Annotated in this window: 37 protein-coding genes, 1 tRNA gene and 1 pseudogene; 15 read left to right on the top strand and 24 right to left on the bottom strand. The window is 51.1% G+C overall.

The features are described 5' to 3' along the window. Positions 1-375 (top strand): integrase core domain-containing protein (locus tag BLQ82_RS28590; protein ID WP_143013585.1); only part of this gene is annotated, 375 nt, incomplete at its 5' end. A 234-nt stretch (positions 376-609) separates the two neighbouring features. On the opposite strand, the gene BLQ82_RS28585 is transcribed toward BLQ82_RS28590, so the two are convergent. Beyond that, positions 610-1,989, bottom strand: a complete 1,380-nt coding sequence (locus BLQ82_RS28585) for a polysaccharide deacetylase family protein (protein WP_062519362.1) — start codon at positions 1,987-1,989, stop codon at positions 610-612. Positions 1,990-2,230: 241 nt separating this feature from the next. On the opposite strand from BLQ82_RS28585, the gene BLQ82_RS28580 reads away from it, so the two are divergent. Beyond that, the gene (locus BLQ82_RS28580) at positions 2,231-3,436 is read left to right on the top strand and encodes an AI-2E family transporter (protein ID WP_062519360.1); all 1,206 of its coding nucleotides are present in this window, start codon (positions 2,231-2,233) and stop codon (positions 3,434-3,436) included. Here BLQ82_RS28580 and BLQ82_RS28575 read toward each other — a convergent pair. From BLQ82_RS28575 to BLQ82_RS28535, 8 genes are all read right to left on the bottom strand, one after another. Then, on the bottom strand, positions 3,397-5,196 hold the full coding sequence (locus BLQ82_RS28575) for a peptidoglycan D,D-transpeptidase FtsI family protein (protein WP_244281048.1): 1,800 nt from the start codon (positions 5,194-5,196) through the stop codon (positions 3,397-3,399). The genes BLQ82_RS28580 and BLQ82_RS28575 overlap by 40 nt on opposite strands. Before the next feature lie 1,222 nt (positions 5,197-6,418). Next, positions 6,419-8,485 (bottom strand): methyl-accepting chemotaxis protein, encoded by a 2,067-nt coding sequence (locus BLQ82_RS28565; protein ID WP_062519354.1) that lies wholly within the window; start codon positions 8,483-8,485, stop codon positions 6,419-6,421. A gap of 43 nt (positions 8,486-8,528) precedes the next feature. Continuing rightward, positions 8,529-9,491 carry an acetylxylan esterase gene (locus BLQ82_RS28560; protein ID WP_062519352.1) on the bottom strand — a complete coding sequence of 321 codons (963 nt, stop codon included), beginning with the start codon at positions 9,489-9,491 and terminating at the stop codon, positions 8,529-8,531. A gap of 442 nt (positions 9,492-9,933) precedes the next feature. Next, positions 9,934-10,959 carry a glycoside hydrolase family 130 protein gene (locus tag BLQ82_RS28555; protein ID WP_062519350.1) on the bottom strand — a complete coding sequence of 342 codons (1,026 nt, stop codon included), beginning with the start codon at positions 10,957-10,959 and terminating at the stop codon, positions 9,934-9,936. 163 nt (positions 10,960-11,122) lie between these two features. Beyond that, positions 11,123-11,956 (bottom strand): carbohydrate ABC transporter permease, encoded by an 834-nt coding sequence (locus BLQ82_RS28550; RefSeq protein ID WP_062519348.1) that lies wholly within the window; start codon positions 11,954-11,956, stop codon positions 11,123-11,125. Between the two features lie 5 nt (positions 11,957-11,961). Beyond that, complete coding sequence (locus BLQ82_RS28545) at positions 11,962-12,843, bottom strand: carbohydrate ABC transporter permease (protein WP_020428272.1); 882 nt, start codon at positions 12,841-12,843, stop codon at positions 11,962-11,964. Positions 12,844-12,980: 137 nt separating this feature from the next. Then, complete coding sequence (locus BLQ82_RS28540) at positions 12,981-14,354, bottom strand: ABC transporter substrate-binding protein (RefSeq protein ID WP_062519346.1); 1,374 nt, start codon at positions 14,352-14,354, stop codon at positions 12,981-12,983. Positions 14,355-14,735: 381 nt separating this feature from the next. Next, positions 14,736-16,091 (bottom strand): FAD-dependent oxidoreductase, encoded by a 1,356-nt coding sequence (locus BLQ82_RS28535; RefSeq protein WP_062519344.1) that lies wholly within the window; start codon positions 16,089-16,091, stop codon positions 14,736-14,738. Between the two features lie 104 nt (positions 16,092-16,195). Between BLQ82_RS28535 and BLQ82_RS28530 the strand changes: the two genes are divergently transcribed. Next, positions 16,196-17,281 (top strand): LacI family DNA-binding transcriptional regulator, encoded by a 1,086-nt coding sequence (locus BLQ82_RS28530; protein WP_062519342.1) that lies wholly within the window; start codon positions 16,196-16,198, stop codon positions 17,279-17,281. Between the two features lie 61 nt (positions 17,282-17,342). Here BLQ82_RS28530 and BLQ82_RS28525 read toward each other — a convergent pair whose 3' ends face one another. After that, a complete protein-coding gene (locus BLQ82_RS28525; RefSeq protein WP_062519377.1) occupies positions 17,343-18,104 on the bottom strand; it encodes a response regulator transcription factor in 762 nt (253 codons plus the stop codon). Between the two features lie 273 nt (positions 18,105-18,377). On the opposite strand from BLQ82_RS28525, the gene BLQ82_RS28520 reads away from it, so the two are divergent. Genes BLQ82_RS28520 through BLQ82_RS28510 form a run of 3 tightly spaced genes read left to right on the top strand, consistent with a single transcriptional unit; the run spans position 18,378 to position 21,747 of the window. Further along, the gene (locus BLQ82_RS28520; RefSeq protein WP_062519340.1) at positions 18,378-19,328 is read left to right on the top strand and encodes a glycoside hydrolase family 113; all 951 of its coding nucleotides are present in this window, start codon (positions 18,378-18,380) and stop codon (positions 19,326-19,328) included. Positions 19,329-19,351: 23 nt separating this feature from the next. Beyond that, positions 19,352-20,572 carry an AGE family epimerase/isomerase gene (locus BLQ82_RS28515; protein WP_062519338.1) on the top strand — a complete coding sequence of 407 codons (1,221 nt, stop codon included), beginning with the start codon at positions 19,352-19,354 and terminating at the stop codon, positions 20,570-20,572. Then, positions 20,572-21,747, top strand: coding sequence for a glycoside hydrolase family 130 protein (locus BLQ82_RS28510; protein ID WP_062519336.1), 1,176 nt, complete (start codon positions 20,572-20,574; stop codon positions 21,745-21,747). Before BLQ82_RS28515 ends, BLQ82_RS28510 begins: the two co-directional genes overlap by 1 nt. Positions 21,748-22,278: 531 nt before the next feature. Here the strand turns inward: BLQ82_RS28510 and BLQ82_RS28505 are convergent. The 12 genes from BLQ82_RS28505 to alaS form a co-directional block, all read right to left on the bottom strand. Then, positions 22,279-23,343: a substrate-binding domain-containing protein gene (locus tag BLQ82_RS28505; protein ID WP_062519334.1), complete on the bottom strand. Its 1,065-nt coding sequence runs from the start codon at positions 23,341-23,343 to the stop codon at positions 22,279-22,281. 18 nt (positions 23,344-23,361) lie between these two features. Then, positions 23,362-24,687: an ABC transporter substrate-binding protein gene (locus tag BLQ82_RS28500; protein WP_062519332.1), complete on the bottom strand. Its 1,326-nt coding sequence runs from the start codon at positions 24,685-24,687 to the stop codon at positions 23,362-23,364. Between the two features lie 27 nt (positions 24,688-24,714). Next, positions 24,715-26,586 carry a sensor histidine kinase gene (locus BLQ82_RS28495; protein WP_062519330.1) on the bottom strand — a complete coding sequence of 624 codons (1,872 nt, stop codon included), beginning with the start codon at positions 26,584-26,586 and terminating at the stop codon, positions 24,715-24,717. Between the two features lie 204 nt (positions 26,587-26,790). Next, a complete protein-coding gene (locus tag BLQ82_RS28490; RefSeq protein WP_062519374.1) occupies positions 26,791-29,028 on the bottom strand; it encodes a methyl-accepting chemotaxis protein in 2,238 nt (745 codons plus the stop codon). 254 nt (positions 29,029-29,282) lie between these two features. Then, on the bottom strand, positions 29,283-30,614 hold the full coding sequence (locus BLQ82_RS28485; RefSeq protein ID WP_062519328.1) for a peptidase U32 family protein: 1,332 nt from the start codon (positions 30,612-30,614) through the stop codon (positions 29,283-29,285). 264 nt (positions 30,615-30,878) lie between these two features. Continuing rightward, positions 30,879-31,811, bottom strand: a complete 933-nt coding sequence (locus BLQ82_RS28480; RefSeq protein WP_062519326.1) for a peptidase U32 family protein — start codon at positions 31,809-31,811, stop codon at positions 30,879-30,881. A gap of 66 nt (positions 31,812-31,877) precedes the next feature. Beyond that, the gene (mltG, locus tag BLQ82_RS28475) at positions 31,878-32,918 is read right to left on the bottom strand and encodes an endolytic transglycosylase MltG (RefSeq protein WP_082722512.1); all 1,041 of its coding nucleotides are present in this window, start codon (positions 32,916-32,918) and stop codon (positions 31,878-31,880) included. Between the two features lie 155 nt (positions 32,919-33,073). Then, positions 33,074-33,382 (bottom strand): DUF1292 domain-containing protein, encoded by a 309-nt coding sequence (locus tag BLQ82_RS28470; RefSeq protein WP_062519324.1) that lies wholly within the window; start codon positions 33,380-33,382, stop codon positions 33,074-33,076. After that, positions 33,375-33,683, bottom strand: a complete 309-nt coding sequence (locus tag BLQ82_RS28465; protein ID WP_019912423.1) for a DUF1292 domain-containing protein — start codon at positions 33,681-33,683, stop codon at positions 33,375-33,377. The genes BLQ82_RS28470 and BLQ82_RS28465 overlap by 8 nt, the downstream gene beginning before the upstream one ends. Before the next feature lie 13 nt (positions 33,684-33,696). Continuing rightward, a complete protein-coding gene (ruvX, locus tag BLQ82_RS28460; RefSeq protein WP_062519366.1) occupies positions 33,697-34,113 on the bottom strand; it encodes a Holliday junction resolvase RuvX in 417 nt (138 codons plus the stop codon). Further along, entirely contained in the window at positions 34,113-34,388 is a 276-nt protein-coding gene (locus BLQ82_RS28455; RefSeq protein ID WP_020428254.1) for an IreB family regulatory phosphoprotein, read from the bottom strand. The genes ruvX and BLQ82_RS28455 overlap by 1 nt, the downstream gene beginning before the upstream one ends. A 403-nt stretch (positions 34,389-34,791) precedes the next feature. Beyond that, positions 34,792-37,425 (bottom strand): alanine--tRNA ligase, encoded by a 2,634-nt coding sequence (alaS, locus tag BLQ82_RS28450; RefSeq protein ID WP_074648773.1) that lies wholly within the window; start codon positions 37,423-37,425, stop codon positions 34,792-34,794. A gap of 469 nt (positions 37,426-37,894) precedes the next feature. Here alaS and BLQ82_RS28445 point away from each other — a divergent pair. After that, positions 37,895-37,968 (top strand) — tRNA-Pro (locus BLQ82_RS28445). A gap of 433 nt (positions 37,969-38,401) precedes the next feature. On the opposite strand, the gene BLQ82_RS28440 is transcribed toward BLQ82_RS28445, so the two are convergent. Then, the gene (locus BLQ82_RS28440; RefSeq protein WP_244281045.1) at positions 38,402-39,247 is read right to left on the bottom strand and encodes a hypothetical protein; all 846 of its coding nucleotides are present in this window, start codon (positions 39,245-39,247) and stop codon (positions 38,402-38,404) included. A 175-nt stretch (positions 39,248-39,422) separates the two neighbouring features. Here BLQ82_RS28440 and BLQ82_RS28435 point away from each other — a divergent pair, with 175 nt between their 5' ends. The 8 genes and pseudogenes from BLQ82_RS28435 to BLQ82_RS28405 all read left to right on the top strand — a co-directional run bounded on the left by BLQ82_RS28435 (position 39,423) and on the right by BLQ82_RS28405 (position 44,153). Next, a complete protein-coding gene (locus BLQ82_RS28435; RefSeq protein ID WP_062519318.1) occupies positions 39,423-40,364 on the top strand; it encodes a zinc-binding dehydrogenase in 942 nt (313 codons plus the stop codon). A gap of 161 nt (positions 40,365-40,525) precedes the next feature. Beyond that, positions 40,526-41,473 (top strand): response regulator transcription factor, encoded by a 948-nt coding sequence (locus tag BLQ82_RS28430; protein WP_062519316.1) that lies wholly within the window; start codon positions 40,526-40,528, stop codon positions 41,471-41,473. Positions 41,474-41,569: 96 nt separating this feature from the next. After that, a complete protein-coding gene (locus BLQ82_RS28425; protein ID WP_244281044.1) occupies positions 41,570-42,301 on the top strand; it encodes an ABC transporter permease in 732 nt (243 codons plus the stop codon). 129 nt (positions 42,302-42,430) lie between these two features. Further along, positions 42,431-43,114: a CPBP family intramembrane glutamic endopeptidase gene (locus BLQ82_RS28420; protein ID WP_062519314.1), complete on the top strand. Its 684-nt coding sequence runs from the start codon at positions 42,431-42,433 to the stop codon at positions 43,112-43,114. 256 nt (positions 43,115-43,370) lie between these two features. After that, positions 43,371-43,607: a GH39 family glycosyl hydrolase gene (locus BLQ82_RS33285; protein ID WP_425281051.1), complete on the top strand. Its 237-nt coding sequence runs from the start codon at positions 43,371-43,373 to the stop codon at positions 43,605-43,607. After that, positions 43,580-43,744: pseudogene (locus BLQ82_RS33280) on the top strand (hypothetical protein); the annotation flags it as partial. The gene BLQ82_RS33285 and the pseudogene BLQ82_RS33280, both read left to right, overlap by 28 nt. Before the next feature lie 42 nt (positions 43,745-43,786). After that, entirely contained in the window at positions 43,787-43,942 is a 156-nt protein-coding gene (locus BLQ82_RS32895) for a hypothetical protein (RefSeq protein ID WP_244281043.1), read from the top strand. A 25-nt stretch (positions 43,943-43,967) separates the two neighbouring features. Next, positions 43,968-44,153 carry a hypothetical protein gene (locus BLQ82_RS28405; protein WP_062519310.1) on the top strand — a complete coding sequence of 62 codons (186 nt, stop codon included), beginning with the start codon at positions 43,968-43,970 and terminating at the stop codon, positions 44,151-44,153. Positions 44,154-44,343: 190 nt separating this feature from the next. Here the strand turns inward: BLQ82_RS28405 and BLQ82_RS32460 are convergent. After that, positions 44,344-44,567, bottom strand: a 224-nt coding sequence (locus BLQ82_RS32460; RefSeq protein WP_208861960.1) for a hypothetical protein, incomplete at its 5' end; no start/stop codon positions are given.

Here is a 44,567-nt window from a genome sequence, read left to right as displayed (position 1 = left end):
ACGACCGATCTGGTACTCGGTGCCTTGGACGATGCCTACACAGCGAAACGGCCCAAGAAGGGACTCACCCATCACTCCGATCTGGGCTCGCAGTATGCCTCTGCAGATTACCGTAACCGTCTAAAGAAGTACCACATGAAAGCAAGCATGAGCCGCAAAGGAAATTGCTATGATAATGCCTGCATCGAATCCTTTCATAGCATACTAAAGAAAGAGTTGGTTTATTGCACCAAGTTCAAAACGAAGCAGCAAGCGCAGGACGAAATGTTCCAGTACATTGAATTTTTTTATAATCGCAAGCGAATCCACAGTGCGTTGGGTTATGTTTCCCCTGCCCAGTTTGCAGCGAAGTTCAAGAAGAGAAAAACCGCATAATTCACTTTTTTTGTGTCCACTTTCTTGACGGAGGTCCATTTTTCCACTTACACCTCACGATTGTTGATTTTGGGGAGAAATAAGTTCCCTTTTTCCAACTAGTGCCTGTTCACCAGCTTGTTCACCGGCTCTTCGCAAGCACCAGTTTCCTTAAAATCAAAAAAACTTCTGCAACCTGAGGTCACAGAAGCTTATCTTATAATTGCTGTTTCATTTCATTTCACAGTAAAATCATTAGTGTATAACCGTAGCTGCCGGCAGCTCGGCTTCCAGGGACAAGTCTTCTTCCCGCAGCTGCTCACGCGGCTTCACCTGTTTCTGCGGGCGCTGCTGGTTCATCTGGTCAAGCAGCTGGGAGACGGGCATCAGCATCATTTTGGGAACCAGCACCTCGCTCCGTTCCTTCAGCCTTGACCCTCCTGCCGGATGGATGACACTCAGCAGGACACTCAGGTAAAACTTGGCCGACCGGGCAAACCACCCTTTCGGCAGATCCAGCACCATGAACCCGAATTTCTCCGGCCCGCGGTTGATCATACTGACACCGTACAGCGCTTTCGCTTCGGCCAGGTCTATATCCCCGGCAATCCGCTGCGCCAGCACCGGCATATCCTTCTCCATCCGGCGGATCATGCGGATCGCCAGCTGCGCCGAGGAGCGTGAATGAATGCCAAGCTCGAACAGCTGCCTGTTGTCAATATGCAGTTCAATCACCTTATCGCCTTTGGTCAGCAGTTCACCGCCTTCCATCTGTATAGGTCCGCCCTGATATTTGCGTATACGGTAATGCAGGAACGGATCTGCCGGTGAGATGGTCTTAATCCGGAGCATCAGCTGGAATACCTGTTCCCAAGCCAGCCACAAGCCGACAATGAGCCTTTTGCCAAAAGAAAGCTTTTGAATCGGAGAGCTCTGCACCATCTTGATCATCTCATCGATTCGGATGCTGCGCAGCCCGCGCCGTTCCGCCTCCTGCAGCAGCCGCTCCAAGGCGATCAGCATATGCTCAGGCGCTTTGAGGTCCGCTCCGAGTGTGGTGCCGCAATCATGCAGCAGCATCACTTCGCCCGGATTCAGCTTGGCAAGCAGCTTTTCGGTCAGCCGCTCTGCGCCGAGCTTCTCCTTCCAGTCGCCGAACATTGCCGACCACAGCACGATCTGCACCTGGCGGCGCTTCGAAAAGTCGAACAGATTAACGATCCCCCAGGGCGGGCGGTAATAAGTGCTCCGTTCACCGGTAATACTGAAAATAATATCATCAGTGCGCTGTATCTGGCGTTTGACGGTAGCCGGACGCATCAGCCAGTTCGTCTTGTGAACATAATTATGGATTCCGATCAAATGCCCTTCATCATGCATGCGCTTGATAATTTCCGGGTTCTGCTCGGCATGGGAGCCGACAACAAAAAAAGTAGCTTTGGCACCGTAGCGTTTCAGCAAATCAAGCAGCAGCGGTGTATAGAGCGAGTCCGGACCGTCGTCAAAAGTAAGCGCAAATTCACGGCGGCCCATCCCTTTACGGAAGACGCGATATCCAAATATCCGGCTGATCATCCCAGGGATAAAGGCATAAAATGTTGAAATATAAAATAACCAGAGCAGCAAAGTCTGCATATAATTTCCCCGCTTTTCCAGAGTTGACTTTGGCTCGCGTAGGTCTGCAAGCAGATTCAGTGATACGGCCAAGTAGAGTGAAGTATGTCTCGCGGTTTTTAAGTAGGCTGATTCCCACGAAAAAACGTTACCCCCTATTTTAACACAGGTATCAAAGAAATAGACGCTTTTTTGTTAAAATCGTGTACAATGAATTAAAGCTGAATTTGTTATTTTATCTAAAAAGGAGTCGTTCATATTTATGTTGCCGCTGTACAAAAAATATTGGCGCACCATATTCGACATCGGTCTAGTCGTGCTGACCGTGTATCTTGTGATGTTCGCTTTCAGTACGGTGTACCGGCTCGCCGCGCCTGTGTTCTTATCATTTTTTGTATTCCTGATGATTGAGCCGCTGGCCCGTTTTCTGAACCGCCGGGGAATGGCCAAACCGTTTGCTTCCGCGATTTCGGTCATCCTGTTCCTGATTGTGCTGCTGGGTGTGTTGTTTGGCGCCGGGCTGCTCATTACGATGCAGGCACTTAAGTTCCAGGATGATCTGCCCAGATATACATATATAGTCCAGCAGCAATTTGCTGAGACAACCACTTATTTGCAGCACAAGATTGATGCGCTTCCGCCGGATCTTACCGACAAAATCAACGGGTATTTCAAGCAAGCAACGAATGTGCTGTCGGGCTGGCTGGTTATCTTCCTTAAATATATGATCGGAGTGCTTGGCTCCTTCTCTTCATTTATGGCTAATTTTGGCATTGCGATTATTCTTGCCTTTTTTCTCAGCATGGAGATTAAAGACTGGCGCAAAATTGCTCATGACAAGATGCCCAAAACGTTCAAGACAGCTTATGCTTTTCTGCAGGGGAATGTCTTCAAGGCTATCGGGTCCTATCTCAAAGCGCAGCTGATTCTGATCAGCATTACCTTCGTCATCGTCCTGGTCGGGCTCTTTATCCTTAGAAGCGGCAATGAAATCACTATGGCCCTGGTCTGCGCTATATTTGATGTGCTGCCGCTGCTCGGGGTGTCGACGATTCTGATTCCCTGGATTGTATATCTGTTCATTATCGGCAACACCTCGCTGGCCATTGGCCTGATTGTGCTGCTCGCAGTGGTGCTGATTGTGCGGCAGCTGCTGGAGCCGAAGATTACCGGGAATTCCATCGGCGTATCCTCCGCCTTCCTGATGCTGTCGTTCGTTATTCTGTCCAGCTCCATCTTTGGCTTCGCCGGCTTGATTCTCTCGCCGATCCTGCTCATCCTGCTCAAGGAGCTGCTTCAGCAGGGCTATCTCCAGCGCTGGATCTTCCTGCCGAAGGAGGAGTTCATTGTCTCGCCATTCGCAGCACCGGGCGAGCCTTCTACTCCGGGAGGCGACGCAGTTTCCGGTTCCGGTGAGCCGGATGGCATTCACGCGCCGGAGGGTTCCGCCAGCAGCTCAAACACCTGACCAAACAGCCTGGTGGCTGCATGCGGGCTCCCTGGGGCCACATTCTCCACCAGGACGGACACCGCAAATCTGGGCTGCCCGGCCGGTCCGTAGCCGATAAACCATTGGTTATTGCGGGGCATGCCCTTCACCCATGTCTGGGCTGTACCCGACTTGCCTGCAAGGGGCCATTTCGTGCCCTGCAGGCTTTTGCCGGTTCCCCCGGTCACAACCTTCCGCAGCAGAGAGAGCAGCACACGGGCTGTCGGCGGCGAGATTCGGCCCTGTGCCGACGGGGCTAAATGGCCTGGAAGTTCTTTCAGCGTCTGTCCGTTGGCGAATGCCACCCGCTGAAGTATACGCGGTGCATGGACTTCTCCGCCGTGCAGCAGCGTAACCAGCAGGTTGGCCGCCTGAAGCGGCGTGACCCGGACGTCGCGCTGGCCAATTGCCGTCTGCACCCTCGCCCCTCCGTCATCGGGCAGCAGCGTAGTAAAGACCGCCCCCGGCTGTTCCCCGGACAGCGGACGGAGCAGCGGCAGGCCAAGCGTATTCTCCGCTTGCCAGCTGATATCTCTGCCAAGCCCCAGCGCCAGTGCGGCGGACTGGAGCTGGGCTCCGCTCAGCCGCTCAGCCAGCGAGGCAAATACGGTATTGCAGGACACGGCGAACCCTTGTGCCATGGTAAGGGTGCCGTGTCCCTTTCCTTTTAAGCAGGACAGGCCATATTTTCCGTAATGCCCGGAGCAATAAAACTTTTCCTCCGGGGAAGTCACACCGGCTTCCAGTGCCGCAGCGGCGGTTACAATCTTGAAGATAGAGCCGGGAACCGCGGCCTGAAGTGCCCGGTTGTTCCACTCGCCTCCTTCCGGCGAAATCTGCGCGGGATTATAGAACGGCAATGAAACCATGGCTTCAATATCGCCGGTCTTGGTATCCAGCACCACTACAGCGCCTTCTTTGACTCCAGATTTCACAGCCAGCTTCTCAATATTCTCCTGAAGCTTCTTGTCTATGGTCGTGTACAAAGACAGCGGATAATAAGGATTCCCCGGCGCTCTCACCTTAATGGGACTGTCAGGAAGACGGTTGCCGCGCGCATCCACCTGGGCATAGGCTTCGGTATGGCCCACCCCCTGCATAAGCGGCTCCAGTGTCTTCTCCAGACCGTCGGTTCCCGTCCAAGGAATTCTCAGACCTGTCGGCGATTTCTTCACCTCCGCCGCCTTAGCCTCCGACAGGTAGCCCAGCCACTGGCGGCCTGTCGCTTCCCCCGAATACCGGCGGGCAAAAGGCAGCGCCCGCACACCGCCAACGCCCAGCGCATCAACCGCTTCGGCCTGCCCCGGCGTCAGCTCCAGCGGGTTTTTGCCGCTGCCTGAAGGCCAGAGCAGCGGTTCTTTCAGCCCGCTGCGTCCAGCCTGCAGCTGCTCGTAGGTCACTCCCAGCACTGTAGCAAGCTGCTGCAGCTTCTCCCTGCCGGCAGCACTCTCCTCTGCGTCCGCTTCCGCTTCGTCCCGGGGAAAAAAAGCCGCCGTCCACACCGTTTCGCCGGCCAGCGGCTGGCCGTTGCGGTCATACAGCCGCCCCCGGCCGCTGTCGAGCACCACCTCCCGCTCACTCTGGATCGCGGCCATCCGGGCCATGGAGTATTCCGCTCCCGGTACTTTGCGGTCCTTCAGAAGCAGCTGTACCCAAGCCAGCCGGACAATCAGCACCGCCACCAGCAAACACAGGATAAGCGAGCCCCAAAAAATACGTTTATGTATAAGCTTGTGCAAAGCCATTCCTCCTGAGGTTTGGTGAGACTAAAGCCGCCTGCCGGCAAGGGTTACAGAAGATACAATTCAATGATATCCTGTTTGGCAGACGGGCTTCATGCCATCTATTATGCCCACGTTGCGGATATATTACCGGCTTATTACCTGACTTGGTTTTCCGGTAGTACCCGCCGCTAGAATATAAAAAAACCTGATAATCAAGGGTTTCTTGATCATCAGGACTGATATTTATACCGTGATATGGTTCAATTAAAATACTCTTTTGGACACCATTTAATTTGTTCTCCTCTACTCTTCTCATGAAGGATGATTAACTGATTCATTACATATATCCGCTGAACAATATCCTGGGCGATATAAAATTGCCTCTTGTAATGATTGATTTCCCGCTGATATGGACTTGGAGACTTCCTGTTTTTTTCATAGATTAAAAGCAGCTGCTCATGAAGGTCATATACCTCTTTGTACGTCAATCCAATCCCCCCATTAACCATCAGATTACGAATAAAACCTTTTTAACATTATCCACGCTTGAAATTAAAAGTATACATAAGGACGAACACATAGCTTGATAAAGCTTGTTCGTATCCTGAAATTTGATCTGGTGGTCAAGGTATTAGAGTTCGCCAAGTTCATTCACAGCATTGCTCAAAGTACAGTTACGGCTTGAAGGCTCTGTAATTGGCACTCAGCGATGAACCTATGCTCCCCCGCCCCAGTCCCTACACCTCCCTACCTGGACCAAGCGGTAAACGTAAGTGGAAAAAGTAAACTTAGTTCTTCCCGATCCCGCTTCCCCGTAAGTGCTAGTTGGAAAAAGGATGCCTAATTCTGCCGAGGCGCCGCTTTTCGGGGGGAATGGCTTAAAGTAACTCTACTTTTTCCCACTATTTCCTCTTCATGAGGATATTTTGTTCAATTAAGTATACTAATTCCACTATAGCTTCCTTTAAGCCACCGTCTTCTCAACCACTTTCAAGCTTCTCTCTCCAGGCCCCGCCTACAAAAAAAGATTCGGCAGGTTCAGCTCGATATATCCCAACAAAAGAGGAAATCCCAAAATCAAGAACAAGAACAAAAACCGCCTCTTCATGGGAAGAAACGGTTTGAGTTACGGATTAAGTTTGGGTTGCAAATTTGGGTTGCAAATTTATGTTATAGATTGAGTTCCTGCTTTTAACATCTCATACGGCGGCGACTGCACTTCCTCCAGCAGCCTGTTTTACACCGTGAACTTTGAGAGTCTTTCCTCCAGCATCGAGGAGGCCTTCTCCAACTGGGCAGAGAGGTCCACGAGATAACCGCTCACATTCTGCTGTTCCCCGCTGAGGGAGGCCACCTCCTGCGAAGCTGCCGAGGATTCCTCGGCAAAAGAACTGACGTTGCTGATCGCATCCGACAGCACATGCTGAGATTGATTCAGCCCCTCAATCGAAGCTCCCACGGAATCCAGACGGGAAATAAAATGATTCATTTGTCCCTGTACAGTGACAAAGATTTCGCTTGTGTTCTGGACTGACACGATCTGCTCGTCAAACAGGGGCGATACCTCCGACAGCGCAGCCACAGTCTCATGCATATCCGTCATGATCTTATCCGTAATGTCAGCCACCATCGCAATGGAGCGCTTGGACTGTTCCGACAGCTGGCGGATTTCATCGGCCACGACGGTAAACCCTCTGCCCGCTTCGCCTGCACGTGCAGCTTCAATGGAAGCGTTCAGTGACAGAATATTCGTCTGCTGCGTAATGCTCTGCATGGCCTCCAGAACCTTCATTACGGATGAAGCGGTATCCTTTAATTCATTGACCTTCATTACCAGCTTATCGGTCATACCGCCTGTTGTATGCGTTTGACGCAGCAGCTCCTGCAGCTTCACGACACCTTCCTGGCTGGATTGTCCCACATGATGTGCCATGCTGCCCATTTCATGGGCAGCAGAGATCACCATATCCATCCGTTCGGCTATCTGCGCCGTCATCTCATTGCCGCGGTCCGCTTCCAGCGCAAGGCTTCCCGCCCCTCCGGCAATCTCTTCGGTCGCTGCTGCGATATCCCTGGCCGACGCTGCCGTCTTGCGCGAGGCATTGCCCAGCGCATCTGCTGTTTCGAGAACCTCGCGTGCCGTCTCGTTGGTATGAACCACCAGTTCTGTAATCCGCTCCATCATCACATTGAAGGAGGACGACAGCTGGCCGATTTCATCACTGGAAGCAACCCTGGTCCGTACCCGAAGATCGCCTTCCGCCCCCTGGAACATCAGATCCCTGAGCCGTGAGAGCGGCCGGGATACCATTCGGACCATCCATAAGCCGATCAGAATCGCTATAAGGGCTGCGGCAGCAACAGCAATGTAGGTCGTCCCCAGAATACGGCCCGCATCTTTGACCAGATTCTCCGAAGGCACAACGCCCAGCACTCTCCAGCCCGAACTCTGCAGTGTGCCATACACAGCGAGAATGGATTTGCCTTCTTCATCTTGGGTCGGCAAAGATCCTGAAGCTTTGGTCAGACCCTTGAATAATGTTCCGCCCAGGCGAAGATAAGAGTCGGTCTGCTGCTGGGAGGAAGCAATCAGCTCGTCCTTGCTTGTCAGAAGCTGGATGTAGGAATCCAGCCCGAGGTTGACCTTGCTCAGCTGGCTGTCCAATTCTTTGGTACTGATATCGCAGACAGCGATATAGCCTGTCCCCCCGGATTCATCCGCCATGGATTTGGCAAAATGAAACACGCCCGAAGTATCCCCCTGCTTCAATCCTTGGGTAATCCACAGGCTGTGGGGCTTCTCCTGCAGCTGCTTGAACCAAGAAGCCTCCCTGATTCCTTTCATAAAAACGTTGTCTTTTGTTCCCGTGGCAGACACAGGAAACTCTTCATTTAAGGGTACCAGATATACGGCCTGCATTCCCTTTACCGAAGTGATCCAGCGCTCCAATTCACGATTAATCCGTTCAGTTTGACTGTTCCGTTCAGCGCTGCCGGCAGCGGAGATACTTCCTTGACGGATTGCCTCCTGAATATCCCTGTTGTAAAAAAGCTGCCCCAAACTGTCTTCAAAACGCATCAGGATGACGTCAAGCTTCTCTGCTGTTTGTTCAACAGTCTGCTGATTGGATGACAAGGCGTTGTTCTCAATGGTTTGTCTGGCAACGGAGTACGAGGTATACCCAAGGGATAATACAATTCCCATGGTCGCGATAAAAAACACAAGAAAGAGCCGCACCCCCAGCGACTTGGAGGGATGCAGCCGAGTAAGAAATCCTTTGCTGTCCGCTGCTTGTTTGCTCAAAAAAATCACCGCCAGATCTACGATATTCTTGCACGGCTTCCCGTTACAAGGTCATGAAGGTCTGTAGCGTCCGATCGGAAAGATATGGAAGATACTCATGACCGTATTCATGATATACCATCAGCTCTTTTGTTGCTGTGATTTTATTGTATGCAGCGAATTGCGTCGAAGGCGGGCAGATCGTATCCGCAAGTCCGGTCACCCACAGCACTTTGGCCTGGATTCGGCCTGCCAGATTCTGAATGTCGATGTACCCGAGCCGGTTGAAAATCGCTTCCTCCCGTTCATGATGAGGATCAAAGAAGCGGAAATAATAGTTAATCTCCTCATAGGCGGAAGTCGTAATATCCAGCTCCCACGCCCGCTTGTAATCGGAAAGGAACGGATAGACCGGAACGGCCAGCCTGATCCGCGGCTCAAGGGCAGCGCAGGCTACCGTAAGCGCTCCGCCTTGGGAGAGGCCGAACGCCCCGACCCGTTCAGGGTCCACTTCCGGCATATTCATCAAAATCCGTGCGGTCTGGGCGGTATCCAGAAACACGTTCCGGTAATACAGCTTGTCCGGATCCGGATCATCGATCCCCCGGATAATGTGGCCCCGGATGGTGGTGCCTTGCACCGTAAGATTGTCTTCGGACAACCCGCCTTGTCCACGGCAATCCATTGCGAGCACACTGATGCCGTGCGCGGCGTAGGCAACCTTCTCCATCCAGTCGCCGCTGTCGCAGGAATAGCCGTGGAACATGACCACGCCAGCCCCTTTCGCCTGCTCCGCCTTCTTCGGTCTGACATATTTGCAGTGCACTTTGGCACCTCCTACGCCGGTAAAATACAAATGGAAACATTCGGCCAGCTCGCTGGTAAATTCCGCAGGCACCAGTTCGTAGTCCAGGGTCTGGGCATCAAGCTCACGCAGGGCCCGTTCCCAGAATGAATCGAAATCCGCAGGCTTCGGGCTGGAGCCACCGTAGGCTTTTAGTTGGGTTAGGGATCTTTCGGACGTCATAAGAAATCCTCCTTAGGGTTGGATTAGTTAGTTATTCACTCGCTTACAGCTCCCTCACTTGCGGTTCTATTGCAGTTTGTGCAATAGAATCCTTCGTAAAGGTGGAAAACTTCATTTCTGTTGCACTTTGTGCAGTAGAAATCCTGAGAAACCCTCTTATTAGTGAATTTGAGCAAATTCTATTGCAGGAAGTGCAGCAGATGGCCTGGTCAGCACAAAAAAGGGGCAATCTACTGCACATTCTGCAATAGAATGCCCCAGCGCAACCGGGGAAGGCGACAGGTAGCAGGTACATTTCACCAGGCACATTATAAACACACTTCACAGGACATAAAAGCACTTATCTAAGACTTATTATCATTTCTCTAATCTATTATTTCTCTAATCTACATTTCTCTAAGACTTCCCAAAGACGGCCTTCAGGTGTTCCGTATTTGCCTGCTTAGATTTTGCCCAATCCGGCGTCGTCTCCGACTTCCTCATGGGTTGCGATCACATAGTTGACGATTTCTTCGACAGTAGTGTAAGCAAGACCTACATAGGTGTCAGCGGCGCCATAGTAGATGGCGATGCGGCCGGTTTCAGCATCATTCAGGGTAGCGCAAGGGAAGAGCACGTTGTTCACGAAACCTCTTTCTTCGTACCATTCTTCCGGGGTAAGCACGAAGTTTTTGGAACGGTATTTGACCTTGGACGGCTCATCCTTATCGAGGATGACAGCGCCCATGCTGTACACAAGGCCGTTGCAGGTTCCCGTAACGCCGTGATAGAACATCAGCCAGCCTTCGGTAGTCTCGATAGGTGCAGGGCCGCCGCCGATTTTGGTGCTCTGCCACCAGCCCTGCCCCCCTTTGGTCATGACATGGCGGTGTTTGCCCCAGTACACGAAATCCGGGCTTTCACTCAGGAACACATCGCCAAAAGGCGTATGTCCGCTGTCGCTCGGACGGGACAGCATCACGAAATTGCCATTGATTTTTCTGGGAAACAGCACACCGTTGCGGTTGAACGGCAGGAACGGATTTTCCAGACTGGTGAAGGTTTTGAAATCCCGGGTTTTGGCTACACCGATCGCCGCTCCGTAGAAATCCGTACACCAGATGATGTAATACGTATCTTCAACCTTGACCAGACGCGGATCATATGCATAACGCGGCATATAGGGTTCGCCGGCTTCGTCTACAAACTGAATCGGCTCATCGTCAATTTTCCAATCCAGGCCGTCCACACTGTGGCCCATACGCAGATGAGGACGGGTAGTGTTGTCTTCAACACGGAATACACCCAAAAAGCTGCCTTCATAAGCAACAACAGCACTGTTGAAAATACGCGCGACACCCTTAGCCGGATTGCGCTTGATTACCGGGTTGTCACTGTGTCTCCATACCGGATTGTCATTCCCTGCCGGTCTGTCCTGCCAAGGCATATTGGGAATATTCTGGCTTGCGGTCAACTTAACTTCTTTCATAATTATAGCCCTCCAAATTTTAGCAGCGTTTGCTGCGGTTATTTTATTCATGCAAGATACGGATGCGGTGAATGCTCCTTCAATCCCGCGCAGGTAACAGCAGTCCCAAGTTCCGGCTAAGCCAAACCGTTACTGCTGTAATTCCTCTGCGGTCTGTCAGGCCTTATTTTACCGACCCTTGCGCAAAACCGTTGTAGATGTATTTCTGCAAAGCAATAAAGGCGACCAGTGTCGGTATAATTGCAATCATAATGGCGGCGCAGATAACCTCCCACTGTGAACCGTACGGACCCTTGAACTTGAACAGCGCGGTGGAAACCACCTGCAGGCTGCTTTTAGGCATGTACAGGAAAGGCGTATAGAAATCGTTATAGATGTTAACACCCTTTACAATAATCACTGTTACAATAGCCGGACTGAGCAGCGGGAGAATAATTCTCCAGTAGATGGTCCAGTAAGACGCCCCGTCCAGCATGGCCGATTCATCGAGCGATTCGGAAATGGAGTCCAGGAACTGCATGAAAATATAAACAGCAATAATATCCGTACCCAGATACATCAGAATCGGCGCCCAACGGGTGTTGAACAATTCCAGCGAGTTGATGATCTGGAAGGTAGCCACCTGGGTGGTTACTCCGGGAATCAGCGTTGCCAGCAGAAAAGCGCCCATGAGCAGCTTGCTGCCCTTAAATCTGAACCGGGCCAAAATGTAAGCCATCATAGAACCGGTCAGTGTTGCACCGGCAATGGAAATCAGCACGATGATAATCGTGTTCATGAAGCCAAGCAGCATATTCCCGTCTATAAACGCTTTGGAATAGTTAGAAAAATTCAGCCAGTTTTCCGGCAGGGTAAGCGGGCCTGTTGACGCATATTCTTTATTGGTTTTTAAAGAGGCGAAAAAGACGACGACGATCGGCACCAGTGCCATCAGCGCTCCCAAAATCAAAGTGAGGTATTTGAAGAAAGAAGCTAAGTTATATTTTAGAGTATGCATAGTTCTTACTTCTCCTCCTTAATCAGAACACGCTGTAGAACGGTGACAAGAACCACAATTCCCAGAAGCACTACGGCCATTGCCGAGGCTAGTCCCAGCTTGCTGTATTTAAAGGCCACGTCGACGGTCTGGATGACAAAAGTGCCGCTGCCATTGGAACCGCCAGTCATGACATACGGAATTTCGAATACACCGATCGCTCCGCTCACCGCGAGGATCAGATTGAGCTGCAGTATACGTTTGATGCTCGGAATAATAATGTGTCTGAACTGGTGCCAGCGGTTGGCGCCGTCAATTTCCGAAGCTTCGTAAATATCACCGCCGATAGAGGAAATCGCTCCAAGGAAGATGATAAAGTTCATCCCCATATATCTCCATACTGAAGCAAAGGCGAGGGAGATATTAATCAGCTGGGGATTCAGCAGCCACTTCTGCTGCCAGGCTCCAAGCCCAACGAGATCAAGGATAGTATTCAGTGTTCCTTCCGGCTTGAAGAAAAACAGGAAGATAAAACCGATAGCTACGCCATTCAGCAATGTCGGAAAGAACAGGATTCCTTTGAACCAGTTCTTCATGCGGACGTTAAAGCTTAGAATGGTGGCAAAATAAAGCGCCAGCCCCATTTGGACAAAGGTAGCAAAGAAATAATACAAGCTGACCTTGAACACGGCGAAATACTCGGGTTTGGTGAAGATCGTTTTGTAGTTGTCAAAGCCGACATACTCCATATTTTTACTAAATCCATTCCAGCTTGTGAAGCTGTACTGGAACATTTTGAACACGGGCAAATATGAAAACGTCAGCAGCAGGACTACGGGAACCAGAGAAAATAAAAAAATGATCAAAATACGTTGATTTTTGTAGCTCATGTTGGATAATTTGGGCACTCTCCACACCTCCTAAGAACACATGCTTATTACTCCTAATCCTTCTCCAGCGCATAAGTGAAGGGGAAAATGCCCGCTAAGGCACCTTCCCGTTCTATTAAGTCTGTCCTCACTTCTGCGGTAAAAGCTATTAAGTCTTATTTGCCGGAGGTAATTTTAGCTCTTGCCTCTTTCCATTTGTCATTCAGGTCTTTCATAATGTCGTCATAGGAATCTTTGCGGTTACCGATCGCTGCTTCGATGATCACTTTCTTGAAGTCAGGCTGCCAGAGGCCGATTTCAGCTTGTTTATCGATAGCGTCAACCCAGCCTTCTTCACCGGCTTTGGCAGGGGTAAGTGTGTCAAACGTAACATCGGTGCCTTCAAATTGTTTCAGGATTTCCGGAAGCTCAGCGCCTTTAACCGGGCTCATACCGCCACCTTCATTGGTAGGATAGCCTGATTCGTTAATGAACCAATCCACCCATGCTCTCGCTGCTTCTTTGTTCTTGCTGTGGATGCTTATGCCGAGCGTATAATCGTCAGACAATGGAACAAAAACTTTTTCGGCGTTGGTCGGGAAAGGCATAAAACCGATATCATCAGGGTTGGCAGCAACCCCTTTGATCTGTCCGATAGCCCATGAACCGAGCATCATCGTACCAATTTTGCCATTTGCCAGGTCAGATTTGGAGGATTCCCAGTCCGTTGTAGTTGGATCTTCTTCAATCAGGCCATTTTTGGCTGCGTCATACATAACTTTGTACAAGTCATAGTGAGGCTGGCCTTTAACGAAGTTATCATCAGAGGCTACTTGTCCGATGTTGACATAATCCCGGTTACCGGCCACGGTTGCCAGATCCGATTCCCATTGGGTCAGCGTCCAGCCAGCTGCATAGTTCGTGTAGAGCGGAATTGCATCAGTCTTATCCTTGATGCTTTTCAGAGCTGCGTTGAACTCATCAAAGGTTCTAGGAATCTTAGTGATTCCGGCATCTTTGAACACTTGTTTGTTATAGATAATACCGGAGTAGTTAACCGTAGTTGGAATACCATATGCGATTCCGTCCACAGCACGTTCTTCCAGACCGGTATACTGCTTCTCAAGATCTGACATCTTACCCAGCGGCTCAAAAAAGTCCGGCAGATCTTTAATTGCTACGCTCGTAGGCAGCAGCAGTACATCGCCATAGTCACTGGTGCTCATGCGGATTTTAATCTGGTCTTCGTAGTTGGACAGCGCTTCGAAATTTACTTTGACATCCGGATATTTCTCATTGAACTTTGCGGCGAAATCCTTGAATACGGTATCAACAATATCCGTTCTCTGGGTGATCACCGTGATCTCACCTTTGATATCTTTAGCTGCATCGCCTTCAGGGGCTGCTGCCGCCTCGGTGTTTGTTCCGGTATTCCCTGCGTTTGTTGCTGTTGCATTGCCGGCATTATTGTTGTTCGATGAACAGCCTGCGAACAAACCCGCCATCAGTGTCAATGCTGCCAAGCTGGTAACTGCTTTGGTTTTCTTCATTGTTTGTTGACCCCTCTCTTCATTTTGAAACCTGAAACAACAATAACAAAACACTAACAAAAATCACCACGAATCAACGATATATACTTCAAGAGGGTTAAATTGTACCCGCTTTCGTTTGAAAAGTGATGATGTTATCGCTTACAAGCCTATTATAAATCGTTTCCAAACCTAAAACGATGGTTTCAATTGTTTTTTCTGGTCTTCAATTTGTTATTTTTGTTTTTATCTTAATTAATTTGTTATCTATTTTATATGAAAAAAAAAGCAAACTCTCCGTTTCGGGAAATTTGCCTGCAGCGAAAATGATTTATGGCTTTATCTTTTTGTTGCTTTATTGTGTTCTCACGCTTTCAAATTCTCAAGTTCATCTCATATAGTTTAGATATTCAATGCCGCGTGCGCCTCCTCACCGAGCCAGGCCCCCTGCCGGACAAGCAGACTCTGCAGTCCGCGGATTGGAACCTCGCGTGAAGTCATGGACGAAGTGCCCGCCAGATAGGCGGCGGTGCCTGCCGCCTGGCCCATGGCGAAGCAGTTCGGCATGACGCGGAGCGAACCCTGCACCACCCGGTCCGACGAGGCTGCCCGTCCGGCAACCCACAGGTTGTCGATGCCTACAGGCAGCAGCGCCCGGTATGGTACACCGTGTGACCGGCCGCTTGGCAAATGCTGAATATTCATTTGTGACTGGGAATTCGCCAGATGAACATCAATAAAATATGAATTTCTGGCGATATCATCAGGGAAAGATTTCATACTCATGAAGTCCTCCTTCACCAGCGTATAATCGCCCACGATCCGCCGGGTCTCCCGGATGCCGATCTGCTCCCCGGAGGTCACGAGATGCGCTTGTTCAAAGCCCGGCACGTATTTGCGCAGGAAATCCAGCTGCTTCCTGATCCCCTGCCGGCCTTCGATCGCCCCCCGGGTCAAATCCTCCGCTTTGGTCCCGTCAATCCCGAAGATATGCCCAAAGTTCACCCCGGCCAGTGAATCTGATATCCAGGAAAAACCCGACACCTCCTTGCGCCCTTGCGGAAGATCCCCTGCTGCCTGCGCCTTCTGGACCAGAGCCGGAATCTGGCCGGTATCCCCGGTCCGCTCCAGATATTCATGGAACCGGCTATAGCTCACATCGCTTAATACATAACAAAGCGTTCCCGGCTGAAGCTCGCCCTGCTCCCCGCCTTTCTGAAAGGCAGCTCCGGACATTGCCGCAATATCCGCATCACCGGTAGTATCAATTACATAGCGGCACCCGATATAGGAGCGGCCGCTTTTATTAACAATCACCACCCCGTCTACGCAGGAGCCGTCCGGGCTCATTACCACCTGGGAAACAAAAGTATGGTACAGCACTCCGGCACCGCTCTCAAGCACCTTGGCTTCATAGACCCGCTTGAGCACTTCCGCATCAATGGGCACCCAGTCCAATTGCTCCCCGTATCTGCTCATGTAATCCGGTCCGCAGGCTTGCTTCATAGTCTCCAAAAGCTCCAGACCGATTCCGCGCACGACCGGCTTCTCATGGTCCGTATAAGGGCAGAATGCCGGAACCAGCGCCGCCGTTCCCATACCTCCCAGATACCCTCTCTGCTCCACGATCAGCACGGATGCCCCGTTCCTGGCTGCAGCGATGGCGGCGGCAATTCCGGCAGGACCTCCTCCGGCGACCAGCACTTCCACTTCACGGCTTACCGGGATCTGATCTGCTGGAACTGTGATTGTCTTCATTTCATTGGCCTCCTTGTTATCTTATGAACTGAACTTATTATATAATGAAATCAAAGCCTCATTTTACTTACACTTTTGTTTCATTTATAGGAGTGGCTTGCCTTATGCCCATCCGCAAAAAAGTAACGCTGCAGCATCTTGCCACCGAGCTGGGCTTGACGGTCCATACGGTGTCCAAGGCCCTCCGGGGCCTCCCCGGTATGTCGGAGTATACCCGAAATGAGGTACTCCTGCTGGCGCAAAAGCTCGGCTATCATACCAAGGAGCAGGAGCGCAGTCTTTTATTCGAAAATACCCCGGTCTACTCCGGACAAAGCCGCCGTTTCATCTTTCTGATCGCTGCAAGACAGGGCCTGCAGTCGCCGCTGCACCATATTCTCCTGGAGAGTGTGCAGCACCGGCTGGGCGAGGCCGGCCATAAGGTAGAACTATTATTCGTCCCGGAGGGGCTTCAGCCGGCAAAAGCCTTCATTGAATGGGAGAACAAACATAATCTCTCTTATGCAGACGGCATTTTTATTAGTCCGGTGATTGAGGAAGCTGTAGAGGCACATCTGATCCAGCTGAAGATGCCCCGGATTCTGCTCAATTTCCCTCCTCCCGGCGCTAACGTGGACAGTGTGATCTGGAATGTCCATGACGCCATGCAGCAATCCGCCAGACATCTGATTGCCATGGGTCACCGCAGGATAATGTACATTGGCAATCCGTGGCTGAGCCGGGGCTACCAGCTGCGCTGGCAGGCCTTCTGCATGACTATGGAAGCAGCCGGGCTTCAGGTGGAGCCGGACTCCCATATCTTTGAGATGAATCAGCCGCAGGAGGAATGGACGGCGATATGGAAGCGCCAGACCGGAACGTATAAACCCACTGCCTTCATCTGCGCCTCGGAGCAAGCCTTAACCCGTGTGTATCTGGCTTGTCAAACCACCGGCAAGCACATTCCGGGAGATTACTCCCTGATTGGTCTGGAGCCGGAGCCGTCCCTGCGGAACATTATCCCGGACATCGCCCGGCCCACGCTGCCCGTTAAGGAAACCGGATATCGTGCGGCCGACCGGATGCTGTGGCGGATTGCCAACCCTTCGCTGCCCTATGAGCACATCCTGCTTCAAGGGGGGCTTCATAACGGAAGCACCGTTCAGCCGGCGCACACAGAAGAACCCCGCGGTAAGCGGGGTTCCTCTTAAGGCCGCCTAAAGGCGCCTCTGTTTGTATTTGTAGCAGATATTCTCTGGCAGGCTCATCCTTTTATCTGCAGCGGCTCTTATAATCCTTCGGGGTCATGCCGCACATTTTTTTGAACAGCTTATTAAAGTAGACCGGATCGCTGTAACCGACCCTTTCGGCAATTTCGTAATTTTTCAGATCAGGCTGTCCAATCAGTAGCTCCTTGGCCTTGGCGATGCGGATGCCGATCAGGTAGTCCGTTATCGTCTGGCCTGTCTTATATTTGAACAGCCTGCTGATGTAGCTGGCATTCATCCCGACAGTCTCTGCCAGCCGTTCAAGCTCAAAGTTCTGCCCATACTCTCTCTCCAGAATGCTCTTGGTCTGCTCAACCACGTAGTGCTCACCGCCCTCACCGGCCTGGTGGGACGCTTCTTCAGGCTCTGCTGCCGCCGGCCGCAGCTTCTTATTCTCCGCCACACTTTTCAGCAAATCGTACAGTTGTGCCTTCTCAATGGGCTTAAGCAAATAGTCGAGCACACCATGCCGCATAGCCCGGCGGGCGTATTCAAATTCACTGAATCCGCTCAGCACGGCTATGGGGAGCTGCTTCAAATGCCCTCTTGCCTCTTCAATCAGCTTAAAACCATCCATTCTTGGCATCTTGATGTCTGTAATAAGCAGGTCTATATCGTCTTGGCTGAGCTCCCGGAGATGATTCCAGGCCTCCAATCCGTTGCCATAGGAACCGATAACCTGAACTTCCAAATCCATTCTGGAAGTAATTTTCTCAAGCCCACGGCGAATCACTTCCTCATCGTCCGCAATCATGACCCTGATCACCAGCAAATCGCCTCCAGTTTCGTTAAAGCTACAAATGATTGCGCTATCATTATCAATTATAAGCTTCATTTTCTTATTAGCATATGTACTCTATTGTACTTTTATAGTCTTCAGTTTACTTTGCCCATTTTCTGCTTGAAATAACGCCTAAAAAGGGTTATAACTTAATTGTGCGTTGTTATTATTAAATAACAAAATTATAATAACAATATAACAAAATAACTTAATGCCCGGGCCTATATCCTACTATTCTAATAAAGCGAGGTAGCTGAGATGTCACTGCAGAATGAATATGTCGGAGGCGTTACCTGGGGGTTCATGGGCAGACGCGGAACCTGGGCTAATGATGCGGCCAAGACTTCAATGGAGCTTATGCAATCCGTGACTGGAGCGAACTGGACCGCTATCGCCTTCAGTGCGATCCAGGCCACTCCGCAATCCACAGAAATTCCTTATTGGGAGAAACCCACGGTTACCGATGATGAGGTCCTATGGGCGATCCGCACCGCAAAGTCACTTGGCCTGAAGGTATGCCTGAAACCGATTGTGAACTGCGCAGACGGCACTTGGCGCGCCCACATCAACTTCTTCGACAAAGATGTTCCGTGCGAGCCCAAATGGTCGGATTGGTTCAGCTCCTATACTGCCTTTATTTTGCATTTTGCCGCTATCGCCGAAGAAAGCGGTTGCGAAATGTTCTGCATCGGCTGCGAACTGGTCATGTCAGACAGACGCGCTGCCCAGTGGCGGACCCTGATTGCTGAAGTCCGCAAGGTGTACCACGGAATCCTTACCTATAATTGCGACAAGTATCAAGAGGACAATGTGACCTGGTGGGATGCCCTCGATGTTATTTCCTCCAGCGGCTACTATCCTGAGCAGGATTGGGAGGCACAGCTTGACCGGATTGAGGCCGTAGTGAAGCAGCATAATAAACCCTTCTTCTTCATGGAAGCCGGCTGTCCGAGCCGCACCGGCAGTGCCGCGATTCCGAATGACTGGTCCCTGGAAGGTGAACCGAGCGAGGACGAACAGAAACGCTATTACGAGGCGATGTTCCGCAGCTGTGAGAACCGGGAATGGGTCCAGGGCTTCATGCTCTGGGATTGGCCGGCACAGCTTTACCCGCTTGAAGAGGCGGCGGAGAACGATGATTACTGCATGTATGGCAAATCCGCAGCGCATATCATTAAAGAGTACTACAGCTCCAAGACTCATAAGTAATATTAAGGAGTGAACCAAACAAAATGAAGATTTCAACTGAGGAATGGCGGAGACAGCTGGAGAATGAGCTGAAGGGTAATATCCTGGGCTTTTGGATGGAGCACACACTGGACGAAGCGCATGGCGGCTTTGTCGGTGAGATCGACAACCAGATGAATGTCATAGCAGGCGCGGAGAAAAGCCTTGTGCTGAATGCGCGGATCCTCTGGACATTTGCGAGCGCTTACCGGATATATGGCAGTTCAGAATACTTGGCTATGGCTGAACGCGCCTACGACTACCTCACGCAGCACTTCACAGATACCGAATACGGCGGATTGTTCTGGATGGTGGACGCCCGCGGGGTTTCTTCCCAACCGAAAAAGCAAATCTATGGCCAGGCTTTTGCCATCTACGCATTGGCCGAGTTTCACCACGCTACCGGGCGCAGTGATGCTCTGCAACAGGCAATTGACCTATTCCATATTGTAGAGAAATACGGCTATGATCCTCTCTATAAAGGCTATATCGAAGCTCTGTCACGCGAATGGCAGATGACGGAGAACCTGAGTCTCAGTTCCAAGGATATGAACGAGAAGAAGTCTATGAATACCCATCTGCATGTTCTGGAAGGCTACACCGGCCTGTACCGGGTCTGGAAATCGGAGGAGCTGAAGAGCAAGCTGTCGGAGCTGATCGAAACCATGCTGGACCATATTATCGATGCAGACGGCAAGCATTTCCACCTGTTCCTGGACGAAGAGTGGCATGTGAAATCGCAGAGCATCTCTTATGGCCACGACATCGAAGGCAGCTGGCTGCTGGTTGAAGCTGCAGAGGTGCTTGGAGATGAAGCACTGCTGCAGCGTGTGCGCAAGGTAGCCGTCTCTATGGCTGAAGCTGTGCTGGCGGAGGGCATTGCGGAAGACGGCGGTATCTGGAATGAAGCGGACGGCAGCGGTCACATTGACAAGTCCAGAGACTGGTGGCCGCAGGCCGAAGCCGTTGTCGGCTTCTACAACGCCTATCAGCTGACCCATGAGACACGGTTCCTGGAAGCTGCGGAGAACGCCTGGATTTTTACCGACCAATATATCGTAGACCACAAGCTTGGCGAATGGTACTGGGGCGTTGATGAAGCGCTGCAGCCACTGGCCCATGGGCCCAAGGTCAGCGCCTGGAAATGCCCTTACCATAACAGCAGAGCCTGCTTCGAAATGATCGGGCGGCTTACCCAGAATTCCACTATAAAGGAGACAAAATAATGACTACCCTCTTTCAAGAACGCAAACAGAAGCTGACTGAACGCTATGAGGCGCTGATCGGGCGCAAAAATGAAAAGGTTCCCTACGGCAACGGCATCTACGACCGCTACCAGTATCCGCTGCTGACTGCTGAGCATGCACCGCTGATCTGGCGCTACGACTTCAATCCGGAGACCAACCCTTATTTTGCGGAAAGAATCGGGGTTAACGGCATCTTCAACCCTGGTGCCATTGAACTGGACGGCAAGTTCTACATTGTAGCCCGGGTAGAAGGCAATGACCGCAAATCCTTCTTTGCTGTTGCCGAGAGTGACAGCGGTGTGGATGGCTTCCGCTTTTGGGATCATCCTGTAGTGCTTCCTGAAACTGAGGACCCGGACATCAACGTGTATGACATGCGCCTCGTGAAGCATGCCGACGGCTGGATTTACGGCCTGTTCTGCACCGAACGCAAAGATCCGGATGCCCCGCATGGCGACCTGTCCAGCGCAGTTGCCCAGTGCGGCATTACCCGCACCAAGGATCTGAAGACCTGGGAACGCCTCGCTGACCTGAAGACGGGATCCGCACAGCAGCGCAACGTAGTGCTGCACCCTGAGTTTGTAGACGGCAAGTATGCCTTCTATACCCGGCCACAGGATGGCTTTATCGACGCCGGTTCCGGCGGCGGCATCGGCTGGGGACTATCCGATACGATCGAAAATGCTGTAATTACAAGCGAATCCATCATGGACCAGCGCTATTACCACACGATCAAAGAAGTGAAGAACGGCCAAGGTCCGGCGCCCATCAAAACGCCCCGCGGCTGGCTGCATATCGCCCACGGCGTCCGCAACACCGCTGCCGGACTGCGCTATGTGCTGTACGCCTTCCTGTCCGATCTAGAGGAGCCTAACAAGGTCACGCACGCACCAGGCGGACACTTCATCGCTCCGGATGGTGAAGAGCGTGTCGGCGATGTATCCAACGTTGTCTTCTGCAACGGCGTGATCGCACGCGGCAACGGAGACATTTACATCTATTACGCATCATCTGACACCCGCATCCATGTCGCCACCACAACGGTTGACCAGATGCTGGATTATGTCCTTAATACCCCGGAAGACCCGCTTCGTTCCTATGCTTGCGTGCAGCAGCGGATTGCTTTGATCGACCGGAATTTGCAGTTGAAGTAAATTTCCAGAAATAAAAGGCGGCCCTTGTGGAAATCCACGGGGGCTGCCTTTTTATGGGTCAGAAGCTATCACTATAGATTATGTACAACTGAAAAATACCATTGTAGTCTTGGAATTCTTCTGACGAATGTCAGTTCAATCGCCCAGATCGCGTTGTGCTGAATCGCTGTGCGTATATCGCGCGCATGGTGGACTGGTCAGAGTCCGGTGCTCCGCTTCCGTTCCTGCTTGCACAGTTCCTTCAGCCAGAATTCACCCAAAACCGTTGAGGCTCATGCATCATCTGCTGTATTTGGTGCAACAGATTTCGGCCTGCTGCTTTAATTAGTTGATTCTATTGCACTTCGTACAGCCAAAATCCGTAAAACGCGCCAATAACGGCTGTTCGGCAGAATTCTATTGTACAGAATACAATAGATTTACTTTTAGCAGCAAAATCGGACGTTTCTATTGCACTTTTTGCAGCAGATCGGCTATCCGGCATCTTATGTGTCGTAGGTCATGCCGGCATCCCATCCGAAGTTAACAAAGCTACTTCCGCGGAGCCGCCACCGAATCCCGGTGAACAATATCGGCAGCGATCAGAATCTTCTCCAGCGGTGCAGACGGGTTCTGAATCCGGTTCAGCAGCTTCTCCACGGCGGCACGGCCCATAGCTTCCTTCGGCACATGCACGGTGGTGAGCGGCGGAATCCCCCGCATGGCATCCTCAATATTGTCAAAGCCCGTTACTGAAATGTCAGCAGGAATGGCTATGCCTTCCTCCCTCAGCACTTCACTGACGATGAGCGCCGTGGAGTCGTTGGCACAGACGAGTGCGCTGGGGAGGGTTTTGGCTTTTTTGCGCTTGGCTATCCAGAGCCTGAAATCGTTGCGGAACGTGCCGTCCTCCATCCCCTCCAGCACCAGCATCTCATCATCGCCAGCCGGAGTGTTCATATCGTTCTCTTCCAGCGCACTGCGGAAGCCGATCCAGCGGTCACGGAAGCTGCGCGAGTAGCGGATATTGCCGATAAAATGAAACAACGTATGCCCGATGCCCATCAGATGGTTGCTCAGCCGGGTCATGGAGTCGATATTGTTGGCGAACACGGTATCGCTGGGAATCAGCGGGTCCTCATGGTCAATCAGTACCATCGGCAGCCCGATGCGGTGAACCTCCAGCAGGAGGGAGGTGGAAATCTGCCCCACCCCTACCAGACCGAGCAGCCCGTTAGGATTTAGAATATTGATAAAATTATCAGCGCGGTGCTCCGAAACAATCACCATCCCCAAACCTACTTGATCAAGCGCCAGCGCAATGCCGTCGACGATTTTGCCCCAGTAGAGGGAATCCTGGGTCTGCGACCGGATATTCGGCATCAGCACAAGCACCGACTGCTTATTGCGGTCACTGCCGGCCGCTAGGGACGGACGTTTAACATTTTGCACATAAGCATTTTTCTGCGTGAAATACCCCAGCTGCGATGCAGCCTGAATAACCCGCTCCCGGGTGGTTTCGTTAACGCCTCCTTTGCCGGAGAGTGATTTGGAGACAACAAACTTGGAGACGCCGAGATGGTCGGCGATTTTTTGCATGGTCACTTTTTTTGCCATTGGAAATACCTCCACAATTTATCTTGATTGCACGGCAGCCGCCTGCGGCTCGTGAGAAGCTTGCTGTCCCTCCCGCGCTTCCTTCCATTTCTCATTTAATTCGTCAAAAGATTTCTGCAAATCCGGCGCGGCGAGCAGCTCCTGAATATAATCGCCCGACCAGAAGGACAGCTTCGCCCGGTTCGCCATATCGATAAAGGCATCCGTCTGCACAGTAGCCTCAACCAGCTTGGGATGATAGGAGAGAAACTCGCTGTATTGCGGCAAGGCTGGGTCTTCCGAGCTGTCGGTAGGAAGGAAATTCGCTGTATAGGAGGTCTTTTTTAAAAAATACTCCACCCAAGCCATGGCCAGCTCCTTATTCTTGCTGAATTTGCTGACCCCGATGAACCAATCGGGATTCAGCGCTGCGTAGTGGGTAGGCTTGTTATCATACGGAAACGGGAAAAAGCCTATATCCTCAGACTTCGCACCGGCATCCAGAATCTGGCGGATTGTCCAGTTCCCCTGCAGGTACATCCCCGCTTCCCCTTTAGCCAGCTTCGTCTTGGAAATCTCCCAATTGTTGGAGAAGAGCTGGTCCTCCACGTACCCTTTGGCAACCATCGTCCGGGCGATCGCAATCGCTTGGCCCCATTCATTGTCAATTTTCCAGGGATGATTCTCCTGCACCATGTTGTTCAGATAATCCGGATTGCCGGTCATGTAATTAACAAGGTTGTTGCCCCATTCCCGCAGCGGCCAGACGGCACCGTAATTCATGTACAGCGGGATGATTCCTGCCTGCTTCAGCTTGGCACTGGCTGCGTAGAATTCATCGAGTGTCTGCGGCACCCGCCCAATCCCCGCTTTTTTAAAAGCCTGCTTATTGTAGACGATACCGCTGGTAGTTGAGCCTGTGGACAGCCCGTATCTTTTGCCGTCATAGATGTTAAAGGTCGTGAATTTCTCCTGTGCGGCCAATTCTGCAGTCAGCGGTTCAAAAAAATAACTCAGCTCCTTCGCCGGCAGATTCACCGGAAGCAGCAGCACATCTCCGGCATCCTTGGTGGACAGGCGGACCAGTATGTCGGTGGCATAGTTGGACAGACCCTCGAACTCCACTTGGGCTCCCGGATATTTCTTCTTGAACTCATCGGCATAGCTTTGGAAAGTCCCATCCTCAATCAGATCAATCCGGTTCGTCAGCATCACAATGGTCCCGGACAATTCGGACAGGCTCTCACCGGTGCCAGGAGACGGCGAAGGCAAAACCTCATTATTGCTGCGGCTGTCACAACCGGCCGACAGCAGGAGCAGCACCAGGATGGTAAGCATGGGCCAACGTAACTTCCTCCGTTTCAAGCGGATTCCTCCTCTATTCTCTTCCCTTCATTCCATGGCGCCCTGGACCTGCAGAGGCAGGGATAAAATAACGTCCGTCCCTTCGCCAGGCCTGCTAAAGACCTCAATGCCATAGGCCGCTCCATAGTGCAGCTGTATCCGCTGATGTACATTTTTCATGCCAATCCCCCCATTGATACTCTTCTTCGGAGGCATCTCATGCTTCAGGCTGTCATTAAGCTTGTCCAGCGTGGCCTGCTCCATTCCGCAGCCATCGTCGCGGATATGGAACAGAAGCTTCTGCTCTGTGACTTCACAGGTGATGCTCAAATGCATCCGGGGTTTCGTGTCATCCAGTCCGTGATAGGCCGCATTCTCAATAATCGGCTGAAATACCAGCTTAATCATGGAGTAATTGTCCAGCGCCGCGGGAACATCGATCTGCAGCACAAACCTTCCGGGATAGCGGCAGCCCAGCAGTTCAACATAATTGCGGACATACAGCAGCTCTTGCTTCATGGTTGTAGTCCCCGACAGATCACTGGTGCTGTAACGCAGGAGCTTGCCCAGAATGGAGACCATATCGGCGGCTTCCACGTCATCATTGATCTCTGCGGTCATACGGATAGACTCCAGTGTGTTGTAGATAAAATGCGGATTGATCTGGCTCTGCAGTGCCTGCAGCTCTGCTTCCTTTTTCTGCTCTTCAATCCGGTAGATATCCTGAATCAGCTGCCGGATGCGGGCAAGCATCCTATTGAATTGATGGCCCAGCAGGCCGATCTCATCCCGGCGTCTGACGCGGAAAGTCACATCCAGGTCGCCGTTCTGCACTCTTTTCATCAGCTGGATCATTTGGGTCAGCGGCTTCGTCAGAGCAAAGGACAGGATGATCGAAATGATCAGTGCCAGCACAATAATAATTAGGGTTGCGGCAAAGGTAGCATTCCGGGTAAGCTTCACCCCGCGGGTCAGCTCATCCACAGGAATAGATATGATGACTTTCCAGTTGGTCTTGGCAGAGCTTGAATAAATATTAAGCCGTTCCTTGCCGGATACGGTATCATAAAAGCTTCCGGCATTGCCCGCTGCCTGCCGGAACAGGTTCGTACGGGATATATCGGTGGTCAGGAGCTTCTGGCTGCTGTCATATATCACTTTGCCGTCCTCATCCACAATGATTGACTTCCCATGGGTTACGGTATCCAGCTCAGCCACTTGATTTTCCAGGTTGCTGACGTTGGCTTCGACTGCAATGAGTCCAATCGGATTCCACAGCCCGTCGACAATTTTGCGGACAACAGTAAAGGCATAACGGGTGCTCTGCAGATTGCTTGTGTACGCCTGAGTGCCAAAGAGCAGCGCCTCGCCGCTGGAATCCCTCGACTGCCCGCTCCAGAACTTGTAGCTCTGCTCCAGATCCAGCCGGACGCCGCCGTCCTTGGCAGAATAATATCCATTGCCGTACCCGTCGAAAATATACACGGAATTGGTACCCCGCTTAATATTGTTAATAAAAGAAATATTGCCCTCAATGCCCCGCTGAATGGACAGCAGCAGATCGAAGTCGCCGGGAGCCACTTGGGTGCTGCCTCCCTTGCTGTCCATCATCTGCTTTTGTTCATAATAGCGGTTCGAGCGGATCAGGTTCTGCTTGATATCGTTAACATATGCCGGCATGGACGAAATCCGTTTCATATCCTCTATATAGTCATCTATGGAATCCATCATCTGATCAATCAGCTTTTCCGAATAGGCTACGGTGTTCGCCTGTATCGATTCGGAATAACTTTTGAAGCTGATCACACTGATGACCGAAAGCGGAAGCGTAATAATAATCAGAAAGACCAGGAGCAGCTTGCGTTCCATGGCCATGTCTCCGATGTAGGACCACCAGCTGTGACTGCGTTTTGCTTTCATTGGGTCCTTCTCCTCGTTTCTGCATTAACCTAACTAATTCCATACAACATAACAATTACCTAACAAAATAATTATACGTGTTAGTCTGCCGATGTACAAGGAATTTACTTCAGCCGATACGGCGGTCCTGTCATACAAAAGCGTCCCGCCGCCAGTTGCTGGCTGCGGGACGCTTCAGGACAAGGGTTCCGGACTCCTTGATCTCTATTTGATTGTAAACAGTGACAGCTTGTCCTTCAGCTGGGTTGAGGCGCCTTCCAGTTTGCCGGACAGCGCAACGAGCTGATCACTCACATTCTGCTGTTCATTGCTCAGGGAAGCAACCTCTTCCGAGGTGGCAGAAGATTGCTGTGCCACCGCGCTAACATTACTCATGGCATCGGACAAGACACCCTGGGAATGATTCAGGCTGTCGATAGCCCCGGTAACCGACTCCAGGCTGGAGATGAAATCATCCATTTGACCTTGTACGGATACAAAGATCTCGCTGGTGCTCTTCACCGAGGTCATCTGCTGCTTAAAGAGCGGTGCAACCTCTGACAATACGGCCACTGTCTCATTCATTTCAGTAATAATTTTATCGGTAATTCCGGCTACAACGGCAATGGACTGTTTGGACTGGTCGGCCAATTGGCGGACCTCATCGGCAACGACCATAAATCCGCGTCCCGCTTCACCGGCTCTTGCTGCCTCTATCGTGGCATTGAGCGACAGGATGTTCGTCTGCTGCGTGATGTTCTTCATCACGTCCAGCACTTTGATGACCGAGGATACTGTTTCTTTCAGATTATTGACCCGGTCAACCAGCGCAGTGGTCATCTCTCCGGTGCGGCTGGTCTGCGTCAGCAGCTCTTCCAGCTGCTTCGCCCCCTGGCCGCTGGCTTCTCCCACTCCGCGTGCGGCCTCATCCATCTCGGCATTTGCGGCGATGACACTCTGCATTTGAGTTCCAATCAAATCGGTAAGCTCATTGCCGCGCTCGGCCTCCTGAGCCAGACTTCCTGCACCGCCGGCAATCTCTTCGGTCGCTGCAGCGATTTCCTTCGCGGAGATTGCTGTCTTGCGGGAAGCATCGCCAAGCTCGCCTGCGGTTTCCAGCACTTCACGGGCCGTATCCGTTGTCTGGGCAACGAGTTCCGTGATCCGCTCCATCATCGTATTAAAGGACGCAGACAATTCACCGATTTCATCCTTGGATACATATTCGGTGCGTACGCTCAGGTCGCCCTTTGCGCCTTCGACCATCAGATCCTTCAACCGGGCCAGCGGCCGGGCGATCATCCGCACCATCACAATCCCGACCAGAACGGCCAGCACCGCTGCAGCTATGGCGGCCAGGAAGGTGGTGAACAGGATTGGAGTAGCCGCCTTCACCAGCTCACCGGTAGGAACAATGCCTGCCAGCTTCCAGTCCGCTTTGACCATGGGACTGTAGACCGCCAGAACATCTTCTCCGTTTGCATCTTCGGCATCCTCGCTCTTATTGCTAGTTTTGCTCTCCTTAATAAATCCAAGCTCTGATGCTTTGCCATCCTCTTCAGGATTGGACGAAGCAACCACCGTCCCGTCCGGGGCAACGAGCTGAATCCGGGAACCATCCCCAAGGGTAACACTGTCAAAAGCTTCCTCCAGCAGGGTATTCTTCAGTTCAAGCAGAATGACATAGCCTGAATTGGCTCCGAGGTTTTTAAGCGCTCTGACCATCGCAAAGTTTTTCCCGTTTTCTCCTGCTACAGCCGTAGGGAACCAATAGTTCTGTGCGGATTTGGCTTCTTTCGAATAGTAGCTCTGGTAGTTTTCGGCATTTGCAACCGCTGTCTTGTACCATTCCTGGTCTCTGACGCCGTCCAGCTTCATGCCGGAGCTTCCGCTTGAAACGATATCGTAATCCGTGGATGTTGGAACCAGTGTAATCGCAACGATATTAGAATCCGTAGTCGTTTGGCTGGAAAGCTTCTTACTGATCGCATCCGTAGCCACGAATTTATCATAACTTGACGATGCAGACACCAGGTCTGTCAGATTATTCTGCATCTGCGGGTCAAAAAAGAGCTGCATCGCAAGACTCTCATATTGTTTTAGCGTAATATCAAGCTTCTCCGAGGTCTGAATAATAGTCTGGCGGTTCGCTTCCGACACATTTTCTTTAATCGTGTTTTTAGCCTTATTATAGGACAACAGCCCTAGAGCCAGTACAACTACTACAATTGAGGATAAAAAGATCAGGAACAGCTTCACCCCAACCGACTTATTCGGGTTCACTCTCTTGACCTGACGAACTGAGCCATGCAGCACTCCCTTGAAGGACAAGGCAGAGCCTTTTGGGTTGGCTGAGACCGCTTCCTTAACTGCTGCCTGTTCTGCATTTGCCAGGTTTGCCTCAGATTTCTGGACGTTTGACGGCGGTTTCTTGCTGGTCTTATTTTTCTTTGTCAATTTCATCCTTCTCTCTTTCTTCTCTTCCCCATTGCTGTCCCGTTTAGGAGCAACCATTATAATCACCTGCCAGTTAGATTAAAAGACATATGTAAGCGTTCGCTCTTCTTTATATCGGCAGACTGGGTATAATTACTTAGTTTTCTTTAGAAATTACCACAGATTCTTTATATATTTTAGCGATTTCCCATTTTATTCTAACGCAAAAAAGGAATGCCCCTCCTCTCAGAGGTGCACTCCTGTAACGAACGCAAAACGCACTATTTTTTCTTGCGCATCATGTCGAAATAAGCAACCGGCTGGTCTACCTTCATGCGCACCCGCTGCAGCGGATGACGGGCTGCATCCAGCGGCTGGCCTTCCTCATCCCAAATCTCGCCTACCGTCTGCTTGAAGAATGTGTTGTCAGGACCGAAGAACTCCACTTCCTGTCCCGGCTTGAAGTGGTTGCGCTGCTGAATAAGCGCTGTTCCGCTTGCAGCATCATACTCCAGCACCAGTCCGGCAAAGTCATAAGGGGCCGCCTTTTCCTCAGGCTCATAAATATGGTCCTCATGATCCGGCGTATCATAGAAAAACCCTGTATTCAGCGGGCGGTTCGCCGCTTTCTGCAGTTCTTCCAGCCATTCGGGCTTCAGCACATACCCTTCAGGGTCGGCCATATAAGCATCGATCGCTTTGCGGTAAGCGTTGACGACCGTCGCCACATAGTGGATGGACTTCATCCGCCCTTCTATCTTGAAGCTGTCAATACCGGCTTCGATCAGCTCCGGAATGCTCTCCAGCATGCACAGATCCTTCGAGCCCATCGAGAATGGATTGTCCTCCGGCTGATGCAGCGGAAGCTGGGTTACGCCCGGCTGCAGCGGCAGTGGTGACTGCTGCGCCTGGGCCTGGTCTTCTTCGGATACCCATGTGCCTTCAGGCCGGGCATCCTCGAACAGGTCGTATTTCCAGCGGCAGGACTGGCAGCAGCCGCCGCGGTTCGAATCCCGGTCCGTGAAGTGGTTGGACAGCACACAGCGGCCGGAGTAGGAGGAGCACATCGCCCCATGGATGAAGCTCTCGATTTCGATATCGACATGCTGCTTAATTTCGGCAATTTCCTCCAGGCTCGTTTCACGGCCAAGGACAACGCGCGGCAGCCCTTCTTCCTTCCAGAAAGACACGGCCTGCCAGTTGAGTGTGGACTGCTGGGTGCTCAGGTGCACCTCAAGGCCCGGCACCAGCCGGCGGGCGGTATCCACAATGGCCGGGTCGGCCACGATAATGGCCGCGATCCCAGCTTCATACAGGTTGCGCAGGTATTCTTCAATCCCGGCGATATCTTCATTGTGGGCATAAATATTCGTGGCGACAAAAACCTTGGCGCCGTATTTTTTGGCAAACTCCACGCCCTCGCGCATTTCCTCGAAGCTGAAATTATCCGCTCCCGAGCGCAGGCCATATTTCTGTCCTCCAATATATACTGCATCCGCACCATAATGCACGGCGAATTTCAATTTCTCCAGGTTACCCGCCGGAGCAAGGAGCTCCGGTTTGTCCAGACGGTAACGTTTGCCCTTGTATTGCGGCTTGGTCATGGTTCCCATTCCTGTTCTCCCCTCCATTGTCTCAGCTCATAAAAAGCTTGAACACTTTGCATTTCGGTGTTGCACGCAGCTCCGGGGAATGTTTGGACTTCCGGCCGCTGTTGTCTGCAGATTTCTTGATTGTTACCGCCTTTCGCGGTTGAAATCCGCAGACAAAGGCGGACGCTGCCGCTCCTACAGTTCCAAACTTCCCCTCCGCTGCTGCACCTTAATGTTGACTTCTCAATCTATTTTTAAAAAGCTGAGTCATTGCTTATTAATATTTTAATATACCTGCTCCTTATAAAAGAAGCCAAAAGACAGCTCGCGCTCAGGGTCCTGCAGCGCCCGGATGCCATCCATCCAGCTCTCCTGGAAGGCATAACCCTCAGGGTCAGCCGCGTAGAGGTCGATCGCATGACGGTAAGCCTTGACGACGGCTGCGTTGTAGGCAACCGGCTTCAGCAGCCCTTCAACCTTCAGGCTGTGCACACCGGCCTTCAGCAGAAAATGCAGATCTTCCAGGATGCAGATATCATCGGAGCTCATAATATGCGTACCGTTCTCATCCTCATAGATCGGGAACTTCTCATTCGGGCGCTCTGCCTCGATCAGGAACAGGCCACGCTCCTTACCCAAGCTTCCGCCAGTGCTCGGACGGCCCTGATGAGACATATAGCTCGCCACCAGCTTGCGCTTGGAGTGATAAATATTGGTCATGCCATGGACCTGCACCTGGGCTTCCACTTCCAGCAGCGGCACCATTTCCGTCATTTCGTCCATATTCAGCTCACGGGCCAGAACGACCCGCGAAGCCCCCTTGCGGCCCCAGTAATTCGCTGTGGCGTAGTTGGTTGAGGTCATTTCTGCATTCCAATGCAGCTTCAAGTGCGGGGCTTCCCTCTTCACGGCGGCAAGCACCGCCGGATCGCCGAATTCGACGCCGTCTACACCCAGCTCCCCAATCGCTTGTACATAAGCGGGAAGCTCGTCCAGCAGGCGGTTTGACATCAGGCCGCCGAGGCCTGCATAAACCTTGCGGCCCTGCCCATGAGCCAGCTTAACGACCTCCGCGGTATCCTCCAGCGAAAAGTGGCCTGCCAGCCGCATGCCAAAGCGGTCATCGCCAATCAGCAGCGCATCGGCCCCGGCATTCAGCAGCACAGCCGCTTCTTCCAAGGAAGCCGCTGTCACCAGCAGCTCCGGTTTGTTATTCATGTTGCATCCTCCTACTTCGCGGTTATCGGTTATAACCGCATCCACTCTATTTTAATGGGTTACCGGCTAATTTTGTTGACTTTTTTTGATATTGGCTAAATGTTCCTTGTAGGTTTTGGCGAATAAATGGCCTTGTGAGCCGTCTTTTTTGGTGACGTAGAAATAATAATCTGATGCTTCCGGCACGAGGGCAGCCTGAATGGAAGCAAGTCCGGGGCTGCTGATCGGTCCCGGCGGAAGACCTTCATTTCTGTACGTATTGTAAGGGCTGTCTACCTTCAGATCCTTCTCATACAACCGCTCCTTCTGCTTATCCAGAAGGTACTGGACAGTTGCGTCGATCTCCAGCTTCTGCCCTTTATCCAGCCTGTTATAGATGACGCCGGCCACAACCGGACGCTCACTGTCCACCACAACCTCGCGCTCCACAAGCGAAGCCACCGTCAGCAGCTCATGCAGGGAGAGTCCGCGTTCCTTGAGCTTGGCCTGCCAGCCCCCGGCCGAGTCCAGCTTCTTCTCAAGCTGCTCCAGCATCGCTTCAACAACCTGCTCCGGGGTGCTCTCCTTCACCAGCTCATACGTCTCCGGGAACAAGTAGCCCTCCAGGCGGTGGCGAAGCTTGCTGTCCTCAGGAATCCCCAGCCTGCTTACCGCTTCAAGCCCCGTTCCCGAATCTATTATTTTCAGGAATACTTCAGGCTTCTGATTCCAGGCAGCGGCAAGCTTTTCTGCAATCTGCTTGGCTGTATAACCTTCAGGAATTGTAAAGACAACTGTCGCCTTCTTCACCACATCCCCTGCATTCAGACGGGCAATAAGTGCATCATAGGTATCCCCGGGAGCAGCAGTATACGTTCCGGCCTTGAAGCTTGAGCCTTCCTTGACCCATTTCAAATAGCCTTTGAAAAACAACCCTTTTCGTATAATGCCGTTTTCTTCGAGCAGGTCAGCAATTTCCGAGCTGCCCATCCCCTTTTCTATCGTAAACGTTACCGGTTGGCCCGGCTCCTCTGGCTGCATGCCATTCCAGATGTACCAGGCTCCCCCTCCTCCCAATGCTGCCAGCAATAGGATGATAATGAGCACTGTGCGGATTGCGGCTTTCAAATGTCACTCCTCACTTTCCGACTATAAAGTATAAAATTGTATTGTCTCAAATTCAACATATATTTTGCGGACATACGCTTTACAAGCAAAAAGAGCGCGGAAAAATTCCGCCCTCTTCCGTGCCAATCTTTGATAAAAGCCTATCTAACTGCAGCTTAATCGCTCTCGTCAGCGGGAAAAGTCAGCTCGTCATACAGCTCGGAGACATCTTCCCATTCCTCATCATCCACGATGCTCTCCAGTTCAGGAAGCCCGTCCGGAGAAACCACAATCCGCAGAATCTCCTGTTCGGCGCCTTTCCCGGAACCGGCCAGCACCGCATACGCGCGGCTGCCGACTTCAAACTCGGCAATAATATCGTAAACGGAAGCTTTGCCCTGCTCGTCTTCCAGTTCTACTGTTTCTCCATATGCTTCTTTGAGTTTGGAAGTCCAAACCACCTGATCGGCGGAAAAATCAGTCATTCCCCGCTCCTCCGTCCAGCTCATCCACCAACGTATTGAAGGTCTCCTCAACGATCGCCCATTCCTCGTCATTCTCGATCATAAAGAGCTGAAGATCGTCACCGTCTTCTTCATAACGGAACGCATACACCTCATCGCTCTCTTCATCCTCGGAATCCAGCGGAACCACCATCATATACTTGGCATCCGAACCGTCAACTTCAAACTTCATAATGACCTCAAATTCCTCTTCATTACCTTCCTCGTCGGGAATATAGATAATTTCCGGTTCTTCTTCTTGGCCAATCTGCTCGTTTGTCAATCCAATACACCCCTCACCTTTTACTGTTAGCATCCAAAAAATTTTGCAAAATCAGGGCTGCGGCCATTTTGTCCACAATCCCTTTGCGTTTCTTCCGGCTGACGTCCCCTTCAATCAGCATCCGTTCGGCGGATACCGTCGTCAGACGCTCATCCCAAAGGTGTACGGGCATTTCGAGCTCTTCCCGCAGCTGATCGGCAAATTCGATACAGATCTCACCACGGGGTCCTACTGAGCCGTTCATATTCTTCGGAAGGCCGACTACAATCTCTCCAATCTCATGTTCCTTGACCAGTTCGCGGATGCGTTCAAACTCATTGCCGTTGCCGCGCCGTTCAATCGTCTCGAGAGCCTGCGCCGTCCATCCAAAAATATCGCTTGTGGCGACTCCGATTCTACGGTCGCCGTAATCCAGACCCAGCATCTTCATCATTTCGGATTATCCACCCGGTGATTGACGAGGTAGAATCGAACCAGTTCCTCAATCAGCTCATCACGTTCTTTTCTCCGGACCAAACTTCTCGCATTGTTGTGGCGCGGAATATAAGCCGGATCTCCGGAAATAAGATACCCTACGATCTGATTGATGGGATGATATTCCTTTTCAACCAGCGCATCGTATACTGCGAGCAGGATTTCCTCGGAAGAAGCTTCCTTCTCATCGCCCTTCACATTGAATTTGACCGTTTTGTCCATGGAGTCCATTTGTGACACCTTCCTTCTGCAAAATCACCCGCTTCTTGGGCGGCTTCGCAAAGTTGCTGCTGTACAGCTGACTTGCTGCCCTCATCATAACATATTCATAGCCCAACCAGGAAATCCCACAGCTGTGATAACGCTTTTTTTGGCATTTCGTCTACAAAATTAGTGATTTTTTTGGTTTTTAAGCTATTGCAGATTATCGCTGAAAGTGAATATTACCAAAAAATATACATTTCCCTGCTCTTTCTGAATAAAGCAGCGGTACTGAGAATCCACCCTCAGTACCGCTCGGTAAACCTGCAACTCCGGTCGTGTTATTCCATTGATCCAAGGCTGCAAAACACGGCAATTCCTTGTGTTATGCAGCTGCTTCAGAAATTTGCGTCAGAAGTCTGCTTCAGCAGCTTTAAGCCAATGCGGCTACAAGCTCTTCTGCCTTCACAAGGGCTTCGCCCAGCTTGGAAGCATCCTTGCCGCCGGCTTGCGCCATATCCGGACGTCCGCCGCCCCCGCCGCCGCATACCGCCGCGATTTCCTTCACCAGCTTGCCGGCGTGGAAGCCTTTTTTGACGAGGTCCTGCGGAACCGATACGACAAAGTTGACTTTGTCATCCATAGCCGCGCCCAGCACAAGTACGGCCTCCGGCAGCTTGGATTTCAGTTCATCGGCCGTGGAGCGCAGTGCGTCCATATTGCCGGCTTGGACGGCAACCGCAAGCAGTTGTGTTCCGCCGCCTACTGTTTTCACACTGCTGGTCAGCTCGGCTGCAAAGGTAGCGCTCAGCTTGGACTGCAGGGATTCATTCTCGCGGGACAGCTCACGCACCTGGGCATGCAGGGCTTCAATCCGCTTCGGCACATCATTCAGTGAAGATTTCAGCAGTCCTGCCGATTGCTTGAGCAGATCCAGCTGGCCTTCGGTGAACTGGTACGCATAACGTCCGGTGACCGCTTCGATCCGGCGTACCCCGGAGCCAATGCCGCTCTCGCTGACCAGCTTGAAGATTCCGATCTGAGAGGTGTTCAGGACATGGATACCGCCGCACAGCTCCAGGCTGTAATCGCCTACCTGAACCACGCGGACGATATTGCCGTATTTCTCACCAAAAAGTGCCATTGCTCCCATAGCTTTGGCTTCGTCAATCGGCTTGTTCTCAATCACCACATCCAGGCCGCGCCAGATTTGCGCATTCACCCGGTGTTCGATGTCACTAAGCTCTTCCGGTGTAATGGCCCCGAAATGCGAGAAGTCAAAACGCAGACGCGCGCCTTCTACTAAAGAGCCGGCTTGATTCACATGACCGCCGAGTACTTCTTTGAGCGCTTTGTGCAGCAAGTGTGTTGCCGTGTGATTCTTGACAATGTCTTCGCGCTGCTCCCGGTTCACTTCAGCACGGACGCTGTCGCCCACTCTCAGTTCACCGGCTTCTACAGTGACCAGATGAACATGCTGGCCATGCGGAGCCTTGAACAGCCCGGTCACCTTGGCCGTGACCGAACCTCCGGTCAGAAGGCCGGTGTCGCTGACCTGGCCGCCGCTTTCGGCATAGAATGGTGTTGATTCCAGAATAACCTGGCAGTCGGCGCCTTCGCCTGCGGTTTCCACCAGTTCGCCGTCTGCAACAATAGCCAATATTTTAGACTCTGCTACGGTGTCATTATATCCAACAAATTCACTTTTAACCGTCAGCTCAGCCAGCGGCCCGCCTTGAACCTTCATGCTGCCGCCGTCCTGGCGGGCAGCTCTGGCCCGGTCGCGCTGCTCCTGCATCGCAGCGTCGAAGCCTTCACGGTCCACAGTGAGGCCCTGCTCGGAAGCAAAATCCTCGGTCAGGTCAAACGGGAACCCGTAGGTGTCGTACAGCTTGAACGCGTCTGCACCAGCGATGGCACTCCGCCCGTCAGCCTTAGCCCTGGCGCTGATTTCGCCCAGAATCGCCAGTCCGTCAGACAGCGTTTCGTGGAAACGTTCTTCTTCGGTGCGGATGATTTTGGCAATGTATTCGCGGTTCTCGACTACGGACGGATAGTAGACCCCCATCACTTCGCCCACGGTTTCGGTAAGGTCAAACAGGAATGGACGGTCCAGACCCAGGGTCTTCCCGTAGCGCACTGCGCGGCGGAGCAGACGGCGGATAATATAGCCGCGGCCTTCATTGGAAGGAAGCACGCCGTCACCCACGGCGAATGTTACCGTACGGATGTGGTCGGCAATTACCTTCAGCGCAATATCCTGCTCCAGATTGTCCTTGTAGGTGACACCGGCAAGCTTCGCAGTCTTCTGGATGATCGGCTGGAACAGATCGGTGTCGAAGTTGGAATCCACATCCTGCAGAATGGACGCGAAACGCTCCAGACCGGCACCGGTATCAATGTTCTTGTTCGGAAGCGGCGTATAGCTGCCGTCTTTGTTGTGGTTGAACTGCGAGAATACGAGGTTCCACACTTCAAGCCAGCGTTCATTTTCTCCGCCCGGATACATTTCCGGATCGGACAAGTCGCTGCCGTAGGCTTCGCCGCGGTCATAGAAGATTTCCGAGCAAGGGCCGCAGGGGCCTTCGCCGATATCCCAGAAGTTGTCGTCGCCCAGTTTGATGATGCGCTCTGCGGGCAGTCCGACTTTTTCATTCCACAGCTTGAACGCTTCTTCGTCCTCGGCATATACCGTCACGGAAATGCGGTCCGGATCAAAGCCGATCCATTCCTTGCCGGTCAGGAACTCCCAAGCCCAGGTAATCGCTTCTTCCTTGAAGTAGTCGCCGATGGAGAAGTTGCCCAGCATCTCAAAAAACGTATGGTGGCGGCGGGTTTTGCCGACATTCTCGATATCGTTGGTGCGGATGCATTTCTGCGAGTTGGTCAGCCGCGGGTTCTCCGGAATTTCCCGGCCGTCAAAATACGCCTTCAGCGGTGCCATCCCGGCGTTGATCCACAGCAGCGAGGGGTCATTATGCGGCACGAGCGATGCGCTCGGCTCGATGCGGTGGCCTTTGCTCTCAAAAAACTGCAGCCATTTGGAACGGATTTCACTTGCTTTCATCATGTACAGCCCCTGTCTTAATGTTATTGAAAACACAAAAACGCCCCTGAATAAATTCAGGGACGATGATTATCGCGGTACCACCCTGGTTATCGCCATGATCCGTGATGTTACGGAGATGAAACAGACGATCGCCTCGTGCGGCTGTTAACGGGCGCCCCCGGCGGGATTTCCCCGCACTCCGAAATCAGCTTTCCGCCGGCCTGTCTTCAAGGTTCTCACAGCCATTGCGGTAACTACCGCAAAGGAACCTCTTCTCTGATCAAGCCATTCTCCGGCGTACTCCATTTCATCAATGTGTTGTCCGATTTGCATTTTAACATTTCAAGTATAGCCAGCGCCCCTATATCTGTCAATCTCGGGCAGACAAACCGGGCATAAAAAGAGTATTTACAGCGCTTTCCTACAGGCGTATAATGTGGATTGTTTAGAACAGTCCTGCGGTTAACAACGGGTGTACCCGTAATGACGAGACGTGGCTCAGCTTGGTAGAGCGCTTGCTTCGGGAGCAAGAGGTCGCAGGTTCAAATCCTGTCGTCTCGATTTCCAAGTTATATAACCACATCCTGACGGAGTAAATTCCTGAAAGGATGTGGTTTTTTTGTTGTTAAAGAGTCAAGTAAACGTCGAAGCTTCAGTGGAATAACGGATACAAATAGACCGATTCCTTGACCGGGGCGGTCTATTTGCGTTTGTTGAAAGAAAGTAATGGAATTAATGGAGCAAAAAAACACTTCCCAAATAACCGTTAAGGAGCTTTGCGTAAAGCAGATATAAACAGGACAACTTTTTATGCGCATTATTCTGACCCGAACGATCTTCTTCATAAAATTGAAGCGGATGTTCTATTATCCGTAAGCAAAGCTGTTAGCAGTCTTCACGGCCCGATAGACAGGAGCAAATTCATACAGATTATCCAAGAGCATTTGCAATACATTGTTGACAATAACAAGCATATATGTTGGTCTGATACATTTTATTTTTGCTCTTCATTCACATGACATCCCAGTTCTTCAAATATTCGGCGTGCGGCGTCATCTACGGGTAAAAAGACTTGCACTTTGGGAGCCATCAAACTTCCCGTAGTAATCGAAAGCTGCTTATACTGAATGGGGATTAACTCGCCGTTACTCTCACTTCTGGTTAATATGGTCTGCGTCAACTCCCCATTGTCAATATCCCCGGTGGCCAAGGCGTCCTCTAGCCATTGCTCTTCAGGAAGATAACGTTCAAGTCGGTTTAAGACCCTTTGATACCAATCGTCATAGCGGGAAAGTATATGATTTTTCTTAAACAGCCTAATTCCTTGGACAGCATGAGTTTTCCACTTCTCAAAGGATGAGCGGTCAAATGTAGAACGGAGGTAAACAGGCAGATCCGGATTAAAATGCAAGTCGATCCGATTCATCAGATGGTCGTAAGCATGGCTCTCAGGAAAACCAAACAAGCGGTGAAAAGACTCATTATATCCCTTAATATCTTCTGTATGTGTAACAATCATCGCAGGAAAAGGCAGCACATTCATCGTATGCTGCGCCTGTCCAATTGCCTGCTCCAATGCGTTCCCGGATATTTCTGTCTGGATCGGCAGATATCCGGCTGCCAGCAACAAATCGTTGCGCCCGTCAGAGCTAAGTTCCAAATAATCGGCAATGGTGAGAATACGATTACGATCCGGTATACGAAGAGAGCGGCCAACTAGCAAATTCTTATATGTTGCACAGGCCTCATCGTTCAACTCCTGTTGAGTAAATCGCTTCCAAGGCATGTATTTCCCGAGAGATATCTCCCGTTGGCGAGCAATGCGAAATTGTTCAATCATGTATAAAAGCTGCTGCAGTCTCGTATTTTTTGTATGCACATCTATCCCCTACTTATGACAAGGTGTAGTTCTACACTTGGTTTGAAAATCTCCTATAAGTATACTCTTGTATGAAAACTAAGAGCAAGATAAGCAGAGCTTACCAAGGTAGCCAGAACAAAGGAGAGATTGATAAATGATACGTGCGATAGTTAGTGATCCAAATTCCCCGTCTAATTTAACCATTCAAGAGGTAGCCCCTCCTCATGCACAGCCTTGGGAATCTATTGTAGAGGTGCATGCTATTTCTCTAAACCGCGGGGAAATAAAAGATGCCGTTGACCAAAGGACTTCTTCCCGGCTTGGCTGGGATTTTGCCGGTGTGGTAGCAGAATTAGCTGAAACGGGGACTGGTCCCAAAGCAGGAGCACGTGTGGTTGGTTTATTACCCATGGGTGCCTGGTGCGAGCGGATTGCCGTCCCTTCCTCTGCTCTTGCTGAAATTCCTGACAACGTTAGGTTTGCTGAAGCCGCTACTCTGCCAGTTGCTGGTTTGACAGCACTGAATGCACTGCGAAAAGGAGGTCTGTTGCTTGGCAAGCGCGTGCTCATCACAGGATCGACGGGAGGTGTTGGATTGTTTGCTCATCAGCTAGCCAAATTATCCGGAGCCTTCAATGTCGGAATAGCCAGTACAGAAGAAAAAGCTGAACTCGTACTGGAAGCCGGAGCTAATGAAGTCCTTGTTGGTACTTCAGTTCCTTCACAAGTGAGCCAGTTCGGACCATATGACTTAATTATTGACTCAGTAGGCGGCGATACACTGGCTGCTTTGGTACAGCAGCTTGCCCTACAAGGTTCCTGCATAGCAGTGGGATTTTCCTCATCACCTTCGTCAACACTTGATATGAGGAATTTCATAACCAACGGTGGACGAACGCTGTACGGATTTTTTCTCGGTGAGGAGCTCACACGTCACCCGGCTGCATCCGATCTGGCTATTCTGACTAACCTGGTCTCAACCGGTTGTTTGAAACCGAAAATCGCTGTCGAAGCACCATGGACAGAAATTAGCGGTGTTGCCCGGCAACTCTTGGACAGGAACATTTCCGGCAAGGCCGTGCTTCACCTTAAATAAGCATAACTCCACATTTCTCACTTTACCCAACCCTTTCATGCAAATAAGCAGAACTATTCGCTCAAATTTGCATGGCACAGAATAGCCGCCCTTGCGTATTAATAGTGTTATTTTATTAAAAACCAAAAAACTATTAAATGTAAGGATGGGATGGTAAAGAAATGGCACCTTTCGTCATTAATCAAGAGATACTAACCAGCGGGGCGTTCTCCCCGTTTTACCTAGCCGTAGGCGATTTCCAAGCTACGGCTATTTACAGTGATCCCGATATACAGCATGAACTGGTAAAGGACCTGCGCAGCAATACAGACATCCCGGTTTTTGATCATCAGGATGGATTGTATATGCGTCTTACGGTTGAAAGCAATATTGCCTTTTTCCACAAATGGTTCGGCTGCAGGGAGCCGCTATCTGAAATCCTTGTCCGGTTTGAACTGCAGCACGATGCGAAGAAACCGCTGCACAAGTGTTCGGAATCCGAAATCCGGCGCGTCTGCTTTGCCAAATATTATATGAGCGGCGTTCCATCAGCGGTGTTCTGCGAGCCCATCCATGGCGCCGATATTAAGACCATCCGTACCTTTGTCCGAATGCTTCAAACCATGAAAGAGCAGCCGACAGCCGTGCTCATTTTAGTATCCAACCTGGAACACGCGCTGTTAGTTGGGGACGTTGTATACAAGCTTCAGCCAAGCGGCATCAAGCCCGTTGAAACAGAAGAGGACGCCGCAACGCCTGAGCCGGAAAGCGCAGCTGCGCCGGCGTTTGCAAAGCTGTTCAAGATTTCAGCAAAAGTGGACGAAAAGATGATTTTGTTCGACCCGCCTGAAATTGATTACATCGAAAGCCAGGATGGCAAGGCGATGATCGTCATTAACAACGAGAAATATGCGATGGATGCCACCATGATGGAGACCGAGAAGAAATTGGAGGCTTACGGATTTTATCGCTGCCATCGTTCCTACATCGTGAATCTGCAGAAGGTGCGCGAGATTATAACATGGTCAAAAAATGCCTATTCGCTCCGGATCGATAACAAGATTCAGTCGACCATTCCGCTATCACGAACCAAAATTCAGGATATTCAGGAGAAATTCAACCTGGAATAGGTACCGTTCACCCTCCAGATCGTACATTACGCTGCAAAAAGCCGGTATTTTGCAGCTTCCTGCGATAAGATCAGAGCAGTAAATCGTAAGGGAGGCTTGGAGGGACAAATCTTCTGGAAAGGATCTGGAATATTGAGCATTCGGCGAATAAGTGCCATTTTTGAAAAAGATATTAAAGACCTAATGAAAAACGCAGAGTTGTTAGTTATGTTGACGGCCCCAATCTTATTGACTTTACTTTTAAACCGGTCCACTAATGGAAAAATTACAATACCCATACTCTACATGGTAATCGGGGGAATTTTCACCCTGGTTGCGTCAGGAACCATTATGACTATGATGGCAGAGGAAAAAGAGAAGAAGACATTGCGCGGATTGATTCAGTCTCCTGCTTTACTTCTGGATATTATTATTGGGAAGAGTCTGGTCACCCTGATAGGAACTTTGATTACCCTTACGGTGTCGCTGCTAATTATGGGGATTGGGCCGTTAATGAACTTCAGGGCTGCCCTTGGACTAATTATGTTGTTCTTGTTCTTTTTGTTGATTGGCATCAGCATGGGGTTATTCACAAATTCGCTTGCCTCCGTATCCGTTTATTTGATACTTTTGACTTTTCTGTTCGGTTTCACACCGCTGATTAGCACCTTGGGCTCTCTTGATAAAGGCAGCATAGCAGTTAAAATCATCGATAAGTTTCCGATTGTGCAGGCGATGGCCATCCATAAAACCAGTTCATGGCAGCCATGCGGAATCATGGCCATCTGGGTCACTGGCGCTGCAATCATTACGTATGTTTGTTTTCGAAAGGCTATGACGGACAACTAACGAAGTGTGTTAAGTCATCCAAAAGATACAATAAAACAGCGATCCTGTTGTTGCTTTACAACTCTATCTTACTATTATAACTGGAGGTTTTTATTATGAGTAAAAGCTTGTGCCAACCAGAGGCTGAACATGAGTAGCCCTTCCAAGTCCAATATGCCCCAAGCCCGGCCTGGCTGGCCTGAGATTCTAACTGCACTGGCTCTCTATCTGATCGGCATTGTTATGCTTGGTCTTTGGATGTCGCAAATCACTGACGAGCAAGCCATCTTGCGAATTAACATCGGGGGTGTAGGCAATGGTCTCGTTGGCCTCGCCGCCTTGTTCGCAGCCTACGCCCTGCGGGTTCGCGATCTGCGCGCTTTCGGTTTCCGGGTACCCGAACGGAAATGGCTGTTTGTGGGAGCCGCCTTAGGTGTTGTAGCGTTCGGCGGATGCTTCATTATAGAAGGGATATATTTTCACTTCATCACCGAGCCGAACAACCAAGCGGACTTCCAGGCGGCGGCGAAAGGCGGCGCGCTCTCACTCTTCATTCTGCTTATCAGTGGCGCCATCCTCACGCCGCTCGGCGAGGAGTTTGTATTCCGTGGCGTTATTGCCAATGCGCTGAACCGTTACGGAGCATGGGCCGGCGTGGCCGGCAGCGCTGCGATCTTCGGCGTCGTTCATGGATTCAACGTCATCCTGTTCGACGCATTCATGGTCGGCATCCTGACGGGCATACTGTTCCGTAAGACGGGTTCCATCTGGCCCGGGGTCATTGTGCATATCGTGTATAACGGCCTCAATCTTCTCTACTATTCTACGCTATAGATATAATTTCATGAAACATCGCGGCAGAGACAAACAGCCCGGTCAGCTGAGCGCGACCGGGCTGTCGTAGATGTAGTGCTCACCGCCAAATTTAATTCCCTACGTAATAGCCGTCTAAAATTTGAAAAAGATTTTTTGCTGTACCAAAGCTGCCTGAGATAAAATCAACCCTCTTTAGGAACACTTTCCTCATTGTCCCTTCAAAATAAGGGACTACGAATCAATCCGCTGAACCAGGTAATGACTGCCTGGAAATTTGAACCCCTCCGGCTCAAGGTTGTGCAGCTTAAGCTTTCCAGCACGAACGGGGCGTTCCGGCTCGCCGAACCGACCGCCAGCTTCAGGCCAGCATCTGATCCAGCGTTACGGCCTGGAGGAAGTAAGAAGCTGGCTGTTCTGTGTATGGAATGAGCCCAGTTCATCCAATCTCTTGTTTGGATTCAGCCATGACGACATTTTAATCATCTGTACCAGAACACCTATACAACCGTAAAACAAATCGATTCCGCTATACCCTTTGGGGGACCCGCTGCCTTCCCGACCTACAACAAAAATGAGGACTGGCTGTTCCAGTTCCTGAATTTCAGCAGAGAGCAGGGCTGTACACCTGATTTCATCACGATCCACTACTACGATATCGACTTATGGAATTACAACGGTCAGGACAACCAGTTGAATCTCAGCCCGGTAAGCCATTCCTATCACGAACGCTACTCCCATTTTCCGGCGAAATCGCGCAAGGAATTCAATTTCGAGCTGGCACCTGTCAGCGGCACGTATGACCTCGTAGAGCACCTGGTAAATCAGCAGTTCGGAAGCGCATTTTGACAATGAAAACAACATCGGGGGAGCGATGGAGCATTCAGCCGAAGAAATCCATTATCTGCGGAGCATATCCGTGCCTAAACTCAGCAAATCGCGTGTACACGCATCCGGTGCGCTGCCGATCCAGGCGATTCTGGAGCCTTTCGAGATCCGCCTGATTGAGATTATAGAGCGGAATGATCTTAGAACCGCGCCTGACCGCACATCACTGTAATAACAATAGTCCTAAGCCAAATTGCAGTCCTCAGAGACGGTTTTCCACATTACGCTAATGCGCTTCCTAATCTGTTAACTGAGCAGGAGGATGTTATTGAATACTATAGGAACAAAAGGCCTCGCAATGTGATTGCATTTTGTGCAACAGATTGTTCCGCTAACTCCGGGAGAAGGAAATTTATTGTATTTCACAGAATACAATAGATTTTATTTTTAAGCTTATTTAAGAGTAAGCTGCTGTAAAAAGTGCAATAGACATCCATGCCGCCGCGCCGCACCCTAGAGGATGCAACTAGAAGCATAAATTGAATTTGCAGAATAGATTGCTTTTCTTTCCGGGCAAACTGACCTTTGGCGCTTCCACAACGGCATTTCTGCCGTTGTTTCCAGGCAAACTGACCTTTGGCTCTTC

Origin of the sequence: Paenibacillus jilunlii, assembly GCF_900102965.1 — a bacterium.
Lineage (GTDB): Bacteria > Bacillota > Bacilli > Paenibacillales > Paenibacillaceae > Paenibacillus_AQ > Paenibacillus_AQ jilunlii.
This window is presented reverse-complemented; position numbering and strand designations above follow the sequence as displayed.

What these genes read in the sequence shown, in the direction of transcription:
- BLQ82_RS28585 (WP_062519362.1), bottom strand. Translation starts at nt 1,989, where the DNA reads ATGCAGACTTTGCTGCTCTGGTTATTTTATATTTCAACATTTTATGCC.
- BLQ82_RS28580 (WP_062519360.1), top strand. Translation starts at nt 2,231, where the DNA reads ATGTTGCCGCTGTACAAAAAATATTGGCGCACCATATTCGACATCGGT.
- BLQ82_RS28560 (WP_062519352.1), bottom strand. Translation starts at nt 9,491, where the DNA reads ATGACGTCCGAAAGATCCCTAACCCAACTAAAAGCCTACGGTGGCTCC.
- BLQ82_RS28555 (WP_062519350.1), bottom strand. Translation starts at nt 10,959, where the DNA reads ATGAAAGAAGTTAAGTTGACCGCAAGCCAGAATATTCCCAATATGCCT.
- BLQ82_RS28550 (WP_062519348.1), bottom strand. Translation starts at nt 11,956, where the DNA reads ATGCATACTCTAAAATATAACTTAGCTTCTTTCTTCAAATACCTCACT.
- BLQ82_RS28540 (WP_062519346.1), bottom strand. Translation starts at nt 14,354, where the DNA reads ATGAAGAAAACCAAAGCAGTTACCAGCTTGGCAGCATTGACACTGATG.
- BLQ82_RS28535 (WP_062519344.1), bottom strand. Translation starts at nt 16,091, where the DNA reads ATGAAGACAATCACAGTTCCAGCAGATCAGATCCCGGTAAGCCGTGAA.
- BLQ82_RS28530 (WP_062519342.1), top strand. Translation starts at nt 16,196, where the DNA reads ATGCCCATCCGCAAAAAAGTAACGCTGCAGCATCTTGCCACCGAGCTG.
- BLQ82_RS28520 (WP_062519340.1), top strand. Translation starts at nt 18,378, where the DNA reads ATGTCACTGCAGAATGAATATGTCGGAGGCGTTACCTGGGGGTTCATG.
- BLQ82_RS28515 (WP_062519338.1), top strand. Translation starts at nt 19,352, where the DNA reads ATGAAGATTTCAACTGAGGAATGGCGGAGACAGCTGGAGAATGAGCTG.
- BLQ82_RS28510 (WP_062519336.1), top strand. Translation starts at nt 20,572, where the DNA reads ATGACTACCCTCTTTCAAGAACGCAAACAGAAGCTGACTGAACGCTAT.
- BLQ82_RS28505 (WP_062519334.1), bottom strand. Translation starts at nt 23,343, where the DNA reads ATGGCAAAAAAAGTGACCATGCAAAAAATCGCCGACCATCTCGGCGTC.
- BLQ82_RS28495 (WP_062519330.1), bottom strand. Translation starts at nt 26,586, where the DNA reads ATGAAAGCAAAACGCAGTCACAGCTGGTGGTCCTACATCGGAGACATG.
- BLQ82_RS28490 (WP_062519374.1), bottom strand. Translation starts at nt 29,028, where the DNA reads ATGAAATTGACAAAGAAAAATAAGACCAGCAAGAAACCGCCGTCAAAC.
- BLQ82_RS28485 (WP_062519328.1), bottom strand. Translation starts at nt 30,614, where the DNA reads ATGGGAACCATGACCAAGCCGCAATACAAGGGCAAACGTTACCGTCTG.
- BLQ82_RS28480 (WP_062519326.1), bottom strand. Translation starts at nt 31,811, where the DNA reads ATGAATAACAAACCGGAGCTGCTGGTGACAGCGGCTTCCTTGGAAGAA.
- BLQ82_RS28470 (WP_062519324.1), bottom strand. Translation starts at nt 33,382, where the DNA reads ATGACTGATTTTTCCGCCGATCAGGTGGTTTGGACTTCCAAACTCAAA.
- ruvX (WP_062519366.1), bottom strand. Translation starts at nt 34,113, where the DNA reads ATGAAGATGCTGGGTCTGGATTACGGCGACCGTAGAATCGGAGTCGCC.
- BLQ82_RS28455 (WP_020428254.1), bottom strand. Translation starts at nt 34,388, where the DNA reads ATGGACTCCATGGACAAAACGGTCAAATTCAATGTGAAGGGCGATGAG.
- alaS (WP_074648773.1), bottom strand. Translation starts at nt 37,425, where the DNA reads ATGAAAGCAAGTGAAATCCGTTCCAAATGGCTGCAGTTTTTTGAGAGC.
- BLQ82_RS28440 (WP_244281045.1), bottom strand. Translation starts at nt 39,247, where the DNA reads ATGATTGAACAATTTCGCATTGCTCGCCAACGGGAGATATCTCTCGGG.
- BLQ82_RS28435 (WP_062519318.1), top strand. Translation starts at nt 39,423, where the DNA reads ATGATACGTGCGATAGTTAGTGATCCAAATTCCCCGTCTAATTTAACC.
- BLQ82_RS28430 (WP_062519316.1), top strand. Translation starts at nt 40,526, where the DNA reads ATGGCACCTTTCGTCATTAATCAAGAGATACTAACCAGCGGGGCGTTC.
- BLQ82_RS28420 (WP_062519314.1), top strand. Translation starts at nt 42,431, where the DNA reads ATGAGTAGCCCTTCCAAGTCCAATATGCCCCAAGCCCGGCCTGGCTGG.
- BLQ82_RS28405 (WP_062519310.1), top strand. Translation starts at nt 43,968, where the DNA reads ATGGAGCATTCAGCCGAAGAAATCCATTATCTGCGGAGCATATCCGTG.